Below are 57,671 nucleotides of genomic sequence, written 5' to 3'. Positions count from 1 at the left end.
CCACAAAAGGGCGGCGATGACGACGAAGTAACTGGCGACATCGGCGCCATAGGTAAAGGCCGCGCCGAAGGCCGCAAGCAGGATGCCGCCAGCAGCCGGACCTATGGAACGGGCGATATTGATGCCGAGCGAGTTCAGAGCCACGGCGCTCTTGATATCCTCGCGCTTCACCAGCTCCGGCACGATGGCCTGCCAGGTCGGTCCCATCAGCGCCGCACCGATACCGCCGAGGAAGGTGAGACCGATCAGGGCGCTGACGGACAAAAGGCCGGTGTGCGCAAGAACCATGAGGGTGACGCTGACAGAGGCCAGCAACAGCTGAACTGCGATCAGGAACTTGCGGCGGTCGAGAATATCGGTCAGCACGCCGGCCGGGATCGCCAGAAGAAAGATCGGCAGGGTTCCAGCGGCCTGCACCATGGCGACAGCCGCCGGAGAGGCCGAAAGATCGGTCATCAACCAGGAACTCGCGACATCACGCATGAAGCTGCCGGTATTGCCCAGCACCGTCGCGGCCCAGAGGACGGCGAAGACCGGTTGTGCAAGCGGAGCAAAACTGCTTGCGGAGGATTTTGCGGCGCTCATTTGCCCGTTCCTTTCGTGAGATCGATTGCAGCGACGACGACAAATGCGCCAGCGAGACCTAGATGTTCAAAGAAGGCATTGGTGGCCATCATGCGGTCCATGCCCGGCGCCATTTCCCAGAAGCGGAGAGCAATGAAGGTGGCGACAAGAGTGAAGCCCGCCAGTGCCAGAGCTCCGGCCCAGCGCAGGAAGCCCGACACGACCAGAGCGGAGGCGGTAAGTTCGAACAGGATGACGACCACGGCGAATGCGGCCGCCGGCTGAAGGCCAAAATGGTTCATCTCGGCAATCGCCCCGGGAAAGTCGAAAATCTTCGTCAGCGGTCCCTGAATATAGGCCGAGCAAAGCGCCAGAAGCGCAAGGGTTTTTGTGGCGGGTGCGGCAACGATATCCGCAAGGAAGACCCGAAGGCGAAGGGTTGAAGACGGCTCAGTCATAATGTGCTCCTACTGGCCGTTCGGTTCGAGCGGCGCTGGCGTTCATCTGATGGAGCGATATTGGCGCAAAGGATTACCGCCAACAATTGCATCAATAGTTTCGATATAATTGCGTAATTTGTAATATTCTTTTATCGGCTATTGGTCGTATCCCACGGGCGGCACATGCGCCGCCCGTGGGTGAGTTTCTTTGCCGATGAGGCTTATACCGCCCAGCAGGAGCAGCCCAGGGCACCGAAGAAGCCTTTGAGATCGGCAATCGGCAGCTTCGATGTCCAGGCACCGGCATGGTCGTGACCATGCACACCGCAATCGCTGGCGCAGCCGCAGGTGGAGATGGCCGTGCGGCGCAGCGAGCGGGCGCCGGCGCCATCCGGTTCACCCCAGGCGGCGTAGCCGCCGAACTTGCGCACTGGCGACCAGTCTGGCATGGCCGGCGGAATATTGCTCTCGTCCAGTGCCTTGAAGTCACCGGCGCCATAGACGACCTTGCCACCCACCATCGTCAGTTCCGAGGTAAGGAAGGAGATTTCATCCTCCGCACAGGAGAAGAAGTCCTTGTCCGGCACCACGAGATCGGCGAACTGGCCTTTCTCGATGCGGCCCTTCTTGCCTTCTTCATTCGAGAACCAGGTGACTTTTTCCGTCCACATGCGCAGCGCCGTTTCGCGGTCGAGGCAATTGGCGCGCGGGTAAAGCTGCATGCCGCCAACGGTCTTGCCGGTCACCATCCAGAAGAGCGACACCCACGGATTGTAGGAGGCGACGCGCGTTGCATCCGTTCCGGCCGAAACGTTCACACCCTTATCGAGCATGCGCCGGATCGGTGGTGTGGCTTCGGCCACGCCCTGGCCATAACGCTCGACGAAATATTCGCCCTGATAGGCCATGCGGTGCTGGGTGGCGATGCCACCGCCAAGCGCGGCGATACGGTCGATGGAGCGGTCAGAAATGGTTTCAGCATGGTCGAAGAACCAGTTAAGCCCTTCGAGCGGGATATCACGATTGACCTTTTCGAAGACATCCAGCGCCCGCGAAATGGTCTCGTCATAGGTGGCATGCAGACGCCAGGGCCAGCGGTTTTCCGCCAGAATCCGGACAACATCTTCAAGTTCGCCTTCCATCTCCGGCGGCATATCGGGCCGCGGCTGACGGAAATCCTCGAAATCGGCCGCGGAAAAGACCAGCATTTCACCCGCACCATTGTGCCGGAAATAATCGTTGCCCTGCTTGTATTTGACCGATTGCGTCCAGTTGAGGAAGTCTTCCTTTTCCTGTTTCGGCTTCTGCGTGAAGAGGTTGTAGGCCAGCCGAACGGTCATCTGGTTCTCATCTGACAGCTTCTGGATCACCTCGTAATCATCCGGATAATTCTGGAAGCCGCCGCCGGCATCGATCACGCCGGTCACACCCAGCCGGTTCAGTTCGCGCATGAAATGGCGGGTGGAATTGACCTGATAGTCGAGCGGCAGTTTCGGCCCCTTGGCAAGCGTCGAATAGAGAATGCCGGCATTCGGCTTGGCGAGCAGCAGGCCGGTGGGATTGCCGTTGGCATCACGGGTGATCTCGCCGCCGGGCGGGTTCGGCGTGTCCTTGGTATAACCGACGGCACGCAGCGCCGCGCCGTTCAGCAGCGCCCTGTCGTAAAGATGCAGAAGGAAGACCGGCGTATCCGGCGCGACCGCATTGATCTCCTCGATGGTCGGCAGGCGCTTTTCGACGAATTGGTGCTCTGTGAAACCACCGACGACGCGCACCCATTGCGGGGCTGGCGTTATCGCGACTTGGCGTTTGAGCATGTCCATGGCATCGGCAAGCGAGCGCACGCCGTCCCAGCGCAGTTCCATATTGAAGTTCAGGCCCCCACGCACGACGTGGGTGTGGTTGTCGATCAGGCCCGGCAGAACCCGCTTGCCCCTCAGGTCGATGATCTTCGTTTCCGGCCCGGCAAGGGCCATGACCTCGGTATCGCTTCCCACCTCCAGAAACAGACCATCCTTGATGGCGACTGCCGTTGCATTCGGATTGCCACGATCAAGTGTCGTGACGCGGCCATTGTGAAGGATGGTATCTGGATGCATGGACGAAGCTCCGCTCTTGATGGGATCAGCGGCCTTAGCCGGTGAAAACAGATTCGGAAAGGCGAGACTGGATGCCGCGCCGAGGAAAGTGCGTCGTGTTGGCATCAGCTTCTCTCCCTCTCGATGGGTGCGGTGCCCTTGGCAATATCTACCTTTTCGACACCACCCTTGGGCATATGACCGAACATGTGCGGCTTGATCTGGTTGAACCACGAAACGGCGGCCGGTTCCCTGTCTATGATCGTTCTTGCGAAAGGGATGATCTGTTCTCCGACCAGGATGCCCAGCAGACCGACCAATGCAATGACGGGCGGCGCGGGCGAACGAACATTGAGCAGGCTGTAAACGATGCCGACGAGCAGGCCGGCGCCAAGCGACAGAAGATAGACTTTCATGGAAACCTCCTTTGGGTGGATGAAGCCGCGCCGGCCGGGATATTGATCCCGCCGGCGCGTCAGGGTTGAAAGCTTATTTCGCGGGGTTGGGGCCGATGCGCTTGCCGTGCTTGACGCGCTCAGCACCGCCATGAACATGCGTGACCGCATAATCGATGCCCATGCCGTAAGCGCCTGAATGTTCCTTCACCAGCGAGGTGACGGCGTCATAGGTTTCCTTGCGCGCCCAGTCGCGCTGCCATTCCAGCAGCACCTGCTGCCAGGTGACGGGGATGACGCCCGCCTGCACCATGCGGTCCATGGCATATTTATGCGCATCGACAGAAGTGCCGCCAGATGCATCCGCCACCATGTAGATTTCGTAATCGGCGACATCATGCAACGCCGAAAGAGCGAAGGTGGTGTTGCACACTTCCGTCCAGAGGCCGGAAACAACGATCTTCTTGCGACCGTTGGCGGCATTCTTCGCCAGGGCATCGCGGACATTCTGGTCATCCCAGGAATTCATCGAGGTACGCTCGAGGATGTCGTTTTCCGGGAATACTGCCAGCAGTTCCGGGAAGGTGTTGCCGGAGAAGCTTTCCGTTTCAACCGTGGTGATGGTCGTCGGAATGTTGAAGATCTTTGCCGCCTTGGCGAGGCCGACGACATTGTTCTTCAGGGTCTGGCGATCGATCGACTGCACACCGAAAGCCATCTGCGGCTGCTGGTCGATGAAGATGATCTGGCTGTTGGCGGGAGTAAGGACTTCAAGCTTCGACATCGTGGTTCTCCGTTCAGGTGATGATTGCCGATCGACGGCGGTGAAATTGACAAGGCTTCGCCGGCCGGCTGCCCGGCAGGGGCAGCCGCCTTGAAAGCGTGGATATGATTTCTTCAGTGGATGCGGATCAACGACCCGCTTTATGCCGCAAGGGGAGCGAGGTTCGCCTCGATCTGATTGCGGAAAGGCTCATAACGGCTTGGCAGCTTGAGCGCTTCGCCCAGATGCGCGGTATCCTCGTCGCGATCGAAACCGGGTTCGTTGGTGGCGATTTCGAACAGGATACCGCCCGGCGTGCGGAAATAGATCGCCCAAAAGTAATCGCGGTCGATGACAGGGGTGACCTGATAGCCGGTGTCCATCAGCGCCTTGCGCACGTCCAGCTGCTTTTGACGGTTTTCAACCGCGAAAGCGATGTGATGAACCGAACCGGCTCCCGGACGGGCAAAGGGCGTCTTTGGCAGTGTGGCGAGATCAATCGTATCGGCGCCGTTGCCGCCGGGAATGACGAAGCGGGTTACATCGCCTTCTGCATCGGCGCGCTCATATCCCATGAAGCGAAGCAGTTCCTCGGTCGCCGCCGTATCATTCAGATTGAAGCGCGCGCCGGTAAAGCCGCGTATGGCGTTGTCTTCGGAGATGCCCTCGGCAAGCCATGGAGCGCGGGCATCGTTATCCGTTTCGATCAGCGCGAGTCCATCGCCATCCGGACCGGTAAAACGCAGGCGCTGTGCACCGAAGACCGTATCGGCCTGAAGGCCGGCGGCACCTTTCGTAATGAGACGATCTTTCCAGAAGCCGAGCGAACCCTTGGGAACGGAAAACTGCGTCTCGCCTACTTCGCCGACGCCCGGACGGCCGGCCATCATGTTGGCGAAGGGAAAATACGTCATGACCGTGCCCGGGGTTCCCTTTTCGTCACCGTAATAAAGGTGATAGACGCTTGGCTCGTCGAAGTTGACGGTTTTCTTGACCCGGCGCAGGCCGAGCGTATCGGTGAAGAAGCTGTTGTTCTGCCGCGCATCCGACGCCATCGAGGTAACGTGGTGCAGGCCCTTGATATCCTTGATCATCGTCGGCGCCTTTCGCTGTTGGTATGCCCGTTTCGATGGAGAAATATGTAACCCGCTTGATTGCATCGCGGAATTGCAATATTTTTCTCGAATGAATTGCGATTTTTGAAATAATAGAGATGAACGATCACAAAGCTCTCAAAACCTTCCTGATGGCGGCCGAAAAGCGCAACTTCGCGCAGGTGGCCCGTGAACTCGGCATGACGGCAGCGGCCGTCACCCGTGCGATTGCAGCACTTGAAGATGATCTCGGCGTGCAATTATTCGTCCGGACCACCCGTCAGGTATCGCTCACGACGGACGGGGCCGTCTTCGCCGCACAGATTCAGCCGGCGGTCGAGGCTTTGGAGAACGCCCGGCGCGATGTTCGCAACGCCCACAAGGCCGACGAGGGACGCCTGAGGATCAGCGCGCCGACATGGCTCGGCAAAACGGTGCTGCCGCCGATCCTGTCGGGCTTCCGGGAACTCTATCCGAAAATGTGCTTCGAGATTTCGTTATCGGACGGCCTGGTCAATATCGTGGATGATGACTACGATCTGGCGATCCGTATCTCGTCCGCCCCATCGGACAAATTCACCATATGGCGCAAGATCAGGGCTGTGCCGCGCATATTGGTGGCGGCTCCGGGCAGCCGGTTCGCGCAGATGAAACACCCCGCTGAACTGACGCCTGACGATTGCCTTGCCTACAGCGGCGAGAGCCGTCGGGAGAATTGGGTTCTGTCAGATGGCGGGTCAAGTATCACGATAACGGCAGGTCGTGCCTTCAGCGCCAATAGCGGCGAGGTTCTGGCCGATATGGCTGCGGATGGCGCAGGGGTCGCCTTGCTGCCGGGCTTCAACATCGCACAGCATATCCACAGTGGCCGCCTCGTCCATGTCCTGCCCGGCTGGTCGCCGCCGGAACTCTGGCTGACACTCTATTATCCGCCCTATCAGGCCCTGCCGCCCCGCATCGCAACTTTCTCGAAATTTTTCGAAGAACAGTTACCAGCCTACATGGTGGCGCTGGAGTAGAACTGCCCGGATCTGCGCATTAATGACGGCGCGGGAGCGGCGCGCTCCCTCGCGGGATCCGTAAACGCGCCTTCTGTTATGCGCCATCCTGCCCAACAATATTGGACCGCGAAGTCACCGGGACAACACACCAGTAAAATTCCGCTTGATTAAATACCGACTAGTCTGTATTTAATCAAGCAAGGGAGATTTGATGTGGCAAGGAAACAGAACCCATTGACCAGGCCGGGCCTGCTGGAGGCGGCATTTACCGTGATCCGGACGAAAGGTTACGCCGCGACGACAGTTGACGATGTCTGCGCCAAGGCCGAGCTGTCCAAAGGTGCATTCTTTCACCATTTCTCCAGCAAGGAGGAAATGGCGGTCGCGGCTGCCCAGCACTGGTCGGAGGTAACCGGTGCCGTGTTCGAAACCGCGTCCTATCACGATGCCGCTGATCCACTGGAGCGACTGCTGAACTATGTCGCCTTCCGCAAGCAGTTGATACAGGGCGAATTGCCGGATTTTACCTGCTTTGTCGGCACCATGGCGCAGGAGGTTTACGAGACCAGCGAGGCGATCCGGCAAGCGTGCTGGAATAGCATTTCAGGCCACGCCGAAACACTTGTCAGCGATATCGAAGCAGCCCTGGATCAATACAGGATAACAGAGACATTTACGGCGGAAAGTCTTGCCCTGCACATTCAAGCCGTCATCCAGGGCGCCTTCATTCTGGCAAAAGCGAGCGGGAATCCGCAGCAAGCCGTCGAAAGCCTCGACCATCTTCACCGCTATATCCGGCTGCTGTTCAGCCCGACAATGATCGACCACGTTGAATGACAACGCATCAACAGGAGGAAACCATGCCAAGCGTCATTCGTCTACATCGCGTCTTCGCAACGAAACCCGAAAAGCTCTATCGCGCTTTCATCGAACCGGATGCGATTTCAAGCTGGCTCCCGCCATTCGGGTTCACCTGTACCGTTCATGAACTGAATGCGAAGGTCGGCGGCAATCACCGGATGTCTTTCCGAAATTTCACGACGGGCGACAGTCATTCCTTTGGCGGGACCTATGTTGAACTCGTGCCCGGAGAGCGCCTTGTCTACACGGACCGCTTCGACGATCCCAACCTGCCTGGCGAAATGAAAGTCACGGTGAACATGAAGGCAGTGGCATCCGGCACCGAAGTGAATATCGAACAGGAGGGCGTGCCGGATATCATTCCGGCTGATGCGTGTTATCTCGGCTGGCAGGAGTCACTGCGCAAGCTTGCCAAGCTCGTGGAGCCCGAAATCACGCAATAGCGCGCGACAATGTTCCAAATTGCGAGCGCATGATCTGCCTGCGCAGGCTTACATGAACTCGCAGTTCCCGGAGGCTCCGGATCTGTCATCGCACGGATATCCGGACCTCCTTCCTTTCCCGCTGCTTGGGCGGGGTCTTGCAGCCCGTCCAGAACTAGAACGACCGTACAAAAGGCGGAAGTCCCGACACAGACATGTTAGCAGGCCTCTGGCCGGTCAGTCTTCGATAGGAAAGGCGAATCCGGCCTTCACGCGGTCCATGACGACCATTGTCTTGAACCCTTTAATGTCGTGGTTTTCATAAAAGAAGCGGCGGGTGAAGGCCTCGTAGTCCTCCATGTCCTTTGCCGTGATTACCAGAATGAAATCGGCATCACCGGTGACATAATAGCCGATCATGACTTCGCGCGTCGCACGGATCGCCGCCTTGAAGCGATCGACGATGTCCGCGCGCTCCCGTTCCAGCGACACGAGGACAATCATGGTGATGCCCCGTCCCACGGCTTTGGGCGAGATAATCGCCACATCCGCCTCGATCACTCCCTCCTCCCGTAATCGCTTGAGCCGCCTCTGGCAGGCCGTCGGCGAGAGATTGACGATCCGCGCAAGCTCCTCCGACGTCAGACGGTTGTTCTTTTGCACGGCGTCAAGCAGCGCCCTGTCGGCTCGATCAATATTGGTCATGCAGAATTCCTGCGTACTTGGGTAAAAATTAGCATTATTTCTGCGTCAAGCAGGAAATAAATGCCGGAGATCGATCATGCAGCGACGCTAAGCTCCACGCAAATGAAAATGGAGCATATTCATGAAAGGTATTGCCAGCGCCGCGTTGAAGAACCTTCGCCGGCCCGATCTGATCGAGCATCGCGCCTTTTTGGGCGGGGTATGGGTGGAGCGCAGCGAGAGGCTGAGCGTTATCGACCCAGCAGGCGGCGGCCATCTCGTGGATGTGACCGCCTGCTCTCTCGATGATGTCGATTCCGCCATAGAGGCCGCCAGCGCAGCCTTCCTTCACTGGCGCGAGACGCTGCCGGTAGAACGCGGCGACATCCTGCGGAGCTGGGGCAGAATGATGCGCGACAATGCGCGCGATCTCGCCATTATCATCAGCGCCGAGCAGGGCAAGCCGCTGGAAGAATCGCAGGGGGAAATTTCCTACGCGGCCAATTTTCTCGACTGGTTCGCAAGCGAAGGCGAGCGATCCTATGGCGAGACAATACCGAGCCACCTGAAAGGTGGCAATCTCTCCGTACGGATGCAGCCGATCGGCGTAACGGCAGCGATCACGCCATGGAACTTCCCGTCAGCCATGATAGCCCGCAAGGCAGGAGCGGCCCTTGCCGCCGGTTGCACCATGATCGTCAAGCCGGCACCCGAAACTCCGCTCTCGGCGCTGGCTCTGGCAAAACTTGCGGAGGAGGCAGGCATGCCGGCCGGCGTATTGCAGGTACTGCCCGGTGAAGCCGCGCCTCTGGCGCGTCGTCTTCTGGAGCATACCGATGTGCGGGCGTTCTCCTTCACTGGCTCGACGGAGGTCGGGCGGCTGCTCCTTACCCAGTCGGCGGCAACCGTCAAGAAAGCTTCGCTGGAGCTGGGTGGTCATGCACCCTTCATTGTATTTGGGGATTCTGATCTTTCTCAAGCGGTGGCGGGGTGCATCAGCGCCAAATTCGCTACATCTGGCCAGGACTGCCTGGCGGCAAATCGCATCTATGTTCAGCGAACGCTCTATGACCGCTTCATCGATCGGTTTGCCGACGCAACTTCCAGACTGACCGTTGGCCACGGCCTTGAACCGGGCATCGACATTGGGCCGATGACACGGCCGTTGGTCGCCGAAAAGTGCCGTCAGCAGATCGCACAGGCGCTTTCCGCCGGCGCGCGCCTCGTCTGCGGCGGGCAGGACAGTCCGCTCGGCGGCAATTTCGTAACGCCAACCGTGCTGGCTGATGTGACTGAAGACATGCTGATCGCACGTGAGGAAACCTTCGGGCCTGTGGCCGCCATCCTTCCCTTCGATGACGAGAATGAGGTCGTCCGCCGCGCCAATGCTACCGAGATGGGGCTTGCGGCCTATGTCTACACCAACGATCTGGGCCGGGCGATGCGCCTGACCGACCAGCTGGAATACGGCATGGTTGCCGTCAATACGCCGAAATTCACCGGTGCGCCAATTCCCTTCGGCGGCTGGAAACAATCCGGCCTCGGTCGCGAAGGCTCGCGCCACGGCCTGATGGAATATCTTGAACCCAAATATGTCTGCTTCGGCAATCTGGCTGCCTGAAAGGAACCCGCCTATGACCATCGACATCAAAAATATCGCGGAAATGGATCGAAATGCGGTTCTGCACCCCTTCACGCAGCTGAAGGACTTCGCCAGCGGCAAGCTCGGGGAACCGACCATCGTTGAAACCGGCAAGGGCATCCGCATTCAGGACGCCCACGGCAAGCAGTTGATCGATGGCTTTGCCGGTCTTTATTGCGTCAATGTCGGTTACGGTCGCACCGAGGTGGCGGAAGCCATTTCCCGTCAGGCCTATCGGCTCGCCTATTATCATTCCTACGCCGCTCACACGACGGACGAACTGGCGATCCTGTCCGACCGGCTGGTGAAGATGGCTCCCGGCAAGATGAGCAAGGTGTTTTACGGCATGTCCGGCTCGGACGCCAACGAGACCCAGGCCAAGCTCGTCTGGTATTACAACAATCTGCGCGGCAAACCGGAGAAGAAGAAGATCATTTCCCGCGAGCGGGGATATCACGGCTGCAGCGTCGTTTCCGGTTCCATGACCGGCATGAGCTTTTATCATGACCACATGGACCTGCCGCGCGCTGGCGTGCTGCATACCGGCGTCCCCCACCATTATTGGGGCGCTGAAGCCGGTGAAACTGAACTGGAATTCTCAAAACGGCGCGCCGACGAACTGGAAGAGCTCATTCTGCGCGAAGGCCCCGACACAATCGGTGCCTTTATTGCTGAACCGGTGCTTGGCACGGGGGGTATCACGCCGCCGCCGGAAGGCTACTGGCCGGCGATACAGGATGTTCTCAGAAAATACGATGTCCTGTTGATCGCCGATGAGGTGATTACCGGCTTCGGGCGTACAGGCTCCATGTTCGGCTCACAACATTACGGCATCGAGCCGGATCTGATCACCGTCGCCAAAGGGCTGACATCAGCCTATTTCCCGCTCTCCGGCGCGATCGTAGGAGAGAAAGTCTACAAGGTGATGGAGGACGGCGCTGATCGCGTCGGCGCCTTCTCGCACGGCTACACCTATTCCGGACATCCCATCGGTGCGGCTGCGGCAAACGCCGTGCTTGATATCGTGGAAAAGGAAGACCTGCCGGGCAATGCACGGGCCGTCGGCAACTATTTTCAGGAGCAGTTGAAGGCAAGGTTCGCACAGCTTCCAATCGTCGGCGAGGTGCGTGGCGTGGGCCTGATGGGCGCCATCGAATTCGTGGCGGACCGGGAAAAGAAGACACGTTTTGCACCGGGGCTTGCGGTTGGTGCACGCGTTTCGAAGGCAGCACGCAATGGCGGCCTTATTGCGCGGGCCATGCCGCATGGCGATATTCTGGGCTTTGCACCGCCGCTCGTGACGACGAAGGCGGAGGTGGACGAGATCATCGCCATCGCCGAAGCCGCCGTCCGCAGCGTCATGGATGATCTGGTCCAGGCTGGCGAAAAAATCTGATCACCAGCCAGGCTTTTACCGGACCGGGAACTGCTCGTCTGGACAGCAGGGAGATGACAATTGCGCCTGTTTTGGATGCAATTGTCATCTACGCTGCATAAGGCTTCATCTTTTCACCGAACCGTGCATAATGTCATGAAATCATCTTCGTCTAAAACGAGACAATTTCATGCGCCGTCAAGCCAATCCGCTCAGCCTCGATCCGGTTCCCGCAACGAAACCGGTGGCATGGCGGCCAGTTCTCGCCAAGCAGAAGGGCGAAACGAAACATTCGGCACTGACCGAACGCATCATCGCCGATATCGACGCCGGCGTTCTGAAGCCGATGGACCGCATGCCGACGCACCGCGATCTGGCGCGTGAACTCGGACTGTCTGTCCAGACCGTCAGCCTCTCCTACAAGGAGGCCGAGCGGCTCGGCTATCTCAGCGGCGAAATCGGCCGAGGCACCTTCGTGAAGACACGGGTGACGGACCGGGCGGGCCGCATGATGCTCGACCACAGCCCGACTGAGGTCCTCGATCTCTCCATTATCCGCGGCGTCTATCTCGACAAGCATGAAAACGCCTCACGCGCCATCCTTCGTGAATTGGCCGATGGCGACAATTCGGGTTTCATGCGCCCCTGCCGGCCGGTGGCCGGCCTCGACAGCCATCGCGAAACCGCCCGAACCTGGCTCACCATGATGGGCGTGACCGCCGGTGCGGAGCGTATCCTCGTCACTAACGGCGCAGCCCACGGCATTTTCCTTGCCCTGAGCTGCATCATTCGATCGAACGACGTGGTTCTCTGCGAGAACCTCACGGACCACGGCATTATCGGCCTGTCGAACATTCTCGGTTTCAGCCTCAAGGGCCTGCCCACGGATGGCGAGGGCATATTGCCCGATGCGCTGGAGGCCGCGTGCGCAGCCGGTGGTGTGCGAGCGCTGGTGCTCATTCCGACCCTCAACAATCCCACCGGACATGTGTCGGGCCCGGCGCGACGGCAGGCGATCGCCGCGATCGCTGAACGCTATGGCATCTTCGTCATTGAAGACGAAGTCTATCGGCCGATCATCGAGGATGATTTGCCATCCATCACTGAAATGCTGCCTGATCTCGGCTTTTTCGTCACCAGCTTCACCAAAGCGGTCCTGACGGGGCTGCGCGTCGGCTATCTTGTCGTGCCGCCAGCCTACTCCATCCGCGCCGCGTCCATCCTGCGGGTATCGAGCTGGAGCGGAACCTATCTCACGGCCGAAATAGCGACGCGCTGGGTCGAAAACGGCACTGCCTTGCGGCTGCTGGATGTGCAGCGCGCCGAGGCACGGGCGCGGCAGAAAATTGCCGTGGATATCCTAGGCCAGCATATCGCCTCGACCCATCCCCTTTCCTTCTGCGCCTGGCTGAAGGTCCCGACGCGCTGGACGGAGGACGGCCTGGTGCGCGCGCTGACGAACCAGAATGTCGCGGTAACCCCATCAGAACCATTCATTGCCGGACCCGGCCACGGCGGCGGCATCCGCATATGCCTCGGCGGCCGCCTCAATCATGCAACCCTTATCAAAGCTCTGACCACGGTGCGGCAGACCTTCGAACAACTGCCGCCCGTCTACGATATCGGCTCGATCGGCTGAGGCTGTCGATCGAAAATCATTGAATCATTACAATATAATAATTGACATGATTTTACTTCGCTCACAACATGACAATCATGAAGAGCGAAAACCCGTCCATATCCGCCGAAAAAAGCCCGCTTCCGGTCTCGCTGGCCGCGATAGAGCAGGCGGCCGCGCGGCTTGCCGGACAGGTGGAGCGAACCCCGCTGGTCCGCTCGGACAATCTGTCCGAACGCTGTGGCCATCCCGTTCATCTGAAGCTTGAAACCCGTCAACCAATCGGCGCCTTCAAACTGCGCGGCGCGATGAATGCCATATTCTCGCTTGACGATGAGGCGCGCAAACGTGGCCTCGTCACCGCCTCGACAGGCAATCATGGCCGGGCGGTGGCCTATGCGGCAGAGAAACTCGGCATTCCCGCCACCATCTGCATGTCGGCGCTAGTGCCGACAAACAAGGTGGAGGCAATCCGCGCGCTTGGCGCCGACATCCGGATCGTCGGCAGATCACAGGATGACGCGCAGGAGGAAGTGGAGCGCCTGACCAGAAGCCATGGCCTGACCGCTATACCTCCGTTCGATCATAGCGACGTCGTGGCGGGCCAAGGCACGATTGGTCTCGAGGTTGTCGAGGACATGCCTGAACTGGCGACAATTCTCGTTCCGCTATCAGGCGGAGGCCTTGCGGGCGGTATCGCCGTTGCGGTGAAAGCGTTGAAGCCGAGGGCGCGGGTCGTCGGTATTTCCATGGAGCGGGGTGCGGCCATGCATGCGTCGGTTAAAGCCGGTCGCCCCGTCTCGGTCCAGGAGGAAGAAACGCTGGCGGATTCGCTCGGCGGCGGGATTGGACTGGCGAACCGTGTGACCTTTGCACTTTGCCAGGCATTGCTTGATGACATCGTGCTGGTTTCCGAAGACGAGATCGCAGCAGGCATCCGCCATGCGGCGCACGAGGAAGGCCTGACAGTGGAAGGCGCGGGCGCCGTTGGCTTCGCCGCCATCCTGTCGGGCAAGGTCAACATCAGCGGCCCGACCACGATCATCGTATCGGGCGGAAACATCGATCCGGCGCTCCACAAGACCATCATCGACAGGGGAGCCGCATGAGCCGCATCACCATCCTCACCGAAAAAGACCTGCGCGCCATCGTTAAGCTCGACCTTTCCGCGGTCAACTGCGTGGAGCAGGCCTTGGGCGCCCTTGCCACCAAAGCTGTCGCCATGCCGCCGATCCTCCGGCTCGATATTCCCGAATTTCGCGGCGAAGTGGATGTTAAGACTGCCTATGTGCCGGGTTTCGACGGCTTTGCCATCAAGGTCAGCCCCGGCTTCTTCGACAATCCGAGCCTTGGGCTACCGAGCCTCAATGGCCTGATGATCCTCTTCAGCGCGAGGACCGGGCTGGTGGAGGCCCTGCTTCTCGACAACGGTTATCTCACCGATGTGCGCACCGCTGCGGCTGGCGCAGTTGCGGCGCGGCACATGGCGCGAAAGGACGCGTCCGTCGCAACGATTTTCGGGGCGGGCATGCAGGCGCGTCTGCAGCTTGAGGCGTTGACGCTGGTACGCCCGATCAAATCCGTCCGGATCTGGGCTCGGAACCATGACAAGGCTGAAAAGCTCGCAAACGATTTTACCAGGGAACACGGCATCGAAGTTTCCGCGGTGGCCGATCCCCAGGCGGCCGTGCGGCGCGCAGACATCATCGTCACCACGACACCGGCCGAAAAGCCAATCCTGCTCGCCGACTGGCTGGAAGAAGGCCAGCATCTGACCGCGATGGGATCGGATGCCGAGCACAAGAACGAAATCGATCCGGCCGTATTCGCCAGAGTGCGCTATGTCGCGGACAGGCTTACGCAGACCCGCATTCTCGGCGAATTGCATCACGCGATTGCCGCGGGTTACGTCGAGCGGGATCAGTCCTTCGCGGAGCTTGGAGAGGTGATTGCCGGCAAGTCACAGGGCCGCCTCTCGAACGAAGACATCACCTTTGCCGATCTGACCGGCACCGGCGTGCAGGACACAGCCATCGCCAATCTCGCCTTTGCCCGCGCCAAAGACGCAGGCAGCGGACAAATCATCGAAAACAGCGTAAAAATGGGAGACGCAGCGTGAGTGTAACGCTGAACTTTACGCGCGAGGAATATGCCGCGCGCCTGGCTAAAACCCGGAAAGCCATGGAAAGTGCCGGTATCGACCTGCTTGTCGTCACCGACCCGTCCAACATGCATTGGCTGACGGGTTATGACGGCTGGTCCTTCTACGTCCACCAATGTGTGCTCGTGCCGCCTGATGGTGAGCCGATCTGGTACGGTCGCAAGCAGGATGCGAATGGAGCCAAGCGCACGGCATACCTCGCCCATGACAATATCATCGGCTATCCCGATCACTATGTTCAATCGACCGAACGGCACCCGATGGACCTGTTGTCTGAGATCATCGAGGAACGGGGCTGGTCAGGCCTGGCGGTCGGTGTCGAAATGGACAATTATTATTTCTCGGCAGCAGCCTTCGCATCGCTGCAGAAACATCTGCCAAACGCACGTTTCAAGGACGCCGCCGGCCTCGTGAACTGGCAGCGTGCTGTCAAAAGCCCGACCGAGCTCGACTATATGCGCAAGGCCGGCAAGATCGTCGAACTGATGCACAAGCGTATCGTCGACGTCGTTGAACCGGGTATGCGCAAGTGCGATCTCGTGGCAGAGATATACGATGCCGGCATTCGGGGCACCGCAGAATTCGGCGGCGACTATCCCGCCATCGTGCCGCTCCTTCCTTCCGGTGCCGACGCCTCCGCCCCGCACCTGACGTGGGACGACAAGCCAATGCGCTCAGGCGAAGGCACCTTCTTCGAAATCGCCGGCGCGTACCGTCGTTATCATTGCCCGCTGTCACGCACTGTCTTTCTCGGCAAACCGACACAGGCATTCCTTGACGCAGAGAAAGCAACGCTCGAGGGCATGGAGGCCGGTCTTTCCGCAGCCAAGCCCGGCAATACCTGCGAAGACATCGCCAATGCCTTTTTTGCCGTGTTGAAAAAATACGGGATCATCAAGGACAACCGCACCGGCTATCCGATCGGACTTTCTTATCCGCCTGATTGGGGCGAGCGGACCATGAGCCTTCGCCCCGGCGACCGCACGGAGCTGAAACCCGGCATGACGTTCCATTTCATGACCGGCCTGTGGCTGGAGGACATGGGGCTCGAAATCACCGAGAGCATCGCGATTACCGACACCGGTGTCGAATGCCTTTCCAATGTACCGCGGCAACTCTTCGTGAAGGGCTGAGACGATGTTGAAGACCGCGCTTCGCCCCTCCCCGATCACGCCCTCCGTCGATTTCTACGGCAAGGGCGTGCAACACGGTCATCTGCGGCTGCCCTACAGCCGCGATGACAGTGCCTGGGGCTCGGTGATGATCCCGATCTGCGTTATCGCCAATGGTGAGGGGCCGACCGCCCTTTTGACCGGCGCTAATCACGGCGATGAATATGAGGGGCCGGCGGCGCTTTTCGAACTCGCCCAGACGCTCGACCCGGCCGAAGTGAAAGGCCGCATCATCATTGTCCCAGCGCTCAACTACCCGGCCTTTCGCGCAGGTACACGCACCTCACCCATCGACCGGGGAAACCTCAATCGCAGCTTTCCCGGTCGCCCTGACGGTACCGTGACGGAGAAGATTGCCGACTACGTCACCCGTCATCTGATACCGCTCGCGGATATCGTTCTCGATTTTCATTCCGGCGGCAGGACGCTTGATTTCCTGCCCTATGCAGCGGCTCACGAGTTGCCCGATAAAACTCAGGAAAGCCGTTGCTTTGATGCCGTGGCCGCTTTTGCTGCCCCCTATTCGATGAAGATGCTGGAAATCGACGCCGTCGGCATGCTGGACACGACCGTCGAGGAAATGGGCAAGGTCTTTGTCACCACCGAACTCGGCGGCGCCGGCACGGCGAGCGCGAAATCGATCGATATCGCCCGCAGGGGCACCATCAATCTGCTGCGACATGCAGGCATATTGGCCGGTTCGCCCGTTGCCGCGCCAAGCCGTTGGCTGGATATGCCCTCCAGCGACTGCTTCACCTTTGCCGAAGACGACGGTCTCGTAGCCTTTGTCCGCGATCTGGGAGACGCGGTCACGGTTGGTGAGACAATCGCACGGGTTTATCCCATCGGGAAAACCGGCCTCGCACCGGTCGATTACCGCGCCTCCATGTCAGGGCTGCTTGCCGCGCGCCACGTACCCGGCCTCATCAAGGCTGGAGACTGCCTTTCCGTCATCGCCACGGTCACGGAGAATACCTAGCCACCAGAACACCGTGAGATCCGAAAACGGACCACGCAACCCAACCAGAGGAGTTAGAACATGAAGATCACCAAATTCGCCGGCCTTTCCGCCCTCGCCCTTACCATTGGCGTGACGTCAGCCAGCGCGCTGACCGTCGAAGAAGTCAAAAGCCAGGGCTACATTCGCGCCGCCACGGCCAATGAGGTGCCCTATTCCTATATGCAGCCCGACGGCACCTCCGCCGGCATCGGTCCGGATGTGGCCAATGCCGTTCTGAAATCCATGGGCATCGAAGAGGTCAACTGGACGGTGACGCCCTTTGGCACGCTGATCCCCGGCCTTAAAGCCCGTCGCTTCGATTTTGCGGCCGCGGAACAGAACATCTCACCCGAGCGCTGCAAGCAGGTTGCCTTTACCGAGCCGAACTCGTCCTATGGCGAAGGCCTGCTGGTGAAGAAAGGTAATCCGAAAAAGCTGACCACCTACGCCGATATCGCAAAGGACCCTTCGTTGAAGGTGGCCGTCGTGTCGGGCGCGAACAATGTCGACTTCCTGCGCGCCGTTGGCGTCAAGGAAGAACAGATCGTCTTCATCCCAGCCAATGCCGATGCCATCCCAACCGTGCAGAGCCGCGCCGACGCCTATGCGGCCACGGAGCTGACGGTTTCGGAACTCGCCAAGGATCAGGCGAACGTCGAGCAGGTGAAGCCTTTCACCGATCCGGTCGTGAAGGATGCGCCGGTGCGCAACTACGGTGGTTTCGCTTTCCGCCCGGAAGACAAGGAGTTGCGTGACGCCTTCAACGCTGCCCTCGTCGAATTCCGCAAGACGGACGACTACAAGAAAATCCTCGCCAAATACGGCCTCTCCGAACAGAGTATCGCGGCAGCGGCCGAAAAGAAGGTCGCCGATCTCTGCGCCGGCAAATAATGCCAGCCGGCGCCCGGGCATAACCGGGCGCCGTTCCTCGGGAATTCGGGAAAACTCCAGATGGACATGACTGCCTATCTGCCGATGTTGTGGCAAGGCGCCGTCGTCACCATGACGATTACGGTGGCAGCACTTGTCGTCGGCACCGTACTCGCTTTCTTCTTCGGCATTCTGCGCGTCGAGGGCGGACCCATCCTGTCGGCAATCGCGCTCTGTTATACGGAAGTGTTTCGCGGCACCTCGCTGCTGGTGCAGCTATTCTGGTTCTATTATGCCCTGCCGCTGGTCGGGTTGAGCTTCGATCCGATCACGACGGGGGTGCTGGTGCTTGCCGCCCATGCTGGCGGCTACGGCGCGGAAATCGTTCGCGGCGCGCTGTCCTCCGTCTCGGTGCAACAGCTGGAAGCCGCACGCGCACTGAACTTCACACGCATGCAGACGCTGTTTCGCATTTCGCTGCCGCAAGCTGTCGTTGAGATGATGCCGGCCTTCGGTAATCTCGCCATCGAGACGCTGAAGCTTTCTTCGCTTGTCTCGCTGATCTCGATTGCCGACCTCACCTTCGCGGCGCAGTCGATCCGCAACCTCACGCTCGATAGCGCCAGCATCTATTCGATTACGCTGCTTTGTTATTTCGCGATGTCGTTGATCCTGATGGTCCTCATCCGGGTGATCGAACGCTTCGTGCGCCGTGGCAACGTCTTCCCGCGCACGCGCCATTCGTAAGGATATCTTCTCATGATGTATGGTTACGAATGGGACACGACCACCTGGCTCACCTACACGACCTCCATCCTGCCCATCATTCTGATCGGCCTGACCGTGACGCTGAAGGCAGCCGCCGCCGGTTTTGCCATTGCGCTGGTTCTGGGACTTGTCTTTGCGCTGCTGCGCCGCAGCCGGGTAAAGATGATTTCCTGGCCGACTGCGCTGGTGGTCGAATTCCTGCGCGATACGCCGCTTCTGGTGCAGCTGTTCTTTCTTTATTACGTGCTTCCGGATTTCGGCATTGTCTTGCCCGCGTTTCTGACCGGCGCGCTGGCGCTCGGCCTGCAATATGCGGCCTATACTTCCGAGGTCTATCGCGGCGGCATAGAGGCGATACATCATGGCCAATGGGAAGCGGCGACCGCGCTTAACCTGACGCGCATGCAAACCTATCGTGATATCATCATTCCCCAGGCCATTCCGCGCATCGTTCCAGCCATGGGCAACTATCTCGTTGCCATGATCAAGGAAACGCCGGTGCTATCGGTCGTCACGGTTCTTGAGATGATGGGGCTTGCCAACATGATCGGCGAACGCACCTTCGAATATCTGGTGCCGCTGACGCTTGTCGGCCTGATCTTCCTCCTTCTGACCATAATCTGCTCGGCAGGCCTCAGCCGCCTGCAAAGGGCGCTCCCAAAAGCAGGAATACCCTTGCGATGACCAACACCACCAATCAGCCACTCATCGAATTTTCGGATGTCACGAAACGCTTCGGCATTCTGACGGTGCTCGACCAGTTCAATTTCAGCGTGGCGAAGGGTGAAAAAGTCACCCTCATCGGCCCTTCCGGCTCCGGCAAGTCGACGGTCCTGCGCATTCTCATGACACTCGAACCCTTCCAGGAGGGAAAACTGACGCTGGCTGACATGTCTTACCATGAGCCGGGAGGCAAGGGCCCCTTCATGGCCTCGGAAAAACACCTGCGCCAGATCCGCAACCACGTCGGCATGGTTTTCCAGAGCTTCAATCTCTTTCCGCATATGACCGTGCTGCGCAACATCGTGGAGGCGCCGGTGCGTGTTCTGGGTATCGCCCGTGGAGAGGCTGAGGCGCGTGCGATCGAACTATTGAAAATGGTGGGGCTTGCGGACAAGAAAGATCATTATCCGGTTCAGCTTTCCGGCGGACAACAGCAGCGTGTCGCCATCGCCCGCTCGCTCGCCATGCGCCCGCGTGTATTGCTTTTCGATGAGCCGACCTCGGCGCTGGACCCGCAGCTGGTGGGCGAAGTGCTCTCCGTCATCCGCGATCTCGCGCATGAGCACGATCTGACGATGCTGCTTGTCACCCACGAAATGCGCTTTGCCCGTGAGGTATCGGACAGGGTCTGCTTCTTCGACAAGGGGCGCATCTGCGAACAGGGAAAGCCGGAGGAAATTTTTGGAGAGCCGAAAGAAGAGCGGACCCGCGAGTTTCTCTCTTCGGTTCTGCGGTAAGCATGGTTGCCCATAAAAAGCCGACTACGAAAAGCGTCCGCGTTCTCGCACCGTGCCACCAACCGCTGCCATTCTTCACCACTTATCGTAACAGGCGCGCGCACCACCGGTCTTTGTGTGGAGTGGCTTTTCCAATCGGTAATTTCACGCGGTTCGGGGATTTTGAATTCCCGTCACCCTGCGATCATGTCCAGATGCTTTCCGGCGTCAGGATTTCAAAGGGTACGATCCGCTGTTCGACGGAAGACGAATCCGCGTTCTCGATGCGCCGCAACATCACGTCGATCAATTGTTGCGGCATCCTGTCGAGGGGCAGTGGCAGCGAAGCGGTAATCAGCCCCTCATTCAAGCCCTTGCGCGTTTCCGGGCCGATATCGTTGCAGACGATCTTTATGCCGCGCTGTTTCTCCGCAGGCAGCTCCCTGAGCGCCCGCAAGACGCCCGATATGCCGCCGCCATTGACATATATCCCCCTGAGCCCTGGTTCGGCAGCAATGATGTCCCGAATGACGGCATAGGCATTTTCCGGCTCTTCATGGGTCAGCAGTGTTTCCGCTACCTGCAGTTCCGGCGTGTTCTCGCGCATGTAGGAGCGAAAACTAGCATCTGAAACATCCTGGCACTGATAACGGTTGCTGCCGATCAGGGGCACGACCACTCCCTCGCCTTTCACGGTCTGACTGAGGAACCAAGCGGCCGTCCGGCCGCGTTTCCAGCTGTCGGTTCCGACAAAACCCGCCCGGCTCGCCGCTGACAGATCGGACACATAGGTCACCACGGGAACACCTTTGCTCCGCAACTCATCAATGGCCTGGCTCACCAGCGGGTGATCGGCAGTCACAACCGCAATTGCGTTGCAGGACTGCCCCATCTTCAGGAGATTGGCGGAAACGGCCTCCGGTGAAAGATCGTCCTCAAAAACCACGTCCGGCTCGATGACGCTTTCCAGCCTCTGATGTGCGGCAGCGACGATCCCTTCTCCCCAAAGGCGGTAAAGCGGCCGGTGGGATTGCTGCAGCAGGAAGCCCAGCCTGTAATGTGGCAAGGCCTCGCGCCTTCGGTCCTTGATGGTGCCCAGACCATAAAACCCGATCTCCTGCGCCGCCTTGAGAATCTGATCGATCGTATCCTGACGTACGGCGCTCGAACCGTGCAGCAGCCGGTTGACAGTGGAGATGCTGACGCCCGCGGCTCTCGCAAGATCGGCAATGGTGGGTCGATTCATGGCGCCCTCAATCGTATCATTGATGAATGACATGAAATGATACGAAATGCAACGCCAAATGAAATATAAATTCCATTTCCGCGAAAATGAAAGATATAAATCGGCCTGTCATTCAGGCCCATCGGGAAGATGGGCGGGGAGGAAGCAATGGCATTTTTCAGGAAATCTTTCGCGATACGAACCGCGTCGCTTGTGATGGCGTCCATTGCCTTTGCGGCCATCCGCCCTCGCCATCCAGTCGAGACATAAGAAGGATCAAGATCGATGAAAATCGCCATCGACCCCCACATGCACCGTTTCACCAGCCTCGATGAGCTGCCCGCCAAAGTTAAGGAGCTCGGTTACGACTGGATCGAACTCAGCCCGCGCGCCGATTTCCTCGAATGGTTCAAGGCGCCGCGCGTGTTTCCCGAACGTATCAGGTCCTTCAAGAAGGCTTTGAAAGACGCCGATGTCGGCATCGCCGCGCTGCTGCCAATGTATCGCTGGGCCTCCAATGATGAAACCGAGCGGCAGGCAGCGGTCAAACACTGGAAACGCGCTATCGAGATCGCAATCGAACTTGAGGTCGACACGATGAACTCGGAGTTCGGCCGCGGACCGCATCCCGACAAGGGCTCATGTTATTGCTGCCATACGGGTTCGATGATCGAGGCCTGCGAGGATGCATGGTGGCGCTCGATGGAAGAGCTGGTACCGATCTTCGAGCGCGAGAACATCAGCCTGCATGTCGAGCCGCATCCGGAAGACTGGTGCGAAACGCTGCAGCCGGCGCTTGATATTATCCGCACGGTCAACTCCAGGAACGTCAAATTCCTCTATTGCGCGCCACACACCTTCTATTTCGGCGACGACACCAAGGCGATGCTTCGGGAAGCCAAGGACGTGCTGGCCCATGTGCATGTGGGCGACACCTTCAACCACAGGGCAAGTTCTGGGCTCCGCTACATTCTCAACCCGCCCGGTACACAGGCAAGGGTGCACCAGCACCTGAATATCGGTCAGGGCGAAGTGCCATGGGACGACTTCTTCGGCACGCTCGCTGAAATCGGTTTTGACGGCATCATGACCTCCTGCGTCTTCGCCTGGGAAGACAGGGCGGATGAATCGAGCCGGTTCATGCGCGCCAAGATGCAGGACTATATCGAGCTCTATTTCAAGAAATAACGCGAAAAACCGGTGCCGGTGCCCAGGCAGAACCTGCCTCTGGCTACGCCATTCGAAACATCCGACGGAAAGACGATCGACATGATCAATGGAGAAAGACTGATTTCGCGACCGCTGCGCTGGGCCATGGTGGGCGGCGGCCGCACGGGACAGGTAGGATACAAGCACCGCACCGGCGCTCTGCGCGATGGCAATTACCAGCTCGTCGCCGGTGCCTTCGACCTCGATGCCGAAATGGGCCGCGATTTCGGCGTCAATCTCGGCGTGGCGGCGGAACGCTGCTACCCGGATTACAGGGCACTGATAGCTGGCGAAACCGCGCGCAAAGACGGTATCGACGTCGTCTCCATCGCCACCCCCAACTTTACCCATTACGAGATCACCAAGGCCTGCCTTGAAGCCGGGCTGCACGTCATCTGCGAAAAACCGTTATTCTTCACCGTTGCAGAATGTGACGAGGTGGCGCGGCTGGCCGAACAGAAGGGACTGATCGTCGGCGTCACCTATGGCTATACCGGCCATCCGCTGGTGCACCAGATGGCGGCCATGGTCAAAAAGGGGATGCTGGGCGATATCCGCATCGTCGATCTGCAATATACCCACGGCTTCAATGCCGGCGACGATGTGGGCGCAGGCGAGGCCGTCAAATGGCGCACCAATCCCCGTACCGCTGGCCCGACCTTCGTGCTCGGCGATATCGGTACGCATCTCTATTATCTCTCGGAAATCGTGCTGCCGCACATGAAGGTGGAACGACTGCTGTGCGACCGGAAGGCCTTCATCCCGACGCGGGCGCCGCTGGAGGACCATGCGACGGTTCTCATGCATTATGATAATGGCGCACGCGGTCGTCTGTGGGTTTCTTCCGTCAATGCCGGCAATATGGGGTCGCAGCGTTACCGCTTCATAGGCTCCAGGGCGTCGCTTGAATGGTCAGATTCGCGTCCCGATCAGCTGATCTATCAGGTTCAGGGCGAGCCGGAGCGTATCCTGCATCACGGCATGCCGTATCTGGAAGAGGAGAGCCTTGCTATCGATCGTATGGGCGCGCTGCACACCGAAGGTCTCGGTGATAGCTGGTCGAACATTTACCTCTGGATCGCCCAGGCAATCGATGCGGCCAATCGCGGTGACAGGGCTTTTCTCAAGACCCATCACTATCCCGGCATCGCAGCCGGCACAGAAGGCGTTCGCTGGCTGGAAAACTGCGTTCGTTCGGCCGATGCCGGTGCCACCTGGGTCGATTTCGCATAATGGATTTAAGGGCATTCCAGATCAATCCTCCTCCGGCTGGGTCAGCCTTCAAGTGAGGATTTCACCATATTCACCAAACGGACAGCCGGCCCTCCATCGTTGCCCTGCAGGCTGCCATCAACCGCTGAGACGTTGCACCGGGCTAGAGAACAGTCCGATGCCGCTGCCGCCATGAGGAGCAAATGACCAACCCGATCACCATCACCACCGCTCCCTGCTGCTGGGGCGTCGACGACGTCAAGAACCCGCATCTTCCCCATTGGGAAAGGGTGCTGGACGAAGCGAAAGCAGCCGGTTTCGGCGGTCTGGAACTCGGCCCCTACGGTTATCTGCCGCTCGACCTCAGGCGCGTTTCGCAGGCGCTGGATGAACGAGGCCTCAAGATCGTCGCCGGCACCATCTTCGACGATCTGGTCTCACCCGGAAATCGCGACAATCTGCTACGCCAGACTGAGGAGATCTGCGCGCTGATAACGCGCCTGCCAAAGCCGGAAACCCATGCGGGCCAACGTTTTTCCGCGCCCTATCTGACGGTGATGGACTGGGGCCATGACGAGCGTGATTATGCCGCCGGACATTTTGACCGCGCGCCACGTCTCGATAAAACCGCCTGGCGGGGCATGGTCGAGAACATCCGGGCCATCGCAACGCTCGCCCGGGACAAATATGGCGTGCGCGCCACCTTACATCCCCATGCCGGCGGCTACATCGAGTTTGCCGATGAGTTGCAGCAGATCGTTGAGGACATTCCCGCAGATCTTGCGGGTCTCTGCCTCGATACCGGCCATATGGCCTATTCCGGCATGGACCCCGTCGCCACGTTGCGCCGCTATTGGGATCGCGTCGACTACATTCATTTCAAGGATATCGACCCCGCGGTCTTTCAGGAGGTGATGGCGGAGCGCATCCGCTTCTTCGAGGCCTGCGCCAAGGGCGTGATGTGTCCGATCGGCCGCGGCTCGATTGACTATCCAGCCATCCGCAGCCTCCTGACCGAACTTGGTTATGGCGGCTATATCACCATCGAACAGGAACGCGATCCGCGTAATACTGGCAGCATTCTCGATGATCTGGCAGCCAGCAGGGCATTTCTTGCAAAAAGCGGCTTCTGAACCCGAAGGACGCGGCCAGCGGCCGCGTCTCCCGTTTTCATACCATGGCTGCCTCAATCTTCAACGATCGTTCGATCATATGCGAGAGCCTTTGAAGCGAGAGACTATTCCCGCAACGCCAATATCTCGACGCCATGAAAGGCCGGGCTACCTGACGGCAGAGCCGGCTCTGTGAACTAAACCTCGACAGGCTCGCGGACATCATCCAGCAGAAAGTGCACGATCACATAAGGCGTGGTATATTTTTGACCGCTATCCGACACGCTTTCGACACTGCCGCCATCGGAGGGATGCCACTTCTGGTAATGGGGATTATTGGCGATCAGCGTAATGGCCTTGCCCGCAAACCTGCCGTTCAACCGATAGCGAGCCTCGGCAAGCGGCCAAATTTTCTCGAAGTCCTGCTGGCTGATACGAACTTTCAAAGCCTTCCTGGAAATGGTTTTTCCCGGCGATCCATCCTCATGTGCCACCGGTGGAATATGCAAGTCGACCTCTTCCGCATCGTCCAGCAGAAAGGCAAATTCATCTGGCCACATCCGTCTCACGTATCGCTCCTCCCAAAGCTTAGCGCCCCACAGCATTCCCATGATAGCGCCTCAGCCGCTACAGGCAATGACAGAGATTTGTTGTTGCGAACAGATGGAAGCCCGGGATGCAACAGAAACCATACTCATGGCTCTGCAATTGAACGCAGGACCCGGTCCAACGAGACGATATTACTTGCTACAAGCCGCATAAGCTATCCGTCTCAGACCGGCTCGCGCTTCAAAGAAAGCCCCGGAGCGCCAAAGGGGTTTACATGACCGCATCACCCGTCCGGATATCAGCTGACTGCTCATACGCCAGTGCAAATTCAAGGGTTGCCCGGTCACTGCGTGGTGGTCCCACCAGCTGTATACCAGTCGGCAACCCGTTAACCCCGAATCCCGCGGGAACGGCCGCCACGGGAAGTCCAGCCAGCGTGGGACCGATCACGACCTCCATCCAGCGATGATAGGTGTCCATGGCTTTTCCGTCGATTTCGGTCGGCCACGAGAGATCGATATCGAAAGGGAATACCTGTGCACTCGGCATCAAAATAAAATCGTACCGTTCAAACAATCTGCAGAGATACTGGTACCAGGCTGTCCGGACGACGGACGCATTAAAGATATCGGCGGCACTGCACGAAAGCGCGATGCCGAATTCGAACATCTGCTGCCGATTGAGAAGCGACCTTGTTTCGGGCTGGTCATAAAAGGCGCGCAGGCCATGAGTCACGCTGAAACTGCGCAATATCATCCACGCTTCCCAGAGCTTCGGCAGTTCGAAATCCGGCACGAGTTCATCGATATCGCAGCCCATGTTCGCCAGGACGGCGAGAGCCTTGCAATCAACATCCAGAACCCCGGGCTCAAAGGGAAGATATCCACCGAAATCACCAAACCAGGCGACTTTCATTCCCTGTGTCGTTGCAGGACCTCGGATTGCCAGACTTTCGTCCGCCAGGGATAGCGGGTCGCGCCGGTCATAACCTGCCTGTGTTGCGAGAAGCAAAGCGGCGTCCTCCACCGTCTTGCCCATGGGGCCTGAAGTGGCAAGCTGGCCAAGGAAAAGCTCGTTCCCTTTTGGGCCTGGAACCCTCCCAAAACTCGGCCGGAAGCCGACAACGTTGTTGAAGGCGGCAGGATTGCGCAGCGAGCCCATCATATCAGAGCCATCTGCGACCGGCAGCATCCGGCATGCGAGCGCCGCCGCCGCGCCACCGGAAGAACCGCCGGCGCTTCTGGTCCTGTCATAGGGGTTTCGGGTTGGGCCATGGACAGGGTTGGTCGTATGGGACCCAAGGCCAAATTCGGGCGTGTTGGTCTTGCCAATGAAAATCGCGCCGGTGGCGCGAACACGTTCCACATGGAGACTGTCGGCGGTGGAAACAAAATTGTCAAAGAGCGGCGACCCCCAGGAGCACGGCAGGCCCTGAACTTCGGAGAGATCTTTTACCGCCTGGGGGAACCCGTGCATCCATCCGCGCGAGCGCCCTTCCTCAAGTTCCCGGTCACAGGCGCGCGCCTCCTCCAGCAACTCTGTGCTTGGTCGACGAAAGACGATCGCATTCACGGCCGGATTGAGACTGTCGATGCGATCGAGATAGGCTTCCATCACGGAGAGGCAGGAAACCTGCCGCAGGTGGATTGCCCTGGAAAGCGCGGCTGCGGAGAGCCGGGTGATGTCGCCTGTCATTACTCTGTCCTCAATCCAGCGTCGCCAGAAGACCGGCCATCAGCCTGCCGCGATCAATCAGGCTGTCAATTTCGATGTGCTCTTCGAGGGTGTGATAACCTGCGCCACGCAGCCCCAGGCCACAGAGCGTGGCAATGCCGAGCGCGCCCGTAAAATTGCCGTCGGAACCGCCGCCTGAACTGCCGTGGGGAAGGCAAACCCCAAGACTGTCGGCAAGCAAACGAGCCTTTTCGTAAAGCGCCATGGTTTCCGGACGGTCCGGTGGCCAGACGGGTCTGGTGACGCCGCAGGTGACCGAGAACTCCACCTCGTTTTCCACCCCTGACAAATTAAGCATTCGGGCGACACCGGACGCGAGATCGTCATCGGTTTTCGCCATGGACAGTGCCTCGGCCGTGCACAGCGAAGAGACACAATTGACCCATTGCCCGCCATGCATGACGCCAACGGAAAAAGTGCAGTCGTCGTCGCTCATTTCATCTATCTCAATTACCCTGCGGGCCATTTCACGAATTGCAGACCGGCCGGATTTCGGCGATACGCCGGCATGCGAGGGTGTGCCACGGGCCATCAGGTTGTAGCGGGCGATGGCATAGCGACCGGTGACCACGCCGTTCTCCTCCCGTGCCGGTTCGGGAACCAGCACGTATTTGTTACGCCGGGCCTCAGCCTCGATCAGGTCCCGCGTTGAGGGTGTGCCGATCTCTTCGTCGGGGGTCAGCAAGACGGTGACCGGCAGGCGGGTGCCGATGCCCGTGTTCAGAAGCTGCCTCATTGCTTCCAGTACCAGAAAATTGCCACCCTTCATGTCGAGTATGCCCGGGCCGTAGGCACGTGTATTCTCGATACGAAACGGGAGTTCTTTCAGCGTGCCAACCGGGTGAACCGTATCGAGATGACCGGAGACGAGAATTCCAGGCGTGCCGTGCTTGTCGCCAAAACGCGCACGCAGGCTGCCGCCAAGTCCCTTACGGCCGGGGATTCGTTCTATTGTGGCACCGATCGTTGCGAAATCGGTGGCAGCAAGATCCATCATGCGATCCACGGCTGCAGCATCGAATGTCGGGCTTTCGCATTCTATCCAGGGCCTGAGACGCTTCAGCATGGCGTCTATATCAAGGGGAAGTTTGGTGAAATCCATAATAGGGGGCTCGTTTCATCGTGACGGGACGCCCGCGCTCAAGGGAGGGAGCAATCCCGATCTTGTGGCAGGGCATGGGCGTCAGGCGGCCAGACGTTTTTCGACGACACGCGCCAGAAGGCTCGCACCAACCGGCAGAATATTGTCATCCAGAACAAAGCCCGGATTGTGCAGCTGTACCGATCCGGCATGGCCAACGGTGCAGTAGACGCCGGGCACCTTGTAGAGCATATCGGCAAAGTCCTCGCTGCCCATGACAGGCTCGTCCTTCGTATAGACAAGATCTGCACCCACGATGTCGCGGGCGGCATCAGCGAAGCCCTCTACAAGTTCTTCCGTATTGATGAGGACGTCGAAAACATTGCGAATGTCTGTTACAATTTCGACTTCGAAAGACGCGGCAAGGCCGGCTGCGATGGTGCGCATACGCTCACGGATCTGTTCATTCACCTCGCGGTCGAGATAACGCACCGTGCCGGAGACTGTCGCCTCTTCCGGAACGACATTATAGGCGGAGCCGGCATGAATCTGCGTGACCGACACCACGGCTGACCGAAGTGGAGAAATGTTGCGCGACACGATCGATTGCAGAGCCGAGACCAGGTGAGTTGCGACAATGACGGGATCCTTCGACCCTTCGGGACGCGCACCGTGGCTGCCGCGTCCCTTGATGTGAAAATCGAAGAAATCAGCGCCGGCCATTGCGGTGCCCGGCTTGATGCCGATCTTGTTCGGCTCCTCGTTCGGCATATTGTGCAACCCGTAGAGCTCGTCACAGGGGAAACGTTCAAACAGGCCGTCTGCAAGCATGGCGCGAGCCCCTCCGCAGCCTTCTTCGCCGGGCTGAAAAATGAATACGGCCGTGCCGGCAAAATTGCGGGTTTCGGCGAGGTATCGCGCGGCACCAAGTAACATGGTCGTGTGACCGTCATGGCCGCAGCCGTGGAAGCGGTTCGCGATTTTCGACGAGTAAGGCAGGTTGGTACGCTCCTCCATCGGCAGCGCGTCCATGTCGGCACGCAGGCCGATGGTACGCCCCCTCCCCTTAGCCCCCTTCAAAACGCCGACAACGCCGGTCTTGCCGATGCCGCGATGCACCTCGATGCCGTAGCTCACCAGCTTGTCGGCAACGATGGCGGAAGTTCGTATCTCCTCAAAACCGATTTCCGGATGACCGTGAATATCACGGCGAAGGGCAGTCATTTCATCGTGCCAGGCGGCAATTTTCTCGATAACGGGCATTGCTGTATCCTTGAATTCAAAAAAGTGACGGATCAGGAGAGGGCGGCAGAGAGAGGGGAGAGGCGGACGCCCGGGCGAAGCCTCCTCCATGGAAGGGCAGCCGGGTCAACGGCCATTGGACCGGGTGCGGCACAAACGAGAATTGTCTCGGCAAACGGTTCGAAATCTGCGCGGAAGTGCACCGAGCTCTTGTTGACGAGAATGCTCGACGTTTCCGGCTCAATGCCGAGATAACGGAACAGGCCGCGGTCGGCCATCTGCACCTTGTGAGAGGCTACGGCTACGCGAACGCCACCGATCCTGAGGCACGCTGAAGGTCCAAGCCGCATCAGGGTGTCGCCGTAGTAGGGACCGGTGACGCGTGTCAACCCGTCGGACAATGCTTCGACGATGAACTCGGCCTCAAGCGGCTCGTCACCGGGAATGCCGGATTTTCCACCGAGCGCGATGCGGATCGTTGCGCCGACGCCTGCTGCCTGTGCTGCCAGCGCAGCCTCAGGGTCATAGAGCAGGCCAAGTGCTGCGTTCTGTGCACCGTTGTCGATGAGAGCCCGCAGCATTCCGGTCGTATCGGAATCGCCACCGGCCCCGGGATTGTCCTGAGTATCCGCAAGCACGACAGGCTTTGCGGCGTTTGCGGCAAGACGTATTGCCTCCTTTACGCCCTCATCAGCGCTGTAGACGCGCCCGGCAAAGGCGGGCTCGCTGGCGTCGATCAGGGCCTTCAGCTCGTCGGCGGCAAGATCAGCTGCTTCCTGCGTCGTTCCATAGGAGAGAACAGTCGCACCGCAATCGTTGAAATCGGCAGCCGGGAAGCCGGGAAAGAAGGAGAGTGAGACAATTGTTTTCTCTTCCTCCAGTCCTGCGAGGCGGGCGTAGATGGATTGCGCCGGCTCCATCTCAGTACATTGCCACGATATGGGGATCAGATAGTCGATCTGACAATAGGACTTCGCAAAACGCTCACCATCCATCAGGCGGTCAAGCAAACCCGCGGCACGTTTGCCAGTCAGGGCCATGTCCACATGCGGATAGGTGCGGTAGCCGATCATGACATCGGCGTCGTCGACCGACCGCCTGGTTATGTTGCCGTGCAGGTCGAGACTGACAGCGACGGGGATGTCGTGGCCGACTGCGCTTTTGATGCGGGCGAGAAGTTCGCCCTCGCCATCGTCCAGATGTTCACAGACCATGGCTCCATGAAGATCGAGGTAGATTCCGTCGACGGGCAGCGCTGCCACGATGCCGGCAACGATCTCACCGGCAATGCGCTCGAAAGCATCCTCGGTAACATGAGCAGAAGGAACGGCGCTTGCCCGCAGTATAGGAACAACTTCCCAGTTTGCTTGCCGGGCGTAATCGAGCGCGCCCTCGATACCGGTATTTGCGCCCCGGACGAGAGCGATCATCTCCTCGCCGCGGCAGAGCGGCAGATGGCCGGATCCCTTCAGAAAGGCGTCATAAGTGGCTTTGGTGGGAGCAAATGTATTGGTCTCATGAATGAAACCGGCAAAGGCGACACGCCGGGACGTCATCGGTCATTCTCCTGGAAATTATGCAGCTTCGGGGGCAAGCGGCCGGAAATTGGCGAAATCCCAATGCCGCCCCGGGGCGGCATCGATAAGCTGGCGGGTGTATGCATGAACCGGACTGGTGAGCACTTCGTAGCCGCTGGCATATTCCACAATGCGACCTTTCTGCATAACGATCACGTCGTCACATATCTGGGCGGCAACGCGAAGATCATGCGTGATGAACAGGATGGAAATACCGAGCTTTTCCTGCAAGTCCGCAAGAAGGTCGAGTACCTGTGCCTGAACCGATACGTCGAGTGCCGACACTGCCTCGTCGGCCACGAGAACCTTCGGGTTCATGGCAACGGCACGGGCGATCGCGATGCGCTGGCGCTGGCCGCCTGAGAACTGGTGAGGATAGCGGCCCACTGCATCCGGGGGCAGGCCGACGATTGCGAGAAGTTCGCGCGCTCGCTTCAGGGCGTCCCGCCTCGGCGTACCGTAATTTACTGGCCCTTCAATGATGCTTTCCCCCACCGTGATACGCGGGTTGAGCGAGCGATAGGGATCCTGAAACACCATCTGGATATGCTGGCGATATGGCTGCAGGGTCCGGCGGGAGAAATCGGCGATTTCCTGTCCGGAAATGCGGATCGAGCCGGAGGTGGGATCGATCAGCCGCATAATACAGCGAGCGACGGTCGACTTGCCAGAGCCGCTTTCACCGACGATACCGAGAGTACGACCCTTCTTCAGTGTGAAGGACACATCCGTCGCGGCTTTTGTTCCGGCCGCGGTTTTTCCGAAAAAGCCTTTTTTGCCATACACCTTCTCAAGCTCCGAGGCCGAGAGCACGACCTCGTCCGAGAGGGCGGGGCGCGGCTCGCGCGGTTGAAGGCTTGGCACGGAAGAAAGAAGCGTGCGGGTATAGTCCATTTCCGGCGCTCTTAAAATCGTGTCGACCGGACCACTCTCGACGAGATTGCCACGGTTCATGACGTAGACGGTGTCTGCAATCTCGGCCACTACGCCCATGTCGTGGGTTATAAAGAGAACGGCGGTACCCTGCTTTTCCTGAAGTTCATTGATGAGCTTGAGGATCTGCTTCTGGGTCGTCACATCAAGGGCTGTGGTCGGTTCGTCGGCGATCAGCAGTCTGGGTTTGAGGATCAAGGCCATGGCGATCATGATACGCTGGCGCTGTCCACCCGAGAGCTGATGGGGATAGGCTGCGAATATCCGCTCGACATCGGGCAGATGCACTTCCCGCATCATCTCAAGAACGGCGATCTTCTGCTCTCTTGCTGAAAGCGTCGTGTGCTCCTGAAGCACCTCGCAAATCTGCCTGCCAACCGTCAGCACCGGGTTGAGTGCTGTCATCGGCTCCTGGAAAATCATGGCAATATTTTTCGAGCGCAGTGCCCGCATGCGACCGGCGTCGGCCTTGAGGAGGTCTTCACCTTCAAAGAGGATTGTACCCCCTGCAGGTTCAAGAGAATTTCGCGGCAGGAGCCCCATCGTAGCGAGCGAGGTCACCGATTTGCCAGAACCGCTCTCGCCCACAAGGCACACAGTTTCTCCGGCTCGGATGGTGATCGAAATGCCGTTGAGGACCGGCACGCTGTCATCGTCTCCGGTCAGGCGGATGACGAGGTTCTCGACGCGCAATACTTCGGACGCGGTGGCGGGATCGAATGCAACAGCCGTCATTTCGCGGCCTCCCTTTTCTTCATGCGCGGATCGAGCAGATCGCGCGCCGTATCACCGAGAAGGTTGATGGATAGAATGCAGAGCGAGAGCACCAGACCTGGCCAGAAGATCAGTTGCGGATTGATCTGGAAATAGGCGCGTCCCTCGGCCATGATATTTCCCCATGTCGGTATTTCCGTGGAGACACCAGCCCCGAGGAAAGACAGGATCGCTTCTGTAAGGATCGCCGAGGCGCAGACATAGGTGGCCTGCACGATGAGCGGCGCCAGGGTATTCGGCATCAGATGCCGCCAGAGGATTTTCGGAAGGCCCGAACCGGCAGCGATCGCGGCCTCGACGTAGGGCTCTTCGCGTGCAGTCAGCACCACCGAGCGAACAAGACGCACCACACGAGGAATTTCCGGGACAGTAATGGCGAACATGACGGTCCAGATATTTGCCCCGGTGAGCGAAACCACGGCGATGGCGAGCAGCAGGCTTGGAATTGCCATCAGTGCGTCCATGATCCGCATGACCACGGTGTCGAGGAACCGAAAGAAGCCCGAGACCAGGCCAATCCCCAGTCCGACAGCCACCGAGATGACAGTCGCTCCGATACCAATAAAAAGGGAGATGCGAGCCCCGTAGAGCACACGCGACAGCAGGTCCCGTCCGTAGGCATCGGAACCGAGCGGGTAGATATCGCTGGCGGGCTTGAGGCGGGCAGAGGGCGTCATGGCCACGGGATCATGCGGAGCAAGCCATGGCGCGAGAACAGCCATGAGAATGATCAGGATAAGAATTGCAAGCGCGATGGCAGGGACGAGGACAGCTTGTCCGCGTTTTTTTCTGCCGGCGAAAACGGGCAGCCGCATGGCGGCACCAAAAAGCGTGGAATTGGCCATCAGTACCGTATCCTCGGATCGAAGAAGGAGTAGGAGAGGTCGATGAGGAGATTGACCATCACATAGATACCGCTTGTCAGCAGGATCATGCCCTGAATGACAGGGTAATCGCGGGCAAGAATGGCATCGACCGTGAGCCTTCCAATGCCGGGAATGTTGAATACGCTCTCCGTTACCACGACGCCGGAAATAAGCAGCGCAAAGCCGGTGCCGATAATGGTGAGCACAGGAACCGCGGCATTGCGCAGCGCGTGGCGGAACAGGACGGTATTTTCCTTCAGCCCTTTTGCGCGGGCGGTTCGCACATAATCCTCGCCCAGCACTTCGAGCACGGAGGCGCGTGTCATGCGGGCGATCAGCGCGATATAAATGGAAGCAAGTGTGAGGGCCGGCAAAATGGCGCGTTCCGCGAAAGGACCGACGCCCTTGGTGATGCTCCGGAAGCCCTGCACCGGAAACCACTTGAGGTCGATGGCGAAGACCTGGATGAGGATATAGCCGATCACGAAAACCGGCACGGAGAAGCCGACGACCGACACCGTCATGACGGCATAGTCGATCCACGTGCCGTGGCGCCACGCAGCGATGACCCCAAGTGGAACGGCAATCAGCACCGACAGGACGATCGTGACGAGCGCAAGGCTCACGGTCGGTTCGATGTGCTTGCCGATCATCGCAGTGACTGGCGTATTGGAAATCAGCGACACGCCAAGGTCGCCCTGGAGAAGCAACCAGAACCACGAGACGAATTGCACGACGATTGGTTTGTCGAGGCCGAGGGCAGCGCGGATTTTCTCAAGCTGCTCTGGCGTGGCCATGTCGCCGGCGATGATGGCGGCCGGATCGCCGGGCGTTATGCGCAGCAGGAGAAAAACGAAGACGGCGACCGTGATCATTACCGGAACGGAGGCCAGAATTCGGCGGAACGTATAGGCGAGCATAAGCATCCTCACGTCGGTTGGGCAGGCAGGGCAGCGGCATCCGCGGGATGCCGCCATGTTCTTGCACGAGGCTCAGTCTTCTGTTTTCTCGATGTTCCAGAACACGGGAACCGGCGATTCCAGGAAGCCGGAAAGCTGGTTGCGCCACACGGAGGGGTTCTTGTACTGGCCAAGCGGAACGTAGCTGACCTCGTCCATGGCATGGGCCTGAAGCTCGGCGGCCGCAGCCTTCTGCTCTTTAGCTGTCGCCGCGGCGATGTATTTGGCGCGCAACGCTTCCAGCTTCTCGTCCGTCTGCCAGCCAAAAAATCCCTTGGCGCCGCGACCGTTCAACATCGGATTGTTAAGCGGCGTCATGATTTCCGGCACAATCCAGTTGGTGAAGAACATGTTCCAGCCACCCTCAGCCACCGGCTTCTGCGAGGCGCGGCGAGTGACGAGCGTCTGCCAGTCCATGGGCTGAAGTTCGACGTTGAAGCCCGCAGCCCGCAGCGCAGCCGCCGCCACGACGGGCTGGGCCTTGACGGTCACGACGTCGGTTGGCTGAAGGATGACAACGGGAGTTCCGTCGTAACCGGCCTCCTTAAGGAGTGCCTTTGCGCTTTCCATATCGCCCGCGCCGGTCAGGCTTTCCGAACCGGCCAGTGCTTCAAGCGGCGTACCGCAGCCGAAGACGGAGCCGCAGATGGTGTAGTAGTCCGGATTGCCGATCAGCGCGTCGAGAACATCCTTCTGGTTCATCGCTTTGAGAGCAGCCTGGCGGATCTTCTTGTTATCGAATGGCGGGTAGAGGAAATTCATGCGGCCCATGGTCTGCGAGCCAAGCGTGTTTAGCGTCTTGACGGTCAGTTCGTCATTGCTCTCGACAAGTGGTAGAAGATCAACCGGCGGAGCTTCGATATAGTCGATCTCCCCGGACTGGATAGCGTTGATTGCGGTCTGGGCATCGGGCATGCTCAACCATTCCACACGGTCGACCTTGACCACCTTTCCGCCGGCCAGCCAGCTCGCAGGCTCGTTGCGCGGTACGTAATCGGTGAATTTTTCATAGACCGCCTTGACGCCCGGCTGGTACTCGGCCGTGACGAACCTGAAGGGGCCGGAACCGACAAATTCGGTAATGGCGGTATCGGCCGGGGTTGCGGCAATACGTTTCGGCATCATGAACGGCACGACCGAAGACGGCTTGGCCAGAACGTCGGGTAAGAAGCCGAAGGGTTCCTTCAGCTTGAAAACAAAGGTCCTGTCGTCCGTAGCCGTCAGGCTTTCTGTCTTGTCGAAGAGGATCTGACCGGAAGTATCCCGCTTGCCCCAGCGCTGAAGCGAGGCAATGCAGTCTTCTGCTGTCACAGGTGTGCCGTCGTGCCATTTCAGACCGTCGCGCAGCGTGAATGTATAGGTCAGCTTGTCATCCGAAACAGTGTAGTCAGCCATCTGGGGCTGCGGTTTGAAATCGGCATCAAGCGCCAGCAGCGTGTCATAGATCATGTAGCCGTGATTGCGCACGATATGAGCGGTCGTGATGATCGGATCGAGAATACGCAGGCCAGAATGCGGTACGGCCATCATTGTTGTGGCCGAGGCATCCGTTCCAAAGCCCGCAACACAGGCTGAAAGGGCGATGATCGCCGCAACGAGCCGGCTTCTTGCCCGGCTTGCTTTTCTGGTCAACTGAGCGTGCATGATTTCGCTGTTCCCTTTTTTGTTTGGCAGGTAGCGACCGAAACGCGCGGGCATTGGCCCGCACGCAAGCGCACGGCACCCTTCCGATCCGGACCGTTTTCGATAATGTCGCTGCGATCCCTCAAAGTTTGCGCAGCGAAGAGCACTTGTACCGCCGCAAAGGTGCGGCGAAACATACGACTGCAATACCTTGCGCAACTGCGGCTGTGAGACCGCAACGCGACAGGCTTGCAAGGTTCAGCTTACCGTCACATGGCGAGCATGTGGGCATAGCTGACTATGACGTCATTCCGATTGACATAGAGTGCAAGGCGTTCCCCTTAGGATTATTTTACCGCGATGCGATTGCTATTCTCGACTATCGATTATAGGTTCGTTGAAAGCCTTGTCAACGATCTTGCTGCGTCGCAAAATGAATTTTACCAAACCCTCAGAAGGGTTCGATCACCGGGCCCGTATTGCCGCGCTGGAGAAGGCATTTGCCGTTCTTGAGATGTTCGGGCCGGAAACGCCTGAACTGAGAATTGCCGATGTTGCGAGGCGAGGCGCGATGAACAGATCCAGCGCCCAGCGTCTGGTTCATACACTTGTCAAATCCCATTGGCTTGAACGCGACGCACTGAGCGGTGTCCTTTCTCTCGGGCACCGGGCGTGTTATCCCGCACATGTCTATCTTTACAGCAACGAGTTGATCGATCTCGTGATGCCGCTGGTCGTCGAACTGAATGCACGCACCGGCCTCAGCACCGACCTCTGGCTCCTCGACGGCAAGACCGCCGTTACGCTGGCCCGGGTCCCCTCACCCGCCGCATCCCTGGCACTTGCCCCGGTTGGCAGCCGCGTCGCACTTGCCGAGACCGCGCCAGGCCGGGCGCTGTTGTCTCTTATGGATGCGACAACACTCGATACATTTCTGGCAACATGGACAGGCGACGCGGGTTTGCTGCGCGAGCGGATAGCCTCTGAGCGCAGCATGGGATTTTCCTTTGACGGTACTGTCGAAGGCGGATCCCGCCAAGTCATTGCGACCGCTTTTCGCGATGCAGCCGGCCAGCCGCTTGCTGCGATTTCGCTTTCCGGTCCTGTAGACACAGAGGCAGCAGGCACGGTGACCGGGCAACTTTGCGAAACCGTCTCACGCATGGGGGAGTTGATGGTGACACGGGCGGTACGCCCGGCCAACCTCGAGCCAAATCCACGCACGCTGTGGCCGCTGGTCGACGACGAGAATGATCCGCTCGCGGTGACCGCAGTTTCCAAAAGCCTGCATTTATTGCAGTTTTTCCACCCACAAACGCCGCTGCTCACCCTGACGCAACTTTCACAGCAGACTGGCTTTCCGGTGCCGACTGTCCAGCGCATTACAGATACGCTGGCGGGACTGGGCTATCTGAAGAAAGATCAGCCCAAACGCGCTTTCCATGTCTCGGAGCGGGCGCTTGATCTTCTTTATCGTTTCCAGATGGGAAACGCGTTGCTCCGGTCGGTATGGCCTCGGCTTATAAGGCTGCGGGAAGAATGCGGGCTGCGTTGTTCCTTCTGCATCCTGGATGGCACGGAAATCATCCACCTGCTGCATGTTCAAAGCCGACCACAACCGGCTTTCAGAACCGCCTATCCGGGCAGGCGACTTCCAGCCGTTTCATCCTCCGGTGGTCGGGCGATCCTGTCGTGGCTGCCACCTGGAGAGATTGACAGAATTCTTTCGGAAAGCCCCGTCCAGCCCGGTACTCCCTTTACCGTTACGAACAAGGACGAAATCCGCACAGAGATTCTGGAGGCAAGCGTTCGAGGCGTGGCCTTCACGGATCGCCAGTCGATCCGCGACGAGGTAAATGTTGCCGCTGCGGTACCAGGGCCAGAGGGTCGTCCGGCGGGAGCCATCGTCGTATCCGCTCCTGTGCACAGCTGGTCTGTCGAGCGGCTTGAGCGCGAAGTCGTGCCCCTGCTGGTGTCCCACGCCCGTGGCGGATAAGATCTGCCTCACCCGATGTTCTGATCCGCATGGGCCTCCTGGGAACGGGGGCGTCGAGATCAATTACGATCCTGACGGACTGCGTGTGAACATGCAGGCGCTGGTTTCACAGCTTGAGCAGTGACATCGAGCCGAAGCCATAATGATGAGCACCGATAATCGGCGAACCAGTTTTCGACCGACCGTCCATTGCTCCCGACTGCAACTGTCAGCATGAACGTTTCCAGACTCCCTCGGGCTAAGCTCTATTATGGAACTACCCGCGCTTTCATCCCACATGAGATGAGACGCGAGCTTTCCGATATTTCGGCGGAAGTTCTGCGGTTGGCAGATCGTCGACCCTGAACTGCTTGCCGGTCGACCAGGGAAGCATGTTGAGCGCCACACCAAGCCCCGCGATGATCGCAGCAACTACGGGCCTGGTTCCGAATTTGTTCAACCCGGAAAATTTGAAGCCGGAAACAAGAGCACCAAGCGGTTTAACGATCAAGAACGGTATCAACAAGAATGGCATGGAGACGAGAAAGAGCACCGTCGGGATCGCTGCCTCGAGCATAGGGTCGCCACCGTGTCGGAGGCGAATCCGCGGGTTACGGGCGATTGCAAATGGAATAAGTTCTTCCATGAAGCGAACGTAGCCGGCTGATTGATCGGTACGTGCCTCTCCCTGCCAATGCAGCGAGGATATCTCCCTCGACGCGAAGAGCATCCGCAAACGGGCGCTGTAGACGGGAAAACCGGTGGAGCCGACCCCACTCGTTACGTGAACGTGTATGAACCGAATAGAGGTCCACGGGATGAGACGGACGGATCCTGCCTGCGTCACCAAAAGGCCTTTGGCGTCGATGACGTAAGCGGTTGTGATCATTGTGGATCCCACGCGAGGCATCACGACTTGCGTGGTAAAACTGTACGAAGGAGGGTCGTCCGTCTGCAATCGAGGGCTCTCGTGCGTTCGAAATCAGAAAGCAGGGCTAACCCGGCTTTCATTATTCATCGGAACGGCCAGTAGCTGGTGGCGACGTGATACCATTGCTGTAGGTAGACCCAAGCGGTGTCGAGCGCTGCACCCACCACGAACAGTGCGACCGCAACAAAAATCGCTGGCACCTCAGGATTGCGATCACGCGCAAACTCGTCCGCCAATTTCTGCTCGTGGTACATGTGAAGCAGGCTTTTTCCGTTCATCTTACCGTTCCTGGTCGTCTCGATCGCGCTTGTCTTCGCGCTCCTGCCTCAGTTCATCAAGGCGGTTCAACTGCCTTGCCGGAGGCTCCGCCTGCGAGACTTCGCCTTCTCGGACCGCTGCCTTTTCTTCTACTACAGGACGCGCGTTCGGAGAAGTCTCAACCCCGACAGTCTTGTCATCAAGCTCCGGAACAACCTCGGCTTACCATCTGCGCCGGGCGACCAGTTCAAGACGCCATCGATGGCGGAATGACCAAAAGCCAATGTCGCGCTACTGAAGAGAAGAAATGGCGTAAAATACCGCATAATTTATAGGGTTTTCGGCCTGCTTTTAATCCCTGGAAATCGACCCTTGGAATGACTAGTCGGAAATCAACTCTGCGCGCTGGCCGGTTTCGATATTTCCTATTTTGACAGGTTCGCAATAAACCCCGAATGCGCGACCTGCTTTTCTCAATACCGTTCTGAGAATCTCCGGCTGTTCCGGCAGATCAGGCTGTGCGGCAAGGATCATTCCGCACCGTTTTGTGAGGTCTGTCACCTCGACCTCCGCCAGCCCGAAACTAATGACCTTACCGATCCATTGAAACTCAGCAAAACCTGTCACATTACTGGTTTCGAGTAGAATATTTGGCCGAAAGCGCAAACGGTCAACCGTACTATCCGATAACATTTGTTGAAGCTCGGCCAGTGACGAAGTGGTGACCAAGTGAAGTGCCGATCTCGAGTATCGGTTCTCAACGGTGGGAAGAGAAGGGGCAAGCGGGTCAGCATCGATGTAACTTCCGATACCGACGTCAAAGCCAAAATACTTCGAAAGTTCCAGTCCCAATTGAGGATCTTCAATATAGAAATTACACCCAGTTGGAAACGTGATCCGCACACCGCCATCATCAATGGCGCTGCGGAGGAAAAGTGCCGGCCGCCATCGAACGTCTTTTTCCGGCGCTGCGGCGACGCCGGATACATTGTCGAACAGCGCAAAACGCCTGTCGCCGACGATGCCCGCTGGCTCTATTTCTGCGCGTTTGCATCGTTCTCCACCAAGCGAGCTTACCGGGAAACGCCAGATCTCAGCGACTTTCCCAATAACGTGTTTTGAGCGAAAAGTGACCGTCATATCTATTCTGTCCGCTATGTCAGGCTGTGAGCAGCAAGTCGGCTGTCGTCGCCCGAATATCGTCGAGGATAGCCTGCGCGGCCGCCTGCCCTAACTCAGCGGCGCTGGTGATACCCTGTACAAAGGGGTTCTTATGCAACAGGAATGGTATCGCCACGCAATAAAGCCGGTTGGATAACAAGCCGGTATCGCGTGGACGATAGCATTCGTCGACCTCGATACCGCCGGTCCTCTTGAAGTTGTGGCCTGTCGTATCGGCTATTAATCCAGTCGAAGCCACGCGCGTGACAGCCGGTTTGACAGCTGCCTGCTTCACGAGCGAAGGAAACGGCAGGTCCCGTGCCGATAACGCCGTTTGGCCGGTCGCATCGATGAAACTTTCGAAGACTTCTTCCGAGCCGGCCGTGGTCACTCTGGCGCCCCGCGCAAGGCCACACGTGTCTATTGCGTAATCTTCTCCCAGCGCGATAATTTCCAACCTGCCAGCGTTTCGAAGCGCAAGCAAACGCTTGATCGAAAGGTGGGGTACGGTCGCATATTCATCGATGAATATACTTTTAAACGATCGGTTGAACCGCGCTAGGTCACGCGTGTCCAGGTGCGGGATTGCTCTGGCGATGATTTCATGTGTGATGAGTATGGCGTAGCGCCAAGGCACAGTGAATCGCTGCTCTGCGTTGCGTTCGACTTCGGCTAGGTTTGCTGCTGCCCAGACAAACGGATCCACTCCCGACCGGCGAGAGTAATATGCGTCAGCAAAGGTGTCTGCCGTCAGGCAATTTAGCCCTATTTCGGCTGCGTAGTCAGGATCGGCGGTCGCGATTTCCCGCTTGAAGAGCTCGAAAACCCTGTCGAGCAAACCGGCAGAGCCAATCTCGATTTCTCCATTGACAGCTTCCTGCGTGCAAACACTCGGTGTCCGGTAGGGAAGCGGGCAATAGAAATCCGCCTCCGGTAACAGTCCCTTGCGGGACATCATCACGGCTGTGAAGTTTTCGTGCCCGGTGGATGCGTGAAACCTCATTGTTCCCGTGTCGTCATAAACAAACGAGCCGCAGGATACCGCGACGGTCAAAAGCGCGTCGATACTACTGAGCGACGTCCCAAGTATCCCAAGCCTTCCATAGCAGGAACTTTTGAGCGCGGAAGCGGGCCATGGAGACGCAAAGTAGCCTGGCTGCACTTCGGTCTTATCAGGCCAATTATGGCCCGTTGCCATCACGACGTGGTCATAGATCGCGTCGAACTTTCCGTCAGGGCTTTCGACGCAAATTCGGATATGGTCGACGTCGAGCGATATATCACTGACGCGGTGCCCGGGGCGGATATCGATCTGGTGACCTTTCTCGACTCCATAATCCACAAGCGCACTGAACTGCTCTTGAAAATAATCACCGAGAACCAACCTCGGGTAAAACGCACGCTCGCTGATGGCATCGCGCACAATGGCAAAACGGTTAAGATAATCGTCTTCCTGGCGAGATAGCCATTCCACCAGTGACAGCGGCAACGGCGGTATCTCGATGCTCGGAATGTTGGAAAGCATGACAGGATCATTTGAGCCGGGAAGATAGGGCGTTCCCTTCCCCGCCAGCATTTCTGCTTCAAAGACAGTAATACTCATTGGGGAAGGAGAATGAATAAGTCGCTGAAGGGAAAAGATTCCGGTAGGCCCCGAACCGATAATGCAAATGCGACTGTTCATGCAAACCATCTCCAACGCCACCCTTTGCAGCGCCGGTTTATAACGGTGTGCAGCGCGGACTGTTCCAGTGACGGCAAACTTACATTCGATGGACGCGCCGTGACGCTGCGATTCTGCCAATGACGCTGGTGTGCAGATTCGCTACGGATAGGATATCGCCCGTTCCATCTTGTCACTACGATATCAGAATACCAAATCATGACGGTTAACTCACTGCGGTTTTCATGACAGTTATAGCTTCCTACATCTACCGCCTTGGCAAGCGTGCCGAAGAACTCCCCTTGACTGGCCGACCGTTCCCCGAGAGGGACGGCGAGTTTGCCTGGATCGGTATCACCGACCCGACCGTCGAGGAAATGGCGAGCCTGAAGTCGATGTTTGACCTGCATCCGCTTGCCGTCGAAGACGCACTGAACGGGAGGCAGGTGCCGAAAGTTGAGGTGTACGGCAATCAGCTCTTCGTCATCATCAAGACCGCTCATCTTGAGGGCGACAAGATTGCCTATGGCGAAACCTGTATTTTCGTCGGACGGCACCATGTGATTTCGGTCCGGCATGGTTCGGCACGCTCCCACAAGGAATTGAGGGAGCATCTCGAACAGTCTCCGCAACTCCTCGAACATGGCCCGGACTATGTCCTGCACGGTATCATCGATTTCGTCGTCGACGGTTATCTGCCGATGGTCGAGACGCTGGAGGACAAGGTGCTTGAGATGGAAAAGCACATGCTGATTGCATTTCTCGAAAGGGAGCAGATCAGACGGCTTTTCCGCATGCGACGGCAGGTGATCCGCTTTCAGCGCATTCTGGGCCCGATGGAGGAGGTCGCTGGCAAGCTCGCCAATCTGGAGCTGCCCTGTATTGACGAGAACGCCAAAGCCTATTTTCGGGACGTGCTTGACCATGTACGGCGCGTCGAATTCATGATGTCAGGCTTGCGGGAAGTTATCACTTCCGTGTTCGAGGCCTCGAACCTGCTTGAACAGCAGCGCCAGGGTATGATCACCCGCCAGCTTGCAGCCTGGGCCGCGATCCTGGCTGTCCCAACGGCGATCGCCGGCATTTATGGAATGAACTTCGAGCACATGCCGGAACTGAAATCGGAATACGGCTATTATGTCGTGATCGCCGTAATCATCACCCTTTGCGCGATACTTTATTACCGGTTCAAGAAGACAGGATGGCTGTGATATATCGAGCAACCTTTACTCTCCATTCTGTGCAACGGCCCCAAATCACGGACAACGCTGAACCTGTTCAGGAGTTAAATTGGCTACCGGATTGATCGCATTGTTTGACGACGTGGCAGCGATAGCTAAGGCTGCCTCCGCGTCCCTCGACGACGTCGCAACCCAGACTGCCAAAGCCAGTGTGAAGGCGGCAGGTGTCGTGATCGACGACACCGCCGTCACGCCGGCCTACGTCGTCGGTCTGGCTCCCGCGCGTGAACTGCCGATCATTGGCAAAATTGCGCTTGGATCGCTTAAAAACAAGCTGATCTTCCTCCTGCCCATCGCTCTCGTCCTCGGATATTTCGCTCCCTGGCTCATCACACCGCTCCTGATGATCGGTGGCATATACTTGAGCTACGAAGGCGCGGAGAAGCTACATGAGGCATTTTTCGCTCATGCCCCGGAACACGGTCCGGACGACAACGCGGCGCTTGATGCAACAGATCTGGAAAACCGCAAGGTCGCAGGCGCGATCCGTACCGACTTTATCCTCTCGGCCGAGATCATGGCGCTGACACTGGCTGGTGTCTCCTCCTCCGGCATCTATACCCAGGCAGGGGTCCTGGCGGCGGTTGGCATCCTGCTCACCGCAGCAGTTTATGGCGTGGTCGCGCTCATTGTCAAAGCAGATGACGTCGGATTGCACCTGACGAAGTCCGGGGACCTTTGTCAAGGACGGTCGGTGCCGGGCTGGTCAAAGGTGTACCGTTTCTTCTCAAGGCACTGGCAATCGTCGGAACGGCGGCGATGCTCTGGGTAGGCGGAAGCATTATCGTACACAGCCTGGCGGGGATGGGATGGCATCAGCCTGAACATCTGATCGAAACAGTCGCATCAAGGATAGAACAAACCCTGGTGATTGTCCCCTCCGTGACGAATTGGCTGGCCACCGCGTTTATTCAGGCAATAATCGGTATAGCGACCGGCGGCGTCGCGATTTTATTGCTGTCGATCTGGACAAAATTCGCGCGGCGTATCGAACGACCCTAGTCGCGTCTCCCGAACTTCTCGATCTATCCATGACGCTCGCCGAGCCACCTCCTCTCGGTGATCGTCGCACGCATTCTCGCCCTTTGCCTGTCGATAATCGTGCAAAGCGAGCGCTCCACAAAAACTCGCGGGCAAGTTTTGACCTGAGACACGTTTAGCGCTCGGTGGTTTGATAGGTCAAAGTCTATATGCGCCGGTTGTCATTTAACCGCGCGCTAACTCTGGGAGCGGGTTTTCTCAAGCAGGGTGAACCGATCCCCGGCCGTACGTTTTGTTAGGTAGATGCGGAGGAGGAAACATGAAGCTCATAAAGATCGGATTCGGTTTGTTGCTGATCTGCGGTGCTCTTTATGTGGTGCTTGGGGAGCAGCTTAGCGGCGCGAGTGCGAATGCGTTCATAAATGCCCGTTTGACGACGATACGCGCTCCCATCGCTGGCAAAATTGAATTGATTTCCAGGCCGCTGGGCGCCCAGGTTGCGCAAGGCGATCCACTGGGCTCTCTTGAGGATCCTCTTGTTGACGGCATCCGTCTCCTTGATCTCGAACTTCAACAGGCCGATGCTCAGACCGAAATAAAAAGGCTCGAGACCGTCGTCACGTCTTTCGATGAATCGATTGATGAGTTGCAGACCCGCGCGGCCATCTATCGTGAGGAAAGAAAACGCCAGCTCGCGGCTCAGGCTCAGTCTGCCGACGCCTCGCGTGCTGCATCCGAGGCACGTCTGAAATACGCGGAACTCAGCCGCGAGCGATCATCACGGCTAAGCGGTCAGGGCATTTCTACCGCACAGTCCCTTGAACAGGCCCAGTCACTTTCCGAGGTTTCCGCGCTGGAGGTCGCAAATGCAAAGGCTCAGGCCGCCGAAATCGTTGTGGCACAGAAGGCGGCCGAGCGGGGAGTATTCCTCGGAGACGGATTTAACGACGCCCCCTACTCCGAACAGAGGATTTCCGAGATCGACGTGCAGCGTCTGGAATTAAAAGCGCAACTTGAGGCGAAGAAACTGGCATTGGCTGCAATTTCCGATCGGCTGGCAAACGAGCGTCTTCGTGTAAACAGACTTTCTTCCTCAGATCTGGTGGCGAATGTGAATGGTGCGCTGTGGGAGTATCTCTCCGCTTCGGGCGAAACGGTCCAGCGCGGTCAGGACCTCATGCGCCTGATCGACTGCGACTCCGCAATTGTGACCTTATCCGTGTCGGAAAGCGTCTACAATTCCCTCAGGGTCGGCGCACCCGCGACCTTTCGCCTTAACCGAAGCCGTCAGGTTCTTCAGGGATCGGTAATCCGCCTTGCGGGTTCCGGCGCGGCTACGATCTATGAAAACATGGCAATAGCACCGAGTCAGCGCCACCTCCAAAGGTACGACGTGGCACTTGATGTGCCGGCTCTGCGGGACGACCCCGACCTTCGGTGCCTCGCAGGGCGCACGGGCAGGGTGTTTTTCGAAACGCGCGCTTTTGACTGGCTGCGAGGACTATGGAGATAGGACTTGGACAGTTTTCTCTATCTTAGCGAACTTCAGTCGAGCTTCGCTCATCTGGCTCTGGCCTTCGGGTGCGCACTCGTCCTGCCATACCTCCTGAACAATCGTAACTGGACCCACAGGACGTTCCTTTTCGCAATCGGAATGGCTTTAGCGGTGCGATATATCTGGTGGCGAGGAACCCAGACCCTGGCCCCGCCCGGCTTCACGCTGGACTGTCTGTTCAGTTGGTCATTCTTTGCTCTGGAAGCATTATCTGTTCTCTCGTCGCTGAGCGCGTTTACAATCCTGACCAGAACCACCGATCGGTCCCCTGAAGTCGAGGAGAATAAATCCTGGTGGCAACCGGATCCGCCTCCAAAAGTCGCGATTCTGATCGCCACATACAACGAGGAGCAAGCCGTTCTGGAACGGACGGTCGTCGGGGCAAAGGCCAGCGATCATCCGGACGTCCAGGTTCTTGTGCTGGATGACGGGCGCCGTGACTGGCTGCGTGACTTCTGCAAGGAGCACGACGTTCGATACCTTCGCAGGCCAGATAACAAGGGCTCGAAAGCCGGCAATATCAATCATGCCCTGGGCGTTCTTGCGCAAGACGATCAACCGCCAGACTTCATAGCCGTGCTGGACGCGGACTTCGTTCCTCACACGGATTTTGTCTCGCGCGCACTTGCGCTTTTCCACGACCAGGAGGTCGGACTGGTTCAAACACCCCAGCACTTCTTCAATCCGGATCCTATCCAGCATAATCTCGGGCTCAGCCGATCGTATCCCGACGAGCAGCGCTTTTTCTTTGACCATTTACAACCAAGCCGCGACGGGTGGGGCATCGCATTCTGCTGCGGCACGTCGTCGGTGATCAGATGGAGGGCAGTGCAGGCCTCCGGTGGGTTCCCGACAGACAGCATCACGGAAGATTTCATGCTGACGCTTCAGTTGCAGGAGCACGGCTATCGGACGGTCTATCTGAACGAAGCGTTGACCGAGGGCCTTGCTCCGGAGGGGTTGAAGGAATACGTCACTCAGCGAGCGCGATGGTGCCTGGGGCTCATGCAGATTGCCCGAGGAAGGCTAGGTCCCTTTTCGCGGAACAATTTGCGGCTGCGGGACCGCTGGAGTGTCGTTGACTCGGTATTTTTCTGGCTCACCACCTTCACATTCCGCATCGCCTCCATGACCTTTCCTCTCTTTTACTGGTTTTTCAACATCACGGTGGTCAACGCATCTGTTCCCGATGTCATCAGCTATTTCGGGGCGTATATGGTGTGGATCCTGTTCGTGTTGAACTTCATCTCGTCCGGAATGGTGATCCCCATCGTCAATGACGTCAGCCAGTTGCTTGGTGCGCTCCCCATATCGAGAGCCGCCATTGTGGGGCTTGTGAAGCCGAAAGGTCACCCTTTCAGTGTTACGGCAAAGGGAGGAGACCGAACCAAAGTCGTTGTCCAATGGCGTCTTATGCGCCCCTTCCTCCTTTTGACGTTTCTGACCGTCGCCGGGGTCCTGATCGGTCTGGTCTCTGACCGTTTCGCGTTCAATGACGCAGGAGACGGGAAGGTCGTTATCCTGTTCTGGACTGTTTACAATCTGGTGATCCTTGCCGTGACGCTGCTGGTCTGTGTCGAGTTGCCACGACGTGAGAAACACTATGCGGACCGTCCCGAGCGGGTCGTAATATCCCTCGGCGGTGCGCTGAAGCGCGTCTGGATGACGGACCTGACGCAGGAAACGGCCCGTCTCAGAGGGGTAGACGCGCCTATAGCTACCCAGATCATCATGAAACTCAAAGAAATCGGAGATTTCACCGCCACGGTGCTGGATCGGACCGACGACGGCCTGGTCGTTGCGCTGGGGTTGGATGAAACACAGTACCAGCTCTTGCTGAAAAGACTTTACGCTGGAGGGAGCGTACCAAGTGTCACGTCAACACGGCTATCGGCGATCATCAAGGATGCCACCACCCGTTTTGCCCGCCAGTAGTGGTCTAGCTTACTTAACCGCCGTCCTGCCGGTCTGCACTTGCCTGCAAGCGAGAAATTGCCGAGCCGATTGTAGCTAGTTCGGAAGTTCTCCTGCTCTCGTAGGGATATACGTTCTGTCCATCCGCAACGGCTTTGGCATTGACGGCGAGGTGATGGAACGGCCGGATAAACGAGACAATGAACAATGACATGAGGAGCAGAAGGAGCAGGGTCAGAAGAGACAAACTAATAAAAAGACCGCTGGAGAAGCTACTGGCCGCATTGCTGAATGCGTTCGCATCGATCCTCGCGACAATGGACCACCCGAACCTCGGTAGGCTTTGGTAGCTGGCCTCGGGAAGCGTGGCTACGAAGTAATTCTTGCCATCAGGCCATAACTCGAGGCTCACGCCGGTGGCACCTGTCCTTGCTCTTCGAAAGCTTGGCAGATCCAGGTTTGAAGGGCTCTCGTTCGTGGACGATATAACAGCCCTGCCCTCGGGATTGACTATGAGGACGTCGACGTCCAGGGCATCACTCAGCTCACGAATGTAGGCTTTTGCCCACTCCAGATTGAGATGAAGCCCAAGAACTCCTGTTACTGACTGACCAACACCGGTTACAGGGGCTGCCAGGTCGAGGAACCGTAACGGCTCCCCACTTTCGGGAGCAGGAAGTTTAGCCGCAAGAAGAACCGCTTCGTGCGCATCCCCGGCGAAGTTGCCCTGAAGCCCCCTCTGAAACCACGGACGGGATGACACGTCGGCGCCGACCAACAGACCGTTTGACGCGACACGGACTTTGCCGTCATTTCCGGCATAACCTGCCCACGACACAACCCGTCCGCTTCCCACGAGCGTTGAAAGATCGTCCTGGATCTCTTCAGGCTGGCTCACCGCAAGCGACCTTCCCAGCGTTTCGAGGTTTGTCCATTCTCGATAAAGGGAAGCGGCGAAGGCTGTTTGAACGCCCCGTACCCTGGTTTCCACGGCAGTACGCAGACTTGCCTCCTGGAAACTGAGCATTCGATCGTCAATCACCTTGAACACAATCGCGGCACCGACGAGGATACAGGCAAACATGAAGCCCGCCGTGACTGCACTCAACGATGGCAGGCGACTTTTTGGTTCATTGGACATGGACACCCGCGCGTTTTGTCGTGTCAACCTCGACCGAAACTAGATAACGGCCGGCGGGCGAGCAATCTGCCGATTATCAGGGGTTGTTTTTTCGGCGTGAGGTCGCGAATTCGGATCTGCCAGGCATCGCGACTAACCTCGTTCCTGCACAGAGCCAATGTGACGAGCTTGGAAGGCTTGCATCCCATTGGTGTTGAGGCGAACGACGCATTTCGCCAGAAGCAGGTCGTGTTTTGCGATAACAGGGCGAGGAACAAGCGGGGGGGGGGCAGAGTTAGCTGGCTCCGCCCGCCGCGGAGCGCGACGGTTGATCAGCGGCTTACGTTATACGACTGTCGGTCAGGCCAGAAACCCGCGTGACCGGGCAGCGTCGAGAGGGGATCAGGGGCCGAGAGCAGCGCGCGAGCAGCATTCGGCGACAAGGGCCGTGCGAGTAGAAAGCCCTGCAGATGATGGCAACCGAGGCTCTCCAGAGCATCGCGCTGCTCCGTTGTCTCAACACCTTCAGCCGTAATCTTCAACCCCTTGGCCCGCGCGACATTGATCATGGCAGTGACGAGAGCCCTGTTGTCGCTTCTGTGGATTTCCTCGATGAATGATCTGTCAATCTTGATGCGATCCACCTCAATCTTTTGAACCCGCGAGAATGACGAATATCCTGTTCCGAAATCATCGATCGCAAATCTTACTCCGGCTGCGCGCAGGGCCGCAATGGTCCGTTCCGATCGACCGTCTTCTCCGGTAGCTGCGCTTTCCGTTATCTCGATTTCCAGGCGGTTAGCCGAAACCTTCCATTTTTCGAGCGCAGCAATCACGTTCAGCGGATAGGCCGGCGAACACAGTTCCAGCAAGGAGGCGTTGAGCGCGATGTCGATGTCGGGAAAGTGCGCCAGCATGGAACAGGCGTCTTCTAGCACAATGGCTCCGATTTCGTGGATCAAACCGCACTCTTCGGCCAGCGGAATAAACTCTCCGGGGCTTACGTATCCAAGTGTGGGGTGGTTCCATCGGGCCAGCGCCTCGAGGGAACAGAGCATCCCGTCCCGTGCTGAGAAGACTGGCTGATAGAATATCTCTATCTCCGCGCGGCCGTTGACCGCCTTCCGCAGGTCAGCTTCCATAGCCCTTCTCTTGCGAAGCAACTCGTCCATGTGCTCGCCGAATATTGCGTAAGTATTCCTGCCAGCTGCTTTGGCGTGATACAGTGCGATGTCGGCCTGACGTATCGCCTCGTTTGCATCAAAGGCGCCGTTCTTTACGGCCACTCCGACGCTGGCACCAATTGTGACTTGCGTCTCCTCGATCTCGAAAGGCAATCGAAGGTCGTCCACAATGGCTTTTGCAACATGCTCGGGCTGCAGCAAATCGTTCGATGTGACAAGGACGGTAAATTCATCACCACCGATCCGCGCAACAAGACTGTCGGGCAAAAGGCTCGTGAGCCGCGCCCCGACAAGTGATATCAATCTATCGCCTGCAGGATGTCCAAGCGAATCGTTCACCTCCTTGAACCTGTCGAGATCGATGAACAGCACGGCGTGTGCCTCGTCTTCCCTCGCATTTTGCGCGGCGGTCGCAACTCTCGCATTGAATTCCGATCGATTGGCAAGGCCGGTTAGAATGTCGTGTGCCGCCTGATACTGCAACTGCTCCTGGTTCGCCTTCAATCGGTTCGAGCGTCTCCAGAGGGCGTTTCCGCCGACGCTCGCTGCACTGAATATGGCAAAAAAAGCAAATGCGATCGCGGGAATGGTAGCTTCAAGGACTTGCTGGCCGGGCCTGAACGGCTGCCATTCGAAGTAGCCAACGACCTGTCCGGATGTTGAATGCAACGCAAGATAAGAAAAACGCGGGTCCGTTGGCTGATGAAGGGCAAATCGAAGATTTTCGAACTGGTATTCCTGACCCACCGTTGCTGCGAGATCTCCGTCCAGAAATCGGACCGCAACATGCAGATTTTCTCGCCCCGGTTGCTGCTCGATATCACCCGTGTCGGAAACGATCGGTTTTATGCTTACGATCGCCGGACGTGAGCCAACGTAGACGATGTCGGCTTCTCCTATGGAAAGCACCTTGCTACTCGTTCCGTCCTGATCGCCTGCGATAAGGCGTTCCTTCAGCTTCGTCGCTAACGGGAGATAGGCGGTCCGCAAACCATCGGCGGTGGACGCGTCATTGTGATCGACAAGAAATTGATAGATCGGATTAAGGTCCGCTGTCAGCACGATTGCTGCATCGTGTCCGAAATAGGTATTCATCCATACGCCGAGATTGGTTTCCATCCAGTCTGGATTACGGGCAAGGGAGTTCGTGACGGCGTCATCCCAGACAGTGGCGCTTTCCTGATCATGAGCAATCGATGACTTCAGTTTCGATACCGTCAGGGCGACCACGTCACGCTGCCTTGCAACTGCGATACCGTCGCTTGCGATCGCCGCAAAATAGAGTGACAAGAGAAGCAGCCCGCAGATGGCGAATGACGCCATGACGGGCAGGCTAAATCTCCAAAACCATTTCGACTGCAGAAGGGTTTGCATCGTTTCATATCCGCCTGTGTTTCGTCCAGACTACGTGAACGAAACTTAAAGCGGCTGGAACCAACATGGTTAAGTCCGGTCGAAATCGCTTTCGTACGGTGCCGCACAAAACGGTTTCGAAAGAGGGATTGCGCTGTCACGGAGCGACCTGGCAATCTCTCCATCGACATGGTTGTAACGCTGGTATTTTCATCCCGCAGGAGTAACACCCGGTGCCGGTCCGCTTCCAACCTGGCTGATGGCAACCTCTTGCCTTGCCGGCGCCTCAGCCCGACTGCAGAGTTGCCAGACGCGATGAGGCACCAAAATAACAGAAGATTTGGGCGACGGTATTTGTAAGTTCGGGCACGCGCTGCATCCGCTTCTCCTACCCCTGGCTCTGCAGTGGCAATTTTACCTGATGATTTCGTCTCGGTTGCGCTTCCTGGCGATTTGGCCATATTTGTCGGCTCAATAGTCACGGGGAAAGAAAAAATGTCGATAAATGCTAGGTCTCGGGTCGCGGTGGTGATGGCTGCGCTTCTCTTGGGGGCGAGCTCTGCGCTTGCAGAAACAGTGTTACACCGCGGTAATGCCGGCGAACCACAGACGCTCGATCAGGCACAGACCTCCATCAACATCGAGGCCTTCATCGTCAAGGATCTCTATGAAGGTCTGACCATCTATGACGCGACCGGCAAGATCATTCCGGGCACGGCCGAAAGCTGGACGCTGTCTGACGATGGTACCGTTTACACGTTCAAACTGCGCGCCGATGCGAAGTGGTCGGACGGTACACCCGTGACGGCGGAAGATTTTGTCTTCTCTTATAAGCGCGTCGAAGACCCGAAGACCGCAGCGAAATACGCCAATATTCTCTACCCGATCAAGAACGCCGAAAAGATCAACAAGGGCGAAACGCCTGTTGACCAGCTTGGCGTCAAGGCGGTGGATGACAAGACCCTGGAGATCACGCTTGAGCGGCCGACGCCGTTCTTCCTTGAACTGCTCGCCCATCAAACGGCTCTGCCCATTTCCAAGGCGAGTTACGAAAAGAACGGCGCGGATTTCGTGAAACCGGGCGTGATGGTGTCGAACGGCGCCTACAAACTCGAAGCTCATGTTCCGAACGACAGCCTCACTGTGGTCAAGAACACCAATTTCTGGGATGCTGCCAATACCAAGATCGACAAGGTGATCTTCTACCCGGTTGACGACCAGGCCGCCTCCGTTCGCCGTTTCGAGGCGAAGGAAATGGACCTCGCCTACAATTTTTCAGCTGACCAGATCGACCGTCTGCGCAAATCCTATGGCGACCAGGTGCACGTTTCACCGACGCTCGCGACCTACTACTACACCTTCGATACGCGCGAAGCGCCATATGACGACGTCCGCGTGCGCCGGGCGCTATCCATGGCTGTCGACCGCGAATTCCTCGCCAAGGAAATCTACAGCGGCTCGCAAGTTCCCGCCTATTCGATGGTTCCCCCGGGCATGGATTCCTACGGTGAGCCCGCCACGGCCGACTTTGCAGCCCTGTCGCAGCTTGATCGCGAAGACGAAGCTCTAAAGCTCATGAAGGAGGCCGGTTACGGTGAAGGTGGCAAGCCTTTATCCATCGAAATCCGTTACAATACCAACCCCAACCACGAACGCGTTGCGACCGCCATTGCCGACATGTGGAAAAACACCTTTGGCGCCAAGGTCTCCCTCGTGAACCTCGACGTTGCCTCGCACTACGGCTACCTCCAGGAAGGCGGCAAGTTCAATGTGGCGCGTGCTGGCTGGGTCGCTGACTATGCGGATGCGGAAAACTTCCTTGCGCTCTCCATCTCGTCCAACAAGACCTTCAATTACTCGAAGTTCAACAACGCCGAGTATGATGCATTGCTGAAGAAGTCCTATGAGGAAAGGGATCCGGCAGCTCGCTCCAAGCTGCTGCACGAGGCCGAAACGATCCTCATGAAGGAACAGCCGGTAGCGCCGCTTCTGACACAGGCCGATCTTTGGCTGGTGTCCAACCGCGTCAAGGGTTGGGTGGACAACGCTGCCAATCAACACCTCAGCCGCTTCCTGAGCGTTTCCGAATAAGCAGCACTGGCACGGTGGCCCCGCCACCGTGCCATGCCGGAGCCCAAAAACATGATCTCGTTTATTCTGCGCCGTTTGGCGAGCGCCGTGCCGACGTTGTTTATCGTCGTCACGATCTCGTTTTTCCTGATGCGTTTTGCGCCCGGTGGTCCGTTCAATCTCGAACGTCCCCTCCCCCCGCAGACCATGGAAAATCTGATGAGAACCTATCATCTGGATGAGCCACTATGGCGCCAGTATCTCATCTATCTCGGCAATGCCGTCACTGGCGATTTTGGCCCAAGCTACATCTATAAGGACAACACCGTCGCGCAGCTGATCGGCAAGGGCCTGCCCTATTCGCTCGAACTGGGTTGTTATGCCCTGTTGCTGGCTCTGGTGGGCGGCGTGCTCGCCGGCACGCTCGCAGCACTCAGGCAAAACAGCGCTTTCGATTTCTCGATCATGTCAATCTCGACAGTGGGCGTCACCGTCCCGAACTTCGTCGTGGCCCCTGTTCTCACGCTTGTATTTGCCGTGCTGCTCGGGCTTCTTCCGGCAGGCAGCTGGGGTGACGGGTCGCTACGCTACCTCATTCTTCCGATGATCGCACTTGCGCTGCCGCAGCTTGCGGTCATTGCCCGGCTGACGCGCGGTGCCATGATCGAGGCACTGCGAATGGACCACATCCGCACGGCCAAGGCCTATGGCCTTCCCGCGCGCAGCGTCGTCGTTTTCCACGCCATGCGCGCGGCAATGCTGCCGGTCGTTTCCTATCTCGCTCCCTGCGCCGCCGCGCTTTTGACTGGCTCGGCAGTCATCGAAACGATCTTCACCATTCCCGGTGTCGGCCGCTACTTCGTTCTCGGCGCCATCAATCGTGACTATACGCTGGTGATGGGCACCGTTGTTCTCATCGCCATTTTCGTCATCCTGTTCAATCTAGTCGTCGATATTCTCTACGGCCTTCTTGATCCGAGGGTCAGACATGACTGATAGCCCCGGCACTAACCCTCATTCGCAACAAATCAAAAGCCGCAGCCTGTTCCAGCTGGCAGTCCTGCGTTTCAGACGCAACAAGGCAGCCATGGCGGGTTCCGTCATGTTACTCCTTATCACTCTGTTCTCGTTCGTCGGGCCTCATTTCCTGGCGCACACCTATGATCAGGTGTTTTCCTCCTATGTCTCGGTGGCACCCAGTCTCGAGCCACGCCCTGATGTGAATAACCTTCAGGACGTGATGGAGGGTGTTGCGAGCCGGGCCCGCGTCGAGCTGAAGGAATTTGCCGTTGAAGGCCAGACTTTCACGGCGACCATCACCTCCAGCAGCGCAATCGATCCGCGCGCAACACGCTACTTCGACCGTGCCAATGAATTCAAAAATACCAGGGTGACTGCGACCGAAGACGACGGACGCACGCTGAAGCTGGAAGGCGACGTCAACCGCGAATACTTTTTCTTCGGTACAGATTCCAACGGCCGCGACATGCTTGCGCGCGTCATGCTTGGCGGTCAGATTTCGATTGCGGTCGGTGTCCTGGCGAGCCTCGTTTCCTTGGGAATCGGCGTGGTCTACGGTGCAACAGCGGGCTATATTGGAGGGCGCGTGGACAATGTGATGATGCGCTTCGTCGAAATCCTCTATTCACTCCCCTTCGTCTTTCTGGTTGTGGTTCTGGTCGTCTTTTTTGGCCGCAGCTTCATCCTGATCTTCCTCGTCATCGGCGCGGTGGAATGGCTGGACATGGCGCGCATCGTGCGTGGCCAGACACTCGCCTTGAAACGACGGGAATTTGTCAGTGCGGCGCAGGCTCTGGGGCTAAGCGACTGGCAGATTATCCGCCGTCATATCATCCCCAATACGATCGGGCCCGTTGTCGTTTTCGTGACGGTCGTCGTGCCCAAAGTCATTCTTCTGGAAAGCTTCCTATCCTTCCTCGGTCTCGGCGTTCAGGCGCCGTTGACAAGCTGGGGAGCGCTGATTTCCGAAGGTGCCAACAATATCCAGTCCGCCCCGTGGCTTCTGATATTCCCGGCGATCTTTTTCGTGCTGACCCTGTTTTCGCTGAATTTCGTCGGCGATGGGTTGCGTGATGCACTCGATCCCAAGGATCGTTGACATGAAGACGACAACTGACACCATTCTTTCCGTTCGCGACCTCAAGGTCGATTTCACCACGCCGGATGGCACTGTCCATGCCGTCAAGGGCATCGACCTTGACGTTAAACAGGGTGAAACGCTCGCTGTGGTTGGCGAGTCCGGTTCTGGCAAAAGCCAGACGATGATGGGCATCATGGGGTTGCTTGCATCCAATGGCGCCATCAGCGGCTCGGCGAAATATCGCGGAAAGGAACTTCTTGGACTGCCTGTCGGCGAGCTTAACAAAATCCGTGGCGCGAAAGTCACCATGATCTTCCAGGAGCCGATGACCTCGCTCGATCCTCTCTACCGGATCGGTGCGCAGATTGCCGAGCCGATCATTCACCACCGCGGTGGCAGTAAAAAGGAGGCGCGCGCACGCGTTCTCGAACTGCTGAGGCTCGTCGGAATTCCGGAGCCCGAGCGGCGTATAGACAGCTATCCTCACGAGCTTTCCGGTGGTCAGCGCCAGCGCGTCATGATCGCCATGGCGCTCGCGAACGAGCCGGACATCCTGATTGCGGATGAACCGACCACCGCCCTCGACGTTACGATCCAGGCCCAGATCCTTGATCTTTTGAAGTCGCTGCAGCAGCGTTTCGGGATGGCGATCGTGCTGATCACGCATGATCTCGGTGTCGTCCGCCACTTTGCCGATCGCGTCGCGGTCATGCGACGGGGGGAAATCGTGGAGGCTGGGACCACGGAGGATATCTTCGTGCGCCCGAAGGCGGATTATACCCGGATGCTTCTCGATGCCGAGCCCCGAGGGAACAAGCCTGTAGTCAGCCGAGAGGCTCCGATCGTGCTTTCCGGCCAGAACGTAACGATCGATTACACAATTCCGGGCGGCTTCCTGTCGAAATCGAGCAAGTTCCGGGCCGTTGATGGCGTGAACGTCAATCTTCATCAGGGACAGACGATCGGCATTGTTGGCGAATCCGGGTCAGGCAAATCCACGCTCGGTCGCGCTCTGCTGCGCCTGATCCAGGCCGATGGCCGGATTTTCTTCGGAAAACAGGAAATCACCGGGCTTGATCGAAAGGCCATGCGGCCGCTACGGCGGCATCTCCAGCTCGTGTTCCAGGACCCCTATGGTTCGCTTTCGCCGCGACAGACAGTAGGCGAGATCATCACCGAGGGGCTCTTCGTCCACGACCGGGACCTCAACCGTGCGGAACGGGACAGGCGCGCAATCGAGGCGCTGAAGGAAGTCGGCCTCGATCCCGCCGCCCGCAACCGCTATCCCCATGAATTTTCCGGGGGGCAACGCCAACGTATCGCCATTGCCCGCGCCATTATTCTCAAACCAGAGGTCATCATTCTTGACGAACCCACGTCGGCGCTGGACCGGTCCGTTCAGGGCCAGGTTATCGACCTCCTGCGTGATCTACAGAAGGCCCACGGCCTTTCCTACATCTTCATCAGCCACGACCTGTCCGTCATCAAGGCCATTTCAGATTACGTCATCGTCATGAGAAACGGAAAGATTGTCGAGGAGGGAGAGACAAACGCCATCTTCAACCGGCCTTCGGCTGAGTACACCAGAACACTGATCAAATCCGCTTTTTCGCCCGCCGTCGTGCCGTAGATAAAAAATGGAGCGCACGCAGATCGCAGCGCCGTAGTACCGCCCGTGCGAAACCAGTTGCTTTTGGGCAGGTGCTCATCAGGCTGTGACG

General features: G+C 58.2%; 49 protein-coding genes and 1 pseudogene (1 of these 50 only partly in view). 26 read left to right on the top strand and 24 right to left on the bottom strand.

Annotation, left to right across the window (positions count from 1 at the left end):
• The 6 genes from EYD00_RS19215 to EYD00_RS19190 all read right to left on the bottom strand — a co-directional run.
• A protein-coding gene (locus tag EYD00_RS19215) for an MFS transporter (protein ID WP_022563377.1) crosses the window boundary here: on the bottom strand, positions 1-585 show its beginning. Its footprint begins 1,014 nt before the window's first position; the window shows 585 of its 1,599 coding nt (coding positions 1-585); its start codon is at positions 583-585; the stop codon falls past the left edge of the window.
• On the bottom strand, positions 582-1,022 hold the full coding sequence (locus EYD00_RS19210) for a DoxX family protein (protein WP_004437503.1): 441 nt from the start codon (positions 1,020-1,022) through the stop codon (positions 582-584). The genes EYD00_RS19215 and EYD00_RS19210 overlap by 4 nt, the downstream gene beginning before the upstream one ends.
• A gap of 203 nt (positions 1,023-1,225) precedes the next feature.
• Positions 1,226-3,208, bottom strand: a complete 1,983-nt coding sequence (locus EYD00_RS19205) for an amidohydrolase (protein ID WP_004437500.1) — start codon at positions 3,206-3,208, stop codon at positions 1,226-1,228.
• Positions 3,208-3,498: a XapX domain-containing protein gene (locus EYD00_RS19200; RefSeq protein ID WP_034500179.1), complete on the bottom strand. Its 291-nt coding sequence runs from the start codon at positions 3,496-3,498 to the stop codon at positions 3,208-3,210. Before EYD00_RS19200 ends, EYD00_RS19205 begins: the two co-directional genes overlap by 1 nt.
• Before the next feature lie 73 nt (positions 3,499-3,571).
• Positions 3,572-4,261 (bottom strand): hydrolase, encoded by a 690-nt coding sequence (locus EYD00_RS19195; protein WP_004437494.1) that lies wholly within the window; start codon positions 4,259-4,261, stop codon positions 3,572-3,574.
• A gap of 140 nt (positions 4,262-4,401) precedes the next feature.
• Complete coding sequence (locus EYD00_RS19190) at positions 4,402-5,334, bottom strand: ring-cleaving dioxygenase (RefSeq protein WP_006699975.1); 933 nt, start codon at positions 5,332-5,334, stop codon at positions 4,402-4,404.
• A gap of 119 nt (positions 5,335-5,453) precedes the next feature.
• Here EYD00_RS19190 and EYD00_RS19185 point away from each other — a divergent pair, with 119 nt between their 5' ends.
• The 3 genes from EYD00_RS19185 (at position 5,454) to EYD00_RS19175 (ending at position 7,639) form a co-directional block, all read left to right on the top strand.
• Positions 5,454-6,353 (top strand): LysR family transcriptional regulator, encoded by a 900-nt coding sequence (locus EYD00_RS19185; RefSeq protein WP_004437488.1) that lies wholly within the window; start codon positions 5,454-5,456, stop codon positions 6,351-6,353.
• Positions 6,354-6,548: 195 nt separating this feature from the next.
• The gene (locus EYD00_RS19180) at positions 6,549-7,172 is read left to right on the top strand and encodes a TetR/AcrR family transcriptional regulator (protein WP_022563374.1); all 624 of its coding nucleotides are present in this window, start codon (positions 6,549-6,551) and stop codon (positions 7,170-7,172) included.
• Between the two features lie 23 nt (positions 7,173-7,195).
• Complete coding sequence (locus tag EYD00_RS19175) at positions 7,196-7,639, top strand: SRPBCC family protein (protein ID WP_022563373.1); 444 nt, start codon at positions 7,196-7,198, stop codon at positions 7,637-7,639.
• Positions 7,640-7,855: 216 nt separating this feature from the next.
• Here EYD00_RS19175 and EYD00_RS19170 read toward each other — a convergent pair whose 3' ends face one another.
• Positions 7,856-8,323, bottom strand: a complete 468-nt coding sequence (locus EYD00_RS19170; RefSeq protein WP_006699972.1) for an Lrp/AsnC family transcriptional regulator — start codon at positions 8,321-8,323, stop codon at positions 7,856-7,858.
• A 121-nt stretch (positions 8,324-8,444) separates the two neighbouring features.
• Here EYD00_RS19170 and EYD00_RS19165 point away from each other — a divergent pair, with 121 nt between their 5' ends.
• The 11 genes from EYD00_RS19165 (at position 8,445) to ehuA (ending at position 20,368) form a co-directional block, all read left to right on the top strand.
• On the top strand, positions 8,445-9,923 hold the full coding sequence (locus tag EYD00_RS19165; protein WP_022563372.1) for an NAD-dependent succinate-semialdehyde dehydrogenase: 1,479 nt from the start codon (positions 8,445-8,447) through the stop codon (positions 9,921-9,923).
• Positions 9,924-9,936: 13 nt separating this feature from the next.
• The gene (locus EYD00_RS19160) at positions 9,937-11,340 is read left to right on the top strand and encodes an aspartate aminotransferase family protein (protein WP_022563371.1); all 1,404 of its coding nucleotides are present in this window, start codon (positions 9,937-9,939) and stop codon (positions 11,338-11,340) included.
• A gap of 169 nt (positions 11,341-11,509) precedes the next feature.
• Positions 11,510-12,958: a MocR-like ectoine utilization transcription factor EhuR gene (gene ehuR / locus EYD00_RS19155; RefSeq protein ID WP_034500175.1), complete on the top strand. Its 1,449-nt coding sequence runs from the start codon at positions 11,510-11,512 to the stop codon at positions 12,956-12,958.
• Positions 12,959-13,026: 68 nt separating this feature from the next.
• A complete protein-coding gene (eutB, locus tag EYD00_RS19150) occupies positions 13,027-14,046 on the top strand; it encodes a hydroxyectoine utilization dehydratase EutB (RefSeq protein WP_022563369.1) in 1,020 nt (339 codons plus the stop codon).
• Complete coding sequence (eutC, locus tag EYD00_RS19145; protein ID WP_022563368.1) at positions 14,043-15,056, top strand: ectoine utilization protein EutC; 1,014 nt, start codon at positions 14,043-14,045, stop codon at positions 15,054-15,056. Before eutB ends, eutC begins: the two co-directional genes overlap by 4 nt.
• Positions 15,053-16,231: an ectoine hydrolase DoeA gene (doeA, locus tag EYD00_RS19140; protein WP_022563367.1), complete on the top strand. Its 1,179-nt coding sequence runs from the start codon at positions 15,053-15,055 to the stop codon at positions 16,229-16,231. Before eutC ends, doeA begins: the two co-directional genes overlap by 4 nt.
• A gap of 4 nt (positions 16,232-16,235) precedes the next feature.
• Positions 16,236-17,249, top strand: a complete 1,014-nt coding sequence (gene doeB / locus EYD00_RS19135; protein WP_022563366.1) for a N(2)-acetyl-L-2,4-diaminobutanoate deacetylase DoeB — start codon at positions 16,236-16,238, stop codon at positions 17,247-17,249.
• Between the two features lie 60 nt (positions 17,250-17,309).
• Positions 17,310-18,161 carry an ectoine/hydroxyectoine ABC transporter substrate-binding protein EhuB gene (gene ehuB / locus EYD00_RS19130; RefSeq protein ID WP_022563365.1) on the top strand — a complete coding sequence of 284 codons (852 nt, stop codon included), beginning with the start codon at positions 17,310-17,312 and terminating at the stop codon, positions 18,159-18,161.
• Between the two features lie 60 nt (positions 18,162-18,221).
• Positions 18,222-18,887: an ectoine/hydroxyectoine ABC transporter permease subunit EhuC gene (ehuC, locus tag EYD00_RS19125; RefSeq protein WP_022563364.1), complete on the top strand. Its 666-nt coding sequence runs from the start codon at positions 18,222-18,224 to the stop codon at positions 18,885-18,887.
• Between the two features lie 12 nt (positions 18,888-18,899).
• Positions 18,900-19,592: an ectoine/hydroxyectoine ABC transporter permease subunit EhuD gene (gene ehuD / locus EYD00_RS19120; protein WP_022563363.1), complete on the top strand. Its 693-nt coding sequence runs from the start codon at positions 18,900-18,902 to the stop codon at positions 19,590-19,592.
• On the top strand, positions 19,589-20,368 hold the full coding sequence (gene ehuA, locus EYD00_RS19115; protein WP_006699965.1) for an ectoine/hydroxyectoine ABC transporter ATP-binding protein EhuA: 780 nt from the start codon (positions 19,589-19,591) through the stop codon (positions 20,366-20,368). The genes ehuD and ehuA overlap by 4 nt, the downstream gene beginning before the upstream one ends.
• 184 nt (positions 20,369-20,552) lie before the next feature.
• On the opposite strand, the gene EYD00_RS19110 is transcribed toward ehuA, so the two are convergent.
• Together EYD00_RS19110 and EYD00_RS19105 are read right to left on the bottom strand one after the other, a co-directional pair.
• Entirely contained in the window at positions 20,553-21,593 is a 1,041-nt protein-coding gene (locus tag EYD00_RS19110) for a LacI family DNA-binding transcriptional regulator (protein ID WP_034500172.1), read from the bottom strand.
• Positions 21,590-21,871, bottom strand: a complete 282-nt coding sequence (locus EYD00_RS19105; RefSeq protein ID WP_131258907.1) for a hypothetical protein — start codon at positions 21,869-21,871, stop codon at positions 21,590-21,592. Before EYD00_RS19105 ends, EYD00_RS19110 begins: the two co-directional genes overlap by 4 nt.
• On the opposite strand from EYD00_RS19105, the gene EYD00_RS19100 reads away from it, so the two are divergent.
• The 3 genes from EYD00_RS19100 to EYD00_RS19090 all read left to right on the top strand — a co-directional run bounded on the left by EYD00_RS19100 (position 21,858) and on the right by EYD00_RS19090 (position 25,126).
• The gene (locus EYD00_RS19100; RefSeq protein ID WP_022563360.1) at positions 21,858-22,760 is read left to right on the top strand and encodes a sugar phosphate isomerase/epimerase family protein; all 903 of its coding nucleotides are present in this window, start codon (positions 21,858-21,860) and stop codon (positions 22,758-22,760) included. The genes EYD00_RS19105 and EYD00_RS19100 overlap by 14 nt on opposite strands.
• A gap of 81 nt (positions 22,761-22,841) precedes the next feature.
• A complete protein-coding gene (locus tag EYD00_RS19095) occupies positions 22,842-24,014 on the top strand; it encodes a Gfo/Idh/MocA family protein (RefSeq protein WP_004437438.1) in 1,173 nt (390 codons plus the stop codon).
• A 182-nt stretch (positions 24,015-24,196) separates the two neighbouring features.
• A complete protein-coding gene (locus EYD00_RS19090; RefSeq protein WP_022563358.1) occupies positions 24,197-25,126 on the top strand; it encodes a sugar phosphate isomerase/epimerase family protein in 930 nt (309 codons plus the stop codon).
• 176 nt (positions 25,127-25,302) lie between these two features.
• On the opposite strand, the gene EYD00_RS19085 is transcribed toward EYD00_RS19090, so the two are convergent.
• The 9 genes from EYD00_RS19085 to EYD00_RS19045 form a co-directional block, all read right to left on the bottom strand.
• The gene (locus EYD00_RS19085; protein WP_034500166.1) at positions 25,303-25,665 is read right to left on the bottom strand and encodes a hypothetical protein; all 363 of its coding nucleotides are present in this window, start codon (positions 25,663-25,665) and stop codon (positions 25,303-25,305) included.
• Between the two features lie 259 nt (positions 25,666-25,924).
• Complete coding sequence (locus EYD00_RS19080; RefSeq protein ID WP_022563356.1) at positions 25,925-27,349, bottom strand: amidase; 1,425 nt, start codon at positions 27,347-27,349, stop codon at positions 25,925-25,927.
• A 10-nt stretch (positions 27,350-27,359) separates the two neighbouring features.
• Entirely contained in the window at positions 27,360-28,490 is a 1,131-nt protein-coding gene (locus tag EYD00_RS19075) for a M20/M25/M40 family metallo-hydrolase (RefSeq protein ID WP_034500163.1), read from the bottom strand.
• An 81-nt stretch (positions 28,491-28,571) separates the two neighbouring features.
• The gene (locus tag EYD00_RS19070; RefSeq protein WP_004437426.1) at positions 28,572-29,732 is read right to left on the bottom strand and encodes a M20 aminoacylase family protein; all 1,161 of its coding nucleotides are present in this window, start codon (positions 29,730-29,732) and stop codon (positions 28,572-28,574) included.
• 32 nt (positions 29,733-29,764) lie between these two features.
• Positions 29,765-31,267 (bottom strand): M81 family metallopeptidase, encoded by a 1,503-nt coding sequence (locus EYD00_RS19065; protein WP_004437424.1) that lies wholly within the window; start codon positions 31,265-31,267, stop codon positions 29,765-29,767.
• 18 nt (positions 31,268-31,285) lie between these two features.
• Complete coding sequence (locus tag EYD00_RS19060; protein ID WP_022563353.1) at positions 31,286-32,956, bottom strand: ABC transporter ATP-binding protein; 1,671 nt, start codon at positions 32,954-32,956, stop codon at positions 31,286-31,288.
• Positions 32,953-33,810 carry an ABC transporter permease gene (locus EYD00_RS19055; RefSeq protein WP_223217045.1) on the bottom strand — a complete coding sequence of 286 codons (858 nt, stop codon included), beginning with the start codon at positions 33,808-33,810 and terminating at the stop codon, positions 32,953-32,955. Before EYD00_RS19055 ends, EYD00_RS19060 begins: the two co-directional genes overlap by 4 nt.
• Before the next feature lie 29 nt (positions 33,811-33,839).
• Complete coding sequence (locus EYD00_RS19050; protein ID WP_004437414.1) at positions 33,840-34,781, bottom strand: ABC transporter permease; 942 nt, start codon at positions 34,779-34,781, stop codon at positions 33,840-33,842.
• 72 nt (positions 34,782-34,853) lie between these two features.
• Positions 34,854-36,464: an ABC transporter substrate-binding protein gene (locus EYD00_RS19045; RefSeq protein ID WP_022563351.1), complete on the bottom strand. Its 1,611-nt coding sequence runs from the start codon at positions 36,462-36,464 to the stop codon at positions 34,854-34,856.
• 412 nt (positions 36,465-36,876) lie between these two features.
• Between EYD00_RS19045 and EYD00_RS19040 the strand changes: the two genes are divergently transcribed.
• A complete protein-coding gene (locus EYD00_RS19040; RefSeq protein WP_022563349.1) occupies positions 36,877-38,439 on the top strand; it encodes an IclR family transcriptional regulator in 1,563 nt (520 codons plus the stop codon).
• Between the two features lie 268 nt (positions 38,440-38,707).
• Here EYD00_RS19040 and EYD00_RS19035 read toward each other — a convergent pair whose 3' ends face one another.
• The 4 genes from EYD00_RS19035 to EYD00_RS19020 all read right to left on the bottom strand — a co-directional run bounded on the left by EYD00_RS19035 (position 38,708) and on the right by EYD00_RS19020 (position 42,452).
• Positions 38,708-39,307 carry a hypothetical protein gene (locus EYD00_RS19035; RefSeq protein ID WP_022563348.1) on the bottom strand — a complete coding sequence of 200 codons (600 nt, stop codon included), beginning with the start codon at positions 39,305-39,307 and terminating at the stop codon, positions 38,708-38,710.
• Positions 39,308-39,432: 125 nt separating this feature from the next.
• Complete coding sequence (locus tag EYD00_RS19030; RefSeq protein ID WP_022563347.1) at positions 39,433-39,627, bottom strand: hypothetical protein; 195 nt, start codon at positions 39,625-39,627, stop codon at positions 39,433-39,435.
• Positions 39,628-39,988: 361 nt separating this feature from the next.
• On the bottom strand, positions 39,989-40,747 hold the full coding sequence (locus EYD00_RS19025) for an MOSC domain-containing protein (protein ID WP_022563346.1): 759 nt from the start codon (positions 40,745-40,747) through the stop codon (positions 39,989-39,991).
• Between the two features lie 19 nt (positions 40,748-40,766).
• Positions 40,767-42,452 carry an FAD/NAD(P)-binding protein gene (locus EYD00_RS19020; RefSeq protein WP_022563345.1) on the bottom strand — a complete coding sequence of 562 codons (1,686 nt, stop codon included), beginning with the start codon at positions 42,450-42,452 and terminating at the stop codon, positions 40,767-40,769.
• Positions 42,453-42,676: 224 nt separating this feature from the next.
• On the opposite strand from EYD00_RS19020, the gene EYD00_RS19015 reads away from it, so the two are divergent.
• The 4 genes and pseudogenes from EYD00_RS19015 (at position 42,677) to EYD00_RS19000 (ending at position 48,143) form a co-directional block, all read left to right on the top strand.
• Entirely contained in the window at positions 42,677-43,642 is a 966-nt protein-coding gene (locus tag EYD00_RS19015) for a magnesium and cobalt transport protein CorA (protein WP_022563344.1), read from the top strand.
• 79 nt (positions 43,643-43,721) lie between these two features.
• Positions 43,722-44,674: pseudogene (locus EYD00_RS19010) on the top strand (DUF808 domain-containing protein).
• Positions 44,675-44,972: 298 nt separating this feature from the next.
• Positions 44,973-46,166, top strand: a complete 1,194-nt coding sequence (locus EYD00_RS19005) for an HlyD family secretion protein (protein WP_004437388.1) — start codon at positions 44,973-44,975, stop codon at positions 46,164-46,166.
• A gap of 3 nt (positions 46,167-46,169) precedes the next feature.
• Entirely contained in the window at positions 46,170-48,143 is a 1,974-nt protein-coding gene (locus tag EYD00_RS19000) for a glycosyltransferase family 2 protein (protein ID WP_022563341.1), read from the top strand.
• A 13-nt stretch (positions 48,144-48,156) separates the two neighbouring features.
• Here the strand turns inward: EYD00_RS19000 and EYD00_RS18995 are convergent, their stop codons facing one another.
• Together EYD00_RS18995 and EYD00_RS18990 are read right to left on the bottom strand one after the other, a co-directional pair.
• The gene (locus EYD00_RS18995) at positions 48,157-49,263 is read right to left on the bottom strand and encodes a cache domain-containing protein (RefSeq protein ID WP_072495000.1); all 1,107 of its coding nucleotides are present in this window, start codon (positions 49,261-49,263) and stop codon (positions 48,157-48,159) included.
• A 311-nt stretch (positions 49,264-49,574) separates the two neighbouring features.
• Positions 49,575-51,800, bottom strand: a complete 2,226-nt coding sequence (locus EYD00_RS18990) for a bifunctional diguanylate cyclase/phosphodiesterase (RefSeq protein ID WP_034500157.1) — start codon at positions 51,798-51,800, stop codon at positions 49,575-49,577.
• 474 nt (positions 51,801-52,274) lie between these two features.
• Here EYD00_RS18990 and EYD00_RS18985 point away from each other — a divergent pair, with 474 nt between their 5' ends.
• From EYD00_RS18985 to EYD00_RS18970, 4 genes are read left to right on the top strand one after another with little or no spacing between them, the layout of a single operon-like run.
• The gene (locus EYD00_RS18985) at positions 52,275-53,870 is read left to right on the top strand and encodes a peptide ABC transporter substrate-binding protein (protein WP_022563337.1); all 1,596 of its coding nucleotides are present in this window, start codon (positions 52,275-52,277) and stop codon (positions 53,868-53,870) included.
• 51 nt (positions 53,871-53,921) lie between these two features.
• Positions 53,922-54,845 carry an oligopeptide ABC transporter permease OppB gene (oppB, locus tag EYD00_RS18980; protein WP_045533877.1) on the top strand — a complete coding sequence of 308 codons (924 nt, stop codon included), beginning with the start codon at positions 53,922-53,924 and terminating at the stop codon, positions 54,843-54,845.
• Positions 54,838-55,968 carry an ABC transporter permease gene (locus EYD00_RS18975; RefSeq protein WP_108081779.1) on the top strand — a complete coding sequence of 377 codons (1,131 nt, stop codon included), beginning with the start codon at positions 54,838-54,840 and terminating at the stop codon, positions 55,966-55,968. The genes oppB and EYD00_RS18975 overlap by 8 nt, the downstream gene beginning before the upstream one ends.
• Before the next feature lies 1 nt (position 55,969).
• Positions 55,970-57,580: an ABC transporter ATP-binding protein gene (locus tag EYD00_RS18970; RefSeq protein WP_022563334.1), complete on the top strand. Its 1,611-nt coding sequence runs from the start codon at positions 55,970-55,972 to the stop codon at positions 57,578-57,580.
• The last annotated feature ends 91 nt before the right edge of the window (positions 57,581-57,671 follow it).

It is taken from the genome of Agrobacterium sp. 33MFTa1.1, from assembly GCF_004328495.1.
Classification (GTDB): Bacteria; Pseudomonadota; Alphaproteobacteria; order Rhizobiales; family Rhizobiaceae; genus Agrobacterium; species Agrobacterium pusense.
The sequence above is the reverse complement of the archived record's forward strand: the minus strand, read 5'-3'. Positions and strand labels throughout refer to the sequence as shown.

Bases quoted from the DNA above. Each gene is read 5' to 3' on its own strand.
- EYD00_RS19210 (WP_004437503.1), bottom strand. From the start codon at position 1,022: ATGACTGAGCCGTCTTCAACCCTTCGCCTTCGGGTCTTCCTTGCGGAT.
- EYD00_RS19205 (WP_004437500.1), bottom strand. From the start codon at position 3,208: ATGCCAACACGACGCACTTTCCTCGGCGCGGCATCCAGTCTCGCCTTT.
- EYD00_RS19200 (WP_034500179.1), bottom strand. From the start codon at position 3,498: ATGAAAGTCTATCTTCTGTCGCTTGGCGCCGGCCTGCTCGTCGGCATC.
- EYD00_RS19195 (WP_004437494.1), bottom strand. From the start codon at position 4,261: ATGTCGAAGCTTGAAGTCCTTACTCCCGCCAACAGCCAGATCATCTTC.
- EYD00_RS19190 (WP_006699975.1), bottom strand. From the start codon at position 5,334: ATGATCAAGGATATCAAGGGCCTGCACCACGTTACCTCGATGGCGTCG.
- EYD00_RS19185 (WP_004437488.1), top strand. From the start codon at position 5,454: ATGAACGATCACAAAGCTCTCAAAACCTTCCTGATGGCGGCCGAAAAG.
- EYD00_RS19175 (WP_022563373.1), top strand. From the start codon at position 7,196: ATGCCAAGCGTCATTCGTCTACATCGCGTCTTCGCAACGAAACCCGAA.
- EYD00_RS19170 (WP_006699972.1), bottom strand. From the start codon at position 8,323: ATGACCAATATTGATCGAGCCGACAGGGCGCTGCTTGACGCCGTGCAA.
- EYD00_RS19165 (WP_022563372.1), top strand. From the start codon at position 8,445: ATGAAAGGTATTGCCAGCGCCGCGTTGAAGAACCTTCGCCGGCCCGAT.
- EYD00_RS19160 (WP_022563371.1), top strand. From the start codon at position 9,937: ATGACCATCGACATCAAAAATATCGCGGAAATGGATCGAAATGCGGTT.
- ehuR (WP_034500175.1), top strand. From the start codon at position 11,510: ATGCGCCGTCAAGCCAATCCGCTCAGCCTCGATCCGGTTCCCGCAACG.
- eutB (WP_022563369.1), top strand. From the start codon at position 13,027: ATGACAATCATGAAGAGCGAAAACCCGTCCATATCCGCCGAAAAAAGC.
- eutC (WP_022563368.1), top strand. From the start codon at position 14,043: ATGAGCCGCATCACCATCCTCACCGAAAAAGACCTGCGCGCCATCGTT.
- doeB (WP_022563366.1), top strand. From the start codon at position 16,236: ATGTTGAAGACCGCGCTTCGCCCCTCCCCGATCACGCCCTCCGTCGAT.
- ehuB (WP_022563365.1), top strand. From the start codon at position 17,310: ATGAAGATCACCAAATTCGCCGGCCTTTCCGCCCTCGCCCTTACCATT.
- ehuC (WP_022563364.1), top strand. From the start codon at position 18,222: ATGGACATGACTGCCTATCTGCCGATGTTGTGGCAAGGCGCCGTCGTC.
- ehuD (WP_022563363.1), top strand. From the start codon at position 18,900: ATGATGTATGGTTACGAATGGGACACGACCACCTGGCTCACCTACACG.
- ehuA (WP_006699965.1), top strand. From the start codon at position 19,589: ATGACCAACACCACCAATCAGCCACTCATCGAATTTTCGGATGTCACG.
- EYD00_RS19110 (WP_034500172.1), bottom strand. From the start codon at position 21,593: ATGAATCGACCCACCATTGCCGATCTTGCGAGAGCCGCGGGCGTCAGC.
- EYD00_RS19100 (WP_022563360.1), top strand. From the start codon at position 21,858: ATGAAAATCGCCATCGACCCCCACATGCACCGTTTCACCAGCCTCGAT.
- EYD00_RS19105 (WP_131258907.1), bottom strand. From the start codon at position 21,871: ATGGCGATTTTCATCGATCTTGATCCTTCTTATGTCTCGACTGGATGG.
- EYD00_RS19095 (WP_004437438.1), top strand. From the start codon at position 22,842: ATGATCAATGGAGAAAGACTGATTTCGCGACCGCTGCGCTGGGCCATG.
- EYD00_RS19090 (WP_022563358.1), top strand. From the start codon at position 24,197: ATGACCAACCCGATCACCATCACCACCGCTCCCTGCTGCTGGGGCGTC.
- EYD00_RS19085 (WP_034500166.1), bottom strand. From the start codon at position 25,665: ATGTGGCCAGATGAATTTGCCTTTCTGCTGGACGATGCGGAAGAGGTC.
- EYD00_RS19080 (WP_022563356.1), bottom strand. From the start codon at position 27,349: ATGACAGGCGACATCACCCGGCTCTCCGCAGCCGCGCTTTCCAGGGCA.
- EYD00_RS19075 (WP_034500163.1), bottom strand. From the start codon at position 28,490: ATGGATTTCACCAAACTTCCCCTTGATATAGACGCCATGCTGAAGCGT.
- EYD00_RS19070 (WP_004437426.1), bottom strand. From the start codon at position 29,732: ATGCCCGTTATCGAGAAAATTGCCGCCTGGCACGATGAAATGACTGCC.
- EYD00_RS19065 (WP_004437424.1), bottom strand. From the start codon at position 31,267: ATGACGTCCCGGCGTGTCGCCTTTGCCGGTTTCATTCATGAGACCAAT.
- EYD00_RS19060 (WP_022563353.1), bottom strand. From the start codon at position 32,956: ATGACGGCTGTTGCATTCGATCCCGCCACCGCGTCCGAAGTATTGCGC.
- EYD00_RS19055 (WP_223217045.1), bottom strand. From the start codon at position 33,810: ATGCGGCTGCCCGTTTTCGCCGGCAGAAAAAAACGCGGACAAGCTGTC.
- EYD00_RS19050 (WP_004437414.1), bottom strand. From the start codon at position 34,781: ATGCTCGCCTATACGTTCCGCCGAATTCTGGCCTCCGTTCCGGTAATG.
- EYD00_RS19045 (WP_022563351.1), bottom strand. From the start codon at position 36,464: ATGCACGCTCAGTTGACCAGAAAAGCAAGCCGGGCAAGAAGCCGGCTC.
- EYD00_RS19040 (WP_022563349.1), top strand. From the start codon at position 36,877: ATGAATTTTACCAAACCCTCAGAAGGGTTCGATCACCGGGCCCGTATT.
- EYD00_RS19035 (WP_022563348.1), bottom strand. From the start codon at position 39,307: ATGATCACAACCGCTTACGTCATCGACGCCAAAGGCCTTTTGGTGACG.
- EYD00_RS19030 (WP_022563347.1), bottom strand. From the start codon at position 39,627: ATGAACGGAAAAAGCCTGCTTCACATGTACCACGAGCAGAAATTGGCG.
- EYD00_RS19025 (WP_022563346.1), bottom strand. From the start codon at position 40,747: ATGACGGTCACTTTTCGCTCAAAACACGTTATTGGGAAAGTCGCTGAG.
- EYD00_RS19020 (WP_022563345.1), bottom strand. From the start codon at position 42,452: ATGAACAGTCGCATTTGCATTATCGGTTCGGGGCCTACCGGAATCTTT.
- EYD00_RS19015 (WP_022563344.1), top strand. From the start codon at position 42,677: ATGACAGTTATAGCTTCCTACATCTACCGCCTTGGCAAGCGTGCCGAA.
- EYD00_RS19005 (WP_004437388.1), top strand. From the start codon at position 44,973: ATGAAGCTCATAAAGATCGGATTCGGTTTGTTGCTGATCTGCGGTGCT.
- EYD00_RS18995 (WP_072495000.1), bottom strand. From the start codon at position 49,263: ATGTCCAATGAACCAAAAAGTCGCCTGCCATCGTTGAGTGCAGTCACG.
- EYD00_RS18990 (WP_034500157.1), bottom strand. From the start codon at position 51,800: ATGCAAACCCTTCTGCAGTCGAAATGGTTTTGGAGATTTAGCCTGCCC.
- EYD00_RS18985 (WP_022563337.1), top strand. From the start codon at position 52,275: ATGTCGATAAATGCTAGGTCTCGGGTCGCGGTGGTGATGGCTGCGCTT.
- oppB (WP_045533877.1), top strand. From the start codon at position 53,922: ATGATCTCGTTTATTCTGCGCCGTTTGGCGAGCGCCGTGCCGACGTTG.
- EYD00_RS18975 (WP_108081779.1), top strand. From the start codon at position 54,838: ATGACTGATAGCCCCGGCACTAACCCTCATTCGCAACAAATCAAAAGC.
- EYD00_RS18970 (WP_022563334.1), top strand. From the start codon at position 55,970: ATGAAGACGACAACTGACACCATTCTTTCCGTTCGCGACCTCAAGGTC.